The sequence below is a fragment of the Citrobacter sp. wls711 genome (assembly GCF_005281055.1).
Classification (GTDB): Bacteria; Pseudomonadota; Gammaproteobacteria; order Enterobacterales; family Enterobacteriaceae; genus Citrobacter; species Citrobacter gillenii.
This window is the reverse complement of the sequence record NZ_SZXC01000068.1, coordinates 1-57,671: the sequence shown is the minus strand read 5'-3', so window position 1 is coordinate 57,671 and position 57,671 is coordinate 1. Positions and strand designations below refer to the sequence as shown.

The following is a 57,671-nucleotide window of genomic DNA, read 5'->3' as shown; positions in this document are numbered from 1 at the left end:
CTGGATTTTTCAACCGCGCTGGCGCTGGTCGTAGGATCGTTTGTCAGCGCAGGTACCTTGACGGCCGACTTCGTTCGCTTTGGCCGTAATGCCAAAGCTGCAGTACTGATTGCCATGGTGGCTTTTTTCCTCGGCAACTCCCTGATGTTTATCTTCGGTGCTGCTGGCGCTGCCGCTGTAGGACAGGCGGACATCTCCGACGTGATGATTGCCCAGGGGCTCCTGCTGCCAGCGATTGTCGTTCTCGGCCTGAATATCTGGACAACCAACGACAACGCGCTGTATGCGTCGGGTCTGGGCTTTGCCAATATTACCGGTTTTTCCAGCCGCACATTGTCGGTGGTTAACGGTATTATTGGCACGCTGTGCGCGCTGTGGCTGTACAATAACTTTGTCGGCTGGCTGACATTTCTGTCGGCCGCGATCCCTCCGATTGGCGGGGTGATTATTGCCGACTATCTGTTAAACCACCGCCGATACGCCGATTTCAACAATACACAATTTACGCCAGTGAATTGGATAGCCATTCTGTCCGTTGCACTGGGCATCGCCGCCGGCCACTATATTCCCGGTATTGTGCCCGTCAACGCCGTACTCGGCGGTGTTGTCAGCTATATCCTGCTGAATCCACTTTTTAATCGCAGTCTTGCTCAGTCCACGGAGGTCAGCCATGCAGACTAATACCCTCACCATTCGTCAGACTCGTTTACAGGGACGCGACGGGTTATGGCAACTTACCATTGAAAACGGGCGTTTTAGCCGTATTGAATCCCAGGAAGCCGCATCTTTACCACAAGGTGAGGTACTGGACGCTGAAGGTGGACTCGCCATCCCGCCATTCGTCGAGCCGCATATCCATCTGGACACCACGCAAACGGCAGGCGAGCCAAACTGGAATCAGTCGGGTACGCTGTTTGAAGGTATTGAGCGCTGGGCTGAACGTAAAGCGATGCTGACTCACGAAGACGTGAAGACGCGTGCCATGCAGACTCTGAAATGGCAGATGGCCAACGGCATCCAGTATGTTCGTACGCACGTTGACGTTTCCGATCCCACGCTAACGGCACTGAAAGCGATGCTGGAAGTGAAGCAAGAGGTCGCACCGTGGGTGGAGCTGCAAATTGTGGCATTCCCCCAAGAGGGGATTCTATCTTACCCCAACGGTGAGGCGCTGTTAGAGGAAGCGGTGCGCCTGGGCGCCGACGTGATTGGTGCGATTCCCCACTTTGAATTTACGCGTGAATATGGCGTGGAGTCGCTGCATAAAATTTTCGCCCTGGCCCAGAAGTACGACCGCCTTATCGATGTGCACTGTGACGAAATTGATGATGAACAATCACGCTTTGTTGAAACCGTTGCAGCACTGGCGCATCGCGACGGAATGGGCGGGCGCGTCACTGCCAGCCATACCACAGCGATGCATTCCTACAACGGCGCGTATGCTTCCCGTCTTTTCCGTCTGCTGAAAATGTCAGGTATTAACTTTGTTGCGAATCCTCTGGTGAACATTCACCTGCAGGGACGTTTTGACACCTATCCCAAGCGTCGCGGTGTCACCCGCGTCAAAGAGATGCTGGAGGCAGAGATCAACGTCTGCTTTGGTCATGATGATGTCTTTGATCCGTGGTATCCGCTGGGCACCGCGAATATGCTGCAAGTGCTGCATATGGGATTACACGTGTGCCAACTGATGGGATACGGGCAGATTAATGATGGGCTGAACCTGATAACCACTCACAGCGCAAAAACCCTGCACTTGCAAGACTACGGCCTGAGCGTTGGAAATTCCGCTAACCTGGTAATTTTACCGGCAGAAAATGGGTTTGACGCGGTTCGTCGCCAAACACCTGCCCGTTATTCCATTCGCCACGGGCGGGTCATCGCCGAGACCGTACCAAGCCAAACAACGCTACATCTGTCGCAGCCGGAAACAGTGATATTTAAGCGGTAGGTTGTTTGTTGGAGAACTGCTGCAGACACACGGACTGTAGTAGTTCTTCTATTGGAGTATTTCCTGTCAGGCGTGTAGCAAGCTGGCACGTACCTTCACCACCACCTTCTTAATTTCTCCAGGTGCACTCACCACGCAGCCCGGTTTATGTGGCTCGCCAGGCATAAACACCGCGAACATCCCCGGTTTCAGGGTGACAACTTGTTCATCAGCAATCTCGCTGCACAGTTGATAATCCTCTTCAACATGCACGTCTTCGCACTGACGTGCGGAACCTGCCAAACCGAAAAAAATACGCTCTTCACCTGCCAACAGCAGTTGGATATCAATATAGCATTCATGCAGCTCCGCCTTTTTTTCTTGTGGCGGTTGCGTGGCGAACTGCATCACGTTCATAAACAGATCGTCGCCTTTCAGTACATAATGTCCCGGCGCGTTATTCTGCACGTCTGCCGCCAGCGCAAGGGTCAGCGCATCAAGCAGAACAGGGGGTAATCCCGCGGCGGATAGCGACTGTAACTCGCCTAATATCATGATAACTCTCCTTGTGCTAACAATGCTGCGCCCAGCAACCCGGCGTCATGTCGGTAATGCGCTGTGCGCAGTGGGACGTGATACACCGAGGGTTCCTGCGCCAGCAGCGTGCGGACCTGCGTCAGATATCCTTCAGCCAGCCCAACGCTGCCACCCACAACTACGCACTGGCAGTCGGTAGACGCTTTGACGTCGGCAATCAGTCGCGCCAGCACCTGTGCAGAATGTGCAATCAACCGCGCGGCCTGTTTATGCCCTTGCACCGCACGCGTAAACACCGTTCTGGCATCGCAACCAGCAAGGTCGCCCTGTGCAGCAGCGGCAATTCCGCGACCAGATGCAATAGCTTCCACGCAGCCGGTACGACCGCAGCCGCAGACGGGTCCATTAGGATCTGCCAACGTATGCCCTAAATGCCCCGCCAGACCACCAGCCCCGGTGAGTAACTTGCCGTTGCTGACCACGCCGCCGCCCACACCGGTCGACACGGTGATAAATACCATGTCGCTTATCTCGTCAGCCATTACGTGGTATTCCGCCCAGGCCGCCGCCTGCGCATCATTGACCGCCATGGTCGGCAAGCCGGTCAACTCTCTTAAGGTTTGTACCAGCGGGAAGTGCATCAGCCCGCCAAGATTGAGCGGATTAATCGCCAGTAGTGTGCCCTCGTGGATAATACCGGTGGAGGCAATGGCAACGCGCTCTGCTTGCGCCTGCAGCGGCTCAATGAGCGTCTGTAACGCGGCCCGCAGGGCATCCGGCGTTTTGCTGGCAGGTGTCGGCAGTTCACGGCGTTCGCGGATCTGTAAATCGCGGCCTACCCGTGCAGCGGCCAGTTTGGTGCCGCCAATATCAATCGCCAGCGTTGTCATAGCACGACCTTTTTCAGCGTCAGTAGCTCAAGTAACGACATACTTATCCCCTTACCAAAATAGCGGTGCAGGACCGGGCAATCGGATTAACTTTTTGATTTCACCAGCGCGCTTTTATCGCTGCCAAACGGCACGGCTCCGCTAAACGGTTTACCATCAATGGCATCATGGGTACGCAGCGCTTCCGGGCGCAGCCAGCGCTGCACGCGGGACGGCATATCAAGGCCAATCAGCAAGATCACCACGAAAGTCAGGCTAAACGACAGCGATCCCAGCGCCGTACCCAGATCCAGACGCTGTGCAATCAGCGCACCGATGATCGGCGCCAGTGCCCCGCCCAGCGCACCCACGTTGTAGGTAAAGCCCAGACCCGCCGCACGTTGGTCGGTATCGAAATAACCGCCGATCAGTTTGGGTAAGATCCCGGAGATCCCCTGCCCGAGCATTTGCTGGAAAAACAGCAGCAGACCCAGTACCCAGACGTTGGCACCGCCAATCGCAAACACGGGAATAATCAGCAACTGTGAGGCCAGCAGGCTGTAGACATAGGCTTTGCGCGTCCCCAGCCAATCACCCAGAAAACCACCGACACAACAGCCTACCGCCGCCCCAAAGCCGCTGAAGAACAGCACCCTGGCGACCGTCGACGGGTCATACATCAATTCAGTTTTCAGGTAGGTCGGCAGCAGCGCCTGAATTGGCCACGAGTAGAGGAAGGCGAACAGCACCACTACCATCAGCATTACACCCGTCGGCCAGCGTTTACCGCTGCTTTGCACCATAAAGCTAATGAAGATAAACGCGCAGACCAGACCGAGGATCGCCACGATAGCCGCATTTTGCAGGTTACCGGCAAAACAGAACCACAGCGCGGTTGCGGCGGCGAGCGTCATCAGAATATTAATGACCCGATGTTCACCCCGATAGAGGGTATCCACCATCGTGCGCACCGGCGCTTTGCCTTCGTGTTTTTTCTTCCAGTCCTCGGCTTCCGGAATATTTTTACGCAGCCAGAGGGCGAAGATAATCGGTACAATGCCGATGAAAAAAAGCGCGCGCCACCCCCACACCGGTACCACCAGACTGTAGACCTGAGCGGCGATCACGGCCCCCACGGAGAAGCCCGAAATCAGGAAACCACTGGCTTTATTGCGCAACTGTTTAGGCCAGCTTTCAATCACATAGGTCGCACTTGAACCGTACTCACCTGCCATCCCCATGCCGATGACCAGGCGGGCGATAAACATGGTGGTGTAGCCCGGTGCAAAACCGCAAGCCAGCGTCCCTAGCGAGAACAGAATAATGCTGGTGACCATCGCCAGGCGACGCCCGTAGCGATCGCCCATCGCCCCCAGCATCAGCCCGCCAAACCAGCGAGAAATAAAGGCGGCCGAGATCAGGCTGGCAGCCTGCACCGTCGTCAACCCGAATTCACCTTGTACTTCCGTCAGCACAAGGGCAATTAAGACAAAATCAAAACCATCCAGCAAATATCCCAGCCAGGCGGCAGAGAACGCACGCCATTGTGCCCGGTTGAGATGGCGGTACCACGGAATGCTCTGGGTAGAAGTACTCATGTGACTCTCCCGACGATTTTCATTGTTGTACTGGTGGGCGACTGTGCCTCATCCGGCCTACGGTCTGCCTGTGTAGGCCGGGCAAGCAAAGAGCCCCCGGCAATCCGCTGTTACGCCTTTTCTGCCAGCAGTTGGTCAGCCAGCGCTTTCAGTTCTGGCAGGTACTTTTCGTCAACAGGGGCAAACGGCTTACGGCACAGTGGGACGGAAACCACGTCCATATAGTGCAGAACCGTTTTCAGTCCACGGAACACGCCGACTTTAATCAGTAAATCGATAACCTTATTGCACTCGGTTTGCAGCTTTTGTGCCGTCTGGATATCGCCTTCTTTGAGTGCTTTCACGATTCCCTGATAGCGCCAGCCCATGATGTTGTAGGTGCTGCCGATACCACCATCTGCCCCAGCCAGCAGGCCTGACGCGAAAATTTCGTCATAGCCGTTGTACAGCACCAGATCCGGATGGGCGCGACGGATCTGCTCCATTTGATAGAGATCGCCAGAGGTCTGCTTCAACGCGCCAACACCCGGCAACGTGACCAGCGTGTTGATCTGATCCAGCGTCAGTTTTACGCCGCTCAGCGCCGGGATGTTATAGACCACCATTGGCAAGCCATCAGAGGAATCAATAATTGCACGGTAGTGATCGCAGTGCTCTTCAAAACTGAACGGATAGTAAAACGGTGTGACGGCAGAGACAGCATCAAAGCCGTAGCGATGGGCTGCGCTCGCCAACTGCTGGCTCTCTTCGGTGCTCACCGTGCCCACATGTGCGATAAGCGTGACTTTACCCTTCGCTTCTTCCGCCACGATCTCCAGTACCTGCTCTCTTTCAGCCCGGTTCTGGACAAACGCTTCACCCGTTGAGCCACCGACGTACAGGCCATCAACACCCTGCCCAATGTTGAAACGCACCAGACGACGTAGGCTCTCAATGTCCAGTCGCTGTTGGTTGTCGAATGGGGTTAACAACGCTGGCATTACGCCTTTTAAATTTCTTGCCATAACGACCTCTATCGATGATTAGTGTTGTCTAACTGCGTACCTTTATACCTGTTATACCAGATCAAATAAGCAGCAATACAATACAGAAAGCTTATAGTGCGATCTGCCTCACTAAACGATCATCAGGACGCGATCACTTCCTCAATTTTTTATTTTTACCGAAAGCGTGCCAGGTAGCGGAAACGCTGTTGAGATGGTCTTGTAATGCGCGGTCTGCTTCATCAGGATCGTGCTGACGAATGGCGTCGACAATAGCAATATGCTGTTGATAACTTACGCTATTGTTCTCGTATAATTCGCGGTCGGCGACGGTCGGACGTGCGGCGATCAGCCAGTCCAGCAGCGCGACATGGATCGCCATAAAGATAGGATTACCAGGGATCTCCGCCAGCACACGGTGAAAATCCACGTCCGAACGAATGAACAGCGCGTTGTCATCCAGCGACTGGCTGTTAATATCCAGCGCTTTCGCCAACCTGTCAATTTGCTCGTCGGTTGCATGCTCGGCGGCGTAACGCACCAGGCTTGACTCAAAGAACAGTCGCAACTGTTCAAAGTGGGCAATGCCGCCGGGATGCGAGAGAAAATCTTTCGCCATCCCCGACAGTTCACCAATGATGGTGTCCGCAGATGGACGCGAAACGCGGGCACGTTCGCCGTTGTTGATTTGCACCAGGCCTTTACGTTTTAACGCCGCCAGGGCTTCTCGCACCGAGGGACGACCGACGTTAAAGAAGGCCATCAGCTCCCGCTCGGACGGCAACTGTTCACCCTCGCCAAACTCCCGACGACGAATCATCTGTTCCAGTTCTTCTTCAACCATTTCAGACAGTTTTTTACGCGCCAGCGGGCGGTTACGTAAACTACGGCCAATGGTGGATGGAGAGTCTTCAGCTTGCGAATCAAATGCGTTCATAGGGTCCATTCAGCTAAGTCATTGGTGAAAAATAACAGCGGGTTCATCGTAACACAGGATCGAAAGCGGGGTGAAATGGAGGTCAATCGGGTTAGCCCGCTTATTGATAACATATGAAATACAAATATATTTTCACTCAAAAACAATATGATGAATTTTAATTTCTGAGTATGACATCGAATTTATGAAATCTGCGAATATGATCGTGAAAAATTATCATAACCTACTATTTTAAAACGAAAAATAATTTAATCTCGATTTTAAAAATACGATATTCACTCCATAAAAAACGGTAAAAAAAATATAACATCCGCTTTTATAACAGCGCTATTACCGGATTTATCTTCTTTCCTGCATGGAGTGAAAAAATGTTCGGCATCATACTTTCTGTCATCGTTTTATTAACGATGGGTTACCTGATCCTCAAAAACTACAAACCCCAGGTGGTCCTTGCGGCTGCTGGGATCTTCCTAATGATCTGCGGCGTCTGGCTGGGGTACGGTGCGCTGGTTGCACCCGAAAAAAGCAGCGGCTACCTGCTGGTTGATATTTATAACGAAATTCTGCGCATGCTCTCCAGTCGCGCAGCAGGCCTGGGGCTGTCGATTATGGCCGTCGGTGGCTATGCCCGCTATATGGACAGGATGGGAGCCAGTCGGGCGATGGTGAGCCTGCTGAGCCGTCCGCTAAAGCTTATCCGCTCACCGTATATCGTGCTTGCCGCCACCTATGTGATCGGTCAGATCATGGCGCAGTTCATTACCAGCGCCTCCGGGTTAGGGATGTTGCTGATGGTCACCCTCTTCCCGACGCTGGTCAGCCTTGGCGTAAGCCGTTTGTCGGCAGTGGCGGTCATTGCCACGTCAATGTCGATTGAATGGGGTATTCTGGAAACAAACTCGATTTTTGCCGCTCAGGTAGCGGGAATGAAAATCGCCACCTACTTCTTCCACTACCAGTTACCCGTCGCTTCGTGCGTGATTATCGCCGTTGCTATTGCGCACTTTTTTGTGCAGCGCCAGTTTGACCGCAAGTCAGTAGCAGAAAGCATCGGCTTTGCCGAACAAAAGGCGCTGGAAGATGTTCCGCCGCTCTATTACGCCATTTTACCGGTGATGCCACTGATCCTGATGCTAGGCTCGCTGTTCCTTGCACATAGTGGACTCATGAAAACAGAGCTGAATCTGGTGGTGGTGATGCTGATGAGCATGACAGTCACCATGCTTGTCGAATTCTTTCGCACCCATAATCTGCGCGAAACCATGGATGATGTGCAGGCGTTTTTTGATGGCATGGGCACCCAGTTCGCCAATGTCGTGACGCTGGTCGTCGCCGGTGAGATCTTTGCCAAAGGCTTAACCACCATCGGCACTGTCGACGCGGTGATTAGGGGGGCGGAACATTCCGGGCTTGGCGGTATCGGCGTGATGATCATCATGGCGGTGGTCATCGCCGCCTGCGCCATTGTCATGGGCTCCGGTAACGCGCCGTTTATGTCATTCGCCAGCCTGATCCCGGACATCGCCGCAGGGCTGCATATTCCGGCGGTGGTAATGATTATGCCAATGCACTTTGCCACTACCCTGGCCCGCGCGGTTTCACCCATTACTGCGGTCATTGTAGTAACTTCCGGTATTGCGGGTGTATCGCCTTTTGAGGTGGTTAAACGCACGGCGATCCCAATGGCGGTAGGATTTGTGGTGAATATGATAGCCACGATTGTGCTGTTTTATTGATGGCTGGCACAGAAAGCAAAACAGGCCCGCAAGGGCCTGTTTGATTTTTACTTCACTACGCGTAGCGCCGGACGCCCACCACGCGGAGGTGGCGGCGTATCATCCGGGTCGTTGTCATCACCGTGATCGGGCTTATCGCCATCAATGACGGACATGACCGTTTCGCTTTCAAAGCCGGACGTGTCGTTGTCGTCATCATTTAAGCTGGCGACATCTTCGTCGTAGGCCGCTTCTGGCTCGAACATGGTACCGGCACCGTTTTCACGGGCATAGATAGCCAGAACAGCAGCCAGCGGCACGGAAACCTGACGCGGTATACCGCCAAAGCGCGCGTTAAAACGCACTTCGTCGTTTGCCAGTTCCAGGTTGCCCACTGCACGTGGAGCAATATTCAGAACAATTTGCCCGTCACGCGCATATTCCATGGGAACCTGCACATCCGGAAGCGTCACATCCACCACCAGGTGCGGCGTGAGCTGGTTGTCTAACAACCACTCATAGAATGCGCGCAGCAGATACGGACGGCGCGGTGATAGCTGTGGCAAATCCATACAGATTAACCCCGGCCCAGACGCATTTCACGTTCAGGCTCAGTCAGAGAAGCCAGGAAAGAGTCACGTTCAAATACGCGGGTCATATACCCTTTCAGCTCTTTCGAACCAGCACCGCTGAATTCAATACCCAGCTGCGGTAAACGCCACAGCAGCGGGGCCAGGTAGCAGTCTACCAGGCTGAACTCATCGCTCAGGAAATACGGTTTCTGACTAAACACTGGCGCAATTGCCAGCAGCTCTTCACGCAGTCGCTTACGCGCGACGTCCGCTTCAGAAGCAGAACCGTTTACGATGACGTTCATCAGCGTATACCAGTCTTTTTCAATACGCTGCATGTACAGGCGGCTTTCACCACGCGCAACCGGGTAAACCGGCATCAGCGGCGGATGCGGGAAACGCTCATCCAGGTATTCCATAATGATGCGAGATTCCCATAGGGTCAGCTCACGATCCACCAGTGTCGGTACGCTCTGATTCGGGTTGAGGTCGATCAGATCCTGAGGTGGATTGTCTTTCTCCACATGCTCAATCTCGAAACTAACACCTTTCTCCGCCAGTACAATGCGGACCTGATGGCTATAGATGTCAGTAGGACCAGAAAACAGCGTCATTACCGAACGTTTGTTGGCAGCGACAGCCATGAAAACCTCCAGGTATATTAAGAATTTTACTGCTACCAGCCACCAGGTGGCCAGTCAGAAGTGATGTCACCCAGATTCGGAAAAGCCATTGCTGTTCAAAATACAAACAAAAAATGAACAATACCGGACATTTGGGCAGAAAATTGGATGATAGTTTACCAGATTTTGTGACCTTTGTGGTGAGTCGATTCTGGAAATGGGAAAAAAGAGGTGGCAATCAGCAGATTACCGTGCTTATTCGTGGGTAAAAATCCATAAAAAAACCCGCCGAGGCGGGTTTTTTCGCAAATTGCAATCTGCCGAAGCAGAAACCAATTAACGCTTGGAGAACTGAGGACGACGACGTGCTTTACGCAGGCCGACTTTCTTACGTTCAACTTCACGAGCATCACGAGTAACGAAGCCTGCTTTACGCAGTTCGCCACGCAGTGACTCGTCATATTCCATCAGTGCGCGGGTGATACCGTGACGGATCGCACCAGCTTGACCAGAAATACCACCACCTTTAACGGTGATGTACAGGTCCAGTTTACCAATCATGTCGACCAGTTCCAGCGGCTGACGAACTACCATGCGGGCAGTTTCACGACCGAAGTACTGTTCCAGAGAACGTTGATTGATAACGATTTTACCACTGCCCGGTTTGATGAAAACGCGAGCTGCAGAACTTTTGCGGCGACCAGTGCCGTAGTATTGATTTTCAGCCATTGCCTATAATCCCGATTAGATGTCAAGAACTTGCGGTTGCTGTGCCGCGTGGTTGTGCTCATTGCCCGCGTAAACTTTCAGTTTACGGTACATTGCACGACCCAGCGGGCCTTTTGGCAGCATGCCTTTAACCGCGATTTCAATCACACGCTCAGGATGGCGAGCAATCATCTCTTCAAAGGTCGCTTCTTTAAGACCACCGACGTAGCCACTGTGACGGTAGTACATTTTGTCAGTACGCTTGTTGCCAGTTACCGCAACTTTGTCAGCGTTCAGAACGATGATGTAATCACCGGTATCTACGTGCGGAGTGTATTCCGCTTTGTGCTTACCGCGCAGGCGCAGAGCCAGTTCGGAAGCCAGACGGCCCAGAGTTTTACCGGTCGCGTCAACAACATACCAGTCGCGTTTTACGGTTTCTGGTTTAGCTGTAAAAGTTTTCATTAAAAGCTTACCCAAATAAATTAGTTACACGTTGGTGAACACCCAAACGTTTTGTCAGTTGAGGTTCACACGACATTGTCCAGCAAACCTACCCCTTCGAATAGCCTATGCCGGCACATAGAAAGTTTTGGGAAAAAAACTCTCTCGTAACGTGGGGTCGCAAGATTATAGAGAAGTCAGGGTCAAAGATCGACCCCTTTATGTGATTTGCGATGGGTTTAACCGGCTAAATGTTCGCGCTTCAGATACTCTTCGCTTTGCATCTCCTGCAAACGCGACAAACAGCGCTGGAATTCAAACGTTAGGCGCTCTCCCCGGTAGATCTCATATAAAGGAACTGCCGCACTCACCACCAGCTTGACATGGCGTTCGTAGAACTCATCTACCAGCGCGATAAAGCGCCGTGCTTCGCTCTCCATCAACGACGTCATCACTGGGACGTCAGAGAGCAACACAGTGTGAAACAGGCGCGATAGCGCAATATAGTCGTGCTGACTGCGGGCATCGACGCACAAGGTAGTAAACGAGACGGCCAGCGTTTGGTTTTCGACGGCCAGTGTCTGCATCGGGCGATGATTTATCTCAAGCGTCGGCGCATGTTCACTTTTGCTTCCCGCTAACGCCAGCCACAGCTTATCCATCTGCCGTTGGGTTTCATCATTCAGCGGCGATAACCATAAATGCGCCTGGGTTAGCGTACGCAGACGGTAATCAACTCCGGCATCCACATTCATGATGTCGCAGTACTGTTTAATAGCCTCAATCGCCGGAAGAAAGCGGGCACGTTGCAGACCATTGCGGTACAGGTCATCAGGCGGAATATTGGATGTCGCCACGAGCGTGATACCGCGGGCGAACAGCGCTTTCATTAATCCACCGAGCAGCATCGCATCGGTGATATCCGAGACAAAAAACTCATCAAAGCACAGCACGTCGGTTTCTGCCTTAAAGCGGTCGGCAATCACTTCCAGCGGGTCGCTTTGCCCTTGCAGGGCGGTCAACTCTTCATGTACGCGCAGCATAAAGCGGTGAAAGTGCAAACGCTGTTTACGCGTGCCCGGCAGGCTATGGTAGAAAAGGTCCATCAGCCAGGTTTTCCCGCGCCCCACGCCCCCCCACATATACAGACCACGCACCGGCGTGCTCTTCGTCGGTTCACGTTTACCCAAAAATTTGCTAAAGCGAGCAATCAGCCCACTTTCCTGCAACGCAGGACGGGCTGGGGCAGTCAGTTCCTGGAAAATAATATCCAGTCGATTCACTGCCTCTTGCTGTACGTTGTCGGGTTGATGACTGCCGTCGTTGAGGGCCTGCAGGTAACGCGATGTCGGGGAAACGCTTTGCATGATGTTATTGTTATTCCTTGAGAATCGATGTGCCGTCGCTCACGGTTGACGAAAAAAAGGCCGTTCTACACTACGCGATATAAAGTCGGGATTCCACTTCTACGGGATTAGCGGTTATAGTGGCATAATCAGGCGCAGGCATGGAGCCTAAAGCCAACACCCTACGGAAACACAAGACAACGGGAGATGTTCATGACCTGGGAATATGCGCTAATTGGGTTAGTCGTCGGTATCATTATTGGTGCCGTAGCCATGCGTTTTGGTAATCGTAAATTACGCCAACAGCAGGCATTGCAGTACGAACTGGAAAAAAACAAAGCTGAGCTGGAAGAGTATCGTGAAGAGCTGGTAAGCCACTTTGCCCGCAGCGCTGAGCTACTGGATAACATGGCCGACGACTATCGTCAGATCTACCAACATATGGCAAAAAGTTCCAGCAACCTGCTGCCGGGTATGTCGCCAGAATCCAACCCGTTCCGTAACCGTCTGGCAGAGTCTGAAGCAGGCAACGATCAGGCACCGGTTCAGATGCCACGCGACTATTCCGAAGGGGCCTCCGGCCTGCTGCGTAGTGGCGCAAAGCGCGACTAACTGCACATCGTTAAGAAATTTATTGGGCGCAGCAATTGCGCCCTCCGCTTCTCTTCCCGTCCCAGCTATTATTTAGTCGTTAGCCGCATTGTGACCAAACCGAAAATTCAATAACATCAAACTGTTTTGAATCATCTTCCGTTTACTCAAGGTACGAGAGCAGGATCAATGAAAAAACAAACCCAGCTGTTGAGTGCATTAGCGTTAAGTGTCGGGTTAACTCTCTCGGCGCCGTTTCAGGCCATTGCGTCGATACCCGGCCAGGTTCCCGGTCAAGCCGCACTCCCCAGCCTCGCACCAATGCTGGAGAAAGTGTTACCTGCGGTCGTGAGCGTGAGGGTCGAAGGTACCGCCGCGCAGGGGCAGAAAGTCCCGGAAGAATTCAAAAAATTTTTTGGCGATGACTTACCCGATCAGCCGTCACAACCGTTCGAAGGCCTGGGTTCAGGAGTCATCATCGACGCCGCCAAAGGCTACGTGCTAACCAATAACCACGTTATTAATCAGGCACAGAAGATCAGTATCCAGCTCAACGACGGTCGCGAGTTTGACGCCAAGCTGATTGGTAGCGACGATCAGAGCGATATCGCCCTGCTGCAAATCCAGCACCCTAGCAACCTGACACAAATTGCCATCGCCGACTCCGACAAACTCCGCGTGGGTGATTTTGCCGTCGCCGTCGGTAACCCGTTCGGGCTGGGGCAAACGGCAACCTCCGGCATCGTCTCGGCATTGGGTCGCAGCGGCCTGAATCTGGAAGGTCTGGAAAACTTTATTCAGACCGATGCGTCCATTAATCGGGGTAACTCCGGTGGCGCGCTGCTTAATCTGAATGGTGAATTGATCGGTATTAACACCGCCATTCTGGCACCGGGCGGCGGCAGTATCGGCATTGGCTTTGCCATTCCCAGCAACATGGCGCGCACGCTGGCGCAGCAGTTAATGCAGTTTGGCGAAATCAAACGCGGCCTGTTGGGTATTAAAGGGACGGAAATGACCGCCGACATCGCCAAAGCGTTCAAACTGGATGTACAGCGCGGCGCGTTTGTTAGCGAAGTGCTGCCGAACTCTGGCTCCGCGAAGGCGGGCGTGAAATCCGGTGACGTCATTACCAGCCTCAACGGCAAGCCGCTGAACAGTTTTGCCGAGTTACGCTCGCGTATTGCCACCACTGAACCGGGCACCAAGGTTAAACTGGGTCTGCTACGTAACGGTAAGCCACTGGAGGTGGAGGTCACGCTGGATACCAGCACGTCGTCGTCCGCCAGTGCGGAAATGATCGCCCCGGCGTTACAAGGTGCAACGCTTAGCGACGGTCAGTTAAAAGACGGCACTAAAGGCATCAAGATTGATAACGTCGAAAAAAGCAGCCCAGCCGCGCAAGCCGGTCTGCACAAAGATGACGTTATCATCGGTGTAAACCGCGATCGCGTGAACTCCATTGCCGAAATGCGCAAGGTGCTGGAAGCGAAACCGTCGATCATCGCGTTGCAGGTGGTACGCGGTAACGAGAATATTTATCTGCTCCTGCGTTAAGCTGGTAGACCGGACATCAGCCCATCGTGTGATGTCCGGTAAACTCGTGATATGCTGCTGCCGTTCCCCTTTTTAATGACGCCGCTATCATGTTTGTGAAGCTTTTACGTTCGGTCGCGATTGGTTTAATCGTCGGCGCCATTCTGCTGGCCGTGATGCCCTCTCTGCGCAAAATTAATACGCTTACAGCACCCCAGTTTGACAGTGCTGATGAAACGCCTGCCAGCTATAACCCGGCGGTTCGCCGTGCCGCCCCCGCCGTTGTTAACGTGTATAACCGCAGTATGAACAGCACGACGCACAACCAGCTCGAGATCCGCACGCTCGGCTCCGGCGTTATCATGGATCAGCGCGGCTATATCATCACCAACAAACACGTGATTAATGATGCCGACCAAATCATCGTCGCTCTGCAGGATGGACGCGTGTTTGAAGCGCTGCTGGTCGGCTCCGATACCCTGACTGACCTGGCGGTGCTGAAAATCAACGCCTCTGGTGGGCTGCCCACAATCCCTATCAACAACAAACGGATACCGCACATTGGCGACGTCGTTCTTGCTATCGGGAACCCGTACAACCTCGGGCAAACCATTACTCAGGGGATCATCAGCGCCACCGGTCGTATTGGCCTGAACCCCACGGGACGGCAAAACTTTCTGCAAACGGATGCCTCTATCAACCACGGCAACTCCGGCGGGGCGCTGGTCAACTCGCTGGGTGAGCTGATGGGCATTAACACCCTGTCGTTTGATAAGAGCAACGATGGCGAAACGCCGGAAGGGATCGGCTTTGCTATTCCGTTCCAGTTAGCAACCAAGATTATGGATAAGCTGATTCGTGATGGTCGCGTCATTCGCGGGTATATCGGGATTAGCGGTCGCGAGATTGCGCCACTGCACGCGCAGGGCGGCGGAATGGATCAAATTCAGGGGATTGTGGTTAACGAAGTCTCCCCGGATGGCCCGGCGGCACAAGCAGGCATTCAGGTTAACGATCTGATTATCTCGGTCAATAATAAACCGGCCGTCTCTGCGCTGGAGACCATGGATCAGGTAGCGGAAATTCGCCCAGGCTCAGTGATCTCCGTCGTCGTGATGCGTGATGATAAACAATTAACGTTGCAGGTCACCATTCAGGAATACCCGGCCACCAATTAACATCACGCCTCCCACTTACCATAAAAAACCGGAGCAATTTGAATTAGCTCCGGTTTTTATTAGGCGATATCGTAGGGACTTAGCACGTAATGCCTGATGGCGCTACGCTTATCAGGCCTACAAATACACGCTGACCGTAGGCCGGATAAGGTGTTTACACCGCCGTCCGGCATCCGGCCCCTTGTCGCGTTACTTAACGAACTCTTCGCCCAGGGTGATATCTTTCTTCAGCGTGTCCAGCATGCCTTCCAGCGAGCTCTGTTCAAACGCGCTCAGTTTGCCGATAGACTGACGCTCTTCTACGCCGTTTTTGCCCAGCAGCAGCGGCTGAGAGAAGAAGCGAGCGTACTGGCCGTCACCTTCAACGTATGCACATTCCACCACGCCTTTTTCGCCGTTCAGTGCGCGAACCAGCGACAAACCGAAACGTGCTGCGGCCTGGCCCATAGACAGGGTTGCGGAACCGCCACCGGCTTTAGCCTCGACGACTTCAGTACCCGCATTCTGGATACGTTTGGTCAGCTCAGCAGCTTCTTGCTCGGTGAAGCTTACGCCAGGGACCTGTGACAGCAGTGGCAGAATGGTCACGCCAGAGTGTCCGCCGATAACCGGAACTTCAACGTCGGTCGGCTGCTTGCCTTTCAGTTCCGCCACAAAGGTGTTGGAGCGGATGATGTCCAGCGTGGTCACGCCAAACAGTTTGTTCTTGTCGTAAACGCCTGCTTTTTTCAGCACTTCTGCAGCGATTGCAACGGTGGTGTTCACCGGGTTAGTGATGATACCGATGCATGCTTTCGGGCAGGTGGTCGCAACCTGCTGAACCAGATTCTTCACGATACCTGCGTTGACGTTAAACAGGTCGGAACGGTCCATACCCGGTTTACGCGCGACGCCTGCTGAGATCAGTACTACGTCAGCACCTTCCAGTGCCGGGGTCGCATCTTCGCCGCTGAAACCTTTGATTTTCACAGCGGTAGGGATATGGCTCAAATCAACAGCCACACCAGGCGTTACTGGAGCGATGTCGTACAGGGAGAGTTCTGAACCTGAAGGCAGTTGGGTTTTTAACAGTAGTGCTAGCGCCTGACCGATTCCACCAGCAGCGCCGAGGACTGCAACTTTCATCCTAAACTCCTTATTATATTGATAAGCAAAGTGTCTGTTGCTCCGCGGCGGCGACCATAATTCACAAATCCAATGAACACAACAACCACGCGTCAAGAATGCGTAGTCACGCAAATTTGGCTTTTATGCATTTAATTTACGTAAAATAAAACCTAAGTTACGTAATTCAAAACGACTCGCACAGTAGAGCAACTTTCCAACAGGTGCTGACAATATACCTAACTGCCCCCTCAAAACAACATCAATTTTATAACAATTGATTTACTTTTAAGCTTATTTGCGCGCCGTGACATAGGCATGTTTCTTGATAACGAAATTTGATAAAATTCCGCTCTTTCATAACATTATTTCAGCCTCGAATGAGGCAGACCGTTTGCATAAAAATTCATCTGTATGCACAATAATGTTGTTTCTACCGCCATATTACGGGTGACTTATGCGAAGCTCGGCTAAACAAGAAGAATTAGTAAAGGCGTTTAAAGCGCTTCTCAAAGAAGAAAAATTCAGCTCTCAGGGTGAAATCGTCCTCGCATTGCAGGATCAGGGCTTTGATAATATCAACCAGTCCAAAGTTTCACGCATGCTGACCAAGTTTGGTGCTGTGCGTACCCGCAATGCCAAAATGGAGATGGTGTACTGCCTTCCGGCTGAATTGGGGGTTCCGACGACCTCCAGTCCACTGAAAAATCTGGTGCTGGACATTGACTACAACGATGCCGTGGTGGTCATTCATACCAGCCCAGGCGCCGCACAGTTGATTGCACGTCTGCTGGATTCACTGGGTAAAGCAGAAGGTATCCTCGGCACTATTGCGGGCGACGATACCATCTTCACCACTCCGGCGATGGGGTTCTCGGTAAAAGATCTGTACGAAGCTATTCTGGAACTGTTCGAACAAGAGCTGTGATCCCCTCCCCGTCGCATCGCGTGGCGGGGAAAAACCTTTCTTTCTGACTCCTGACCTCTCTTTTCTTCTGCCTGTCATTTAACAAATAGTGCGTTTCACCATCCAAAAACATTCACACAGTGAATACCTCGAAATAAAAACGCACAAATTGCGAAATTAACTATCACCATGAATTTACTGTATTTTTTAAAATAATGAGTTCAATTATTCGTTTTTAATTCCAATAAGTTATTAAAACAACATTTTTTAACACTTAATTACAGCAGAAACCATTAGCGTGGTATTAATTTATTGAGTGATTAGTGTATACTTGATTTTGTGATGAGGGTCACGAAACGAAGACCCCAATAAAAGAATTCGACGAGGTAAATATCATGAAAATCAAAACGACTGTTGCAACCTTAAGCCTTCTTTCCGTTCTCTCTTTTGGCGCCAGTGCGGCGGTTAATCAGGTGAACACACAAGAAGCACAGAATTTGCAATCCATGGGTACCATCTCTGTTTCTCAGATTGGCAGCTCACCGATGGATATGCGTCAGGAAATCGTCGCCAAAGCTGAAAAAGCAGGCGCCAGCAGCTACCGCGTGACCGAACTGCGTGAAGGCGCGCATTGGCACGCAACCGCTGAACTGTACAAATAAACCCTCGTCGTCTGGTCCGAGACGACTTGCCCCCGCCTGTCGGGGGCTTTTTTATGCCTTACATTGAATGACGGACGTTAAAGCGTAATTGCCCTTCCAGCTCTTCTTCTGCTTCATCAAACAGCAAAATCAGCGCTCCGTAGCGTCGGCGTTGTTTGTCCGGTAAATGGACAAACTCAATCTCCAGCGGCAGAGGTAGAACGTCGCCCATCACTACCTCCCACAGTGAATCGAGATCGCTTACCTTTTCCCGAGCAAGGCCGAATGCCCGCGTAAACTCGCGGTAAAAATCACCCTGTTCTTCAATCTCGTCAAAATCAAATGTATAGATGTTCATCTATAGCTACCACCCCAACGCCAGTCGCTCTACAGGCTCTCTATGCAGGGATTCCCGCACATCAGGTAAGTATAGCCATGCTTCTGGCGTCGGTTTATCAGTCTTAACTGCTGGTCAGTGCATGCTGGTATTTGTGGAGCATACCGGTGAGTCGCTTCACCGGCTCCGTCACCTGAGGCGGCGCTTGCCAGAGGGTTAACTTCTCCTGATAGACATCAAGCTCCTCCAGCAATTGGCTAAAGTAGCGTCGGCGTTTGTCGTCGTTCCCTGCGGATATGATGTGATCGGCAGTACGTCGCAGTTGACGATGAAAGGCGGATAAATCCTCGTTTACCGGTACCGGTGCATCGCGCAGACGCTGGTGTGCGATGATCATCGTCAGCGCCAGACGAAACTTCGCCAGGTCACCGGGGAATTTGTTCATCAGCAAAAAGAGCTGCTGGTAAAGCGCCGGGAGATGGTTTTCTTTGCGGCGAACCACATTGGTGGTCATCGCTGAAACTGCCGCCGACACGAACTGATTAAGCAGCACACGACCAGTTCTGTCACGCGAGTTATCACGCACCAGTAAGATCACCAGAAACGCCAACACGCATCCGACAATCTGCCCAAGCGCACTGTCGAGGAACTGGCTAAAGTGGAAGGTCATCGGGTTATCCAGCACGATGATGTTAATGGTACTGGCCAGCGCGCCCATTGAGCCCAGACGTCGCTTCTGCACCTCGATGCCCAGAAAGAACCCCAGCACCGCCAGGCTCAGGCACAGTAACAACATACTTTGCTGCGTATTGGGGATGATCACCAGAAAGTAGAGCGCACCCAGCGGTAACGCCGCCAGCGTGCCGTAAATAAAGTCGATTGCCACCATCCGCGGGTTGGGTAAACGCATCGCCAGTGAGGTCACCACCGCAATCATCACCATTGCGCCGCTACCCGACGTCCAGCCAGTCCACAGCCAGAACAAGGTGCCCAGCACGCAGGACAGCGTGGTGCGCCAGAAGTTGACCATCGCATGGTGGCGTTCGGCGGATTCCACTTTCACCACCGGCTCGCCCTGCAGGATCTCTTCTTCCGTAGCGCTGATTTTCGTGTTGCTAACCACCCCACGTTTCAGCAGCAGGTAACGGGTTGCCGCACTGGCCCAACTATAAAGGGTCACCGGCGTTTCGCGCTCGCCGGTCCAGACCATCACCCGGCGCATGCGCTTCAGTTGTTTATGCACATCCTGCACGGTTTCCACCGGTGTATCGAACAGCTCACGGAAGGTATCCGTAATCAGTTCCGGACGCGTGTTCTGGATAAGATAGGTTTCACAGGATTGGGTAATCAACGTCAGTGACAGCGTGTTTAGCGCTTTGAGCCTGCGGTTGGCGCGCCCCCAGCGTGAGGACTCCATATTCAGGTTACTGCGCATGCCTTCCAGCGCCGCAGTCCGACGAACTAAATCGCCCCAGGCTTTGTCCACTTCTTCACTGTCACCATGCTTAATACACAGTTGCATAAGCCGATACTGCGCCACCAGAAGGCTGTCCAGTTCAACGTCAATTTCTTGTTTCACCGAGCGGGGAGAAAAGAGCAGATCAGCAACAATTGCGCAGACAATACCGATCACAATCTCGCTGCAGCGCTCGAGGGCAAATTGCGGTGTCAGCAGAGGCTCAGCCTGGATAGTAATGACGATAATCAGCGCCGTATAACCCGAAAGCCCCCAGGCATAGGAGTTCTCGATCTTCACCAGCGAAGAGATCCAGGTACAAAAACCGGCCCAGACACAGCACACGAGGATCATCAGCAGCGGCGCACGGATCATGCTGATGATAATCACCAGTGCCGCAATACAGCCGATAAACGTCCCGATAATACGCAGCATCCCACGATAGCGGATCGCACCCGAATAAGGTTCTCCGCCCGCCGCAAAAGCGGGGCCTGCTGCCACAATCGCTGCGGTCAACACCGCCCATCGCGGGGTCTCAAGCTGAAAATGAAAGCCAACGAACAGCGCCAGCACAATGGCGCATGCCAGTTTTAACGCAAAGCGGATATGCTGATTGGCAATGGAGAAAATGCCCATCGCAATTAACCGAACTCGCGCAGACGGTGCGCCATTTTACGGAAGAAGGACTCCTGGCTGGCATCGCGATCCTGCTTCCCGGTAATGACCACAGTCGCCGTGGTCCCGGCTGGCCACAGCGTTCCCTGCTGGTCATCAAGACGGACGCGTACTGGCACACGCTGAGCCAGTCGCACCCATTCAAGGTTGGAGTCAATGGTCGCCATGCCTTTCGCATCCTGCGTACTGCTGGCATTCGTCACGCCCGCCGCCACGCTATCAACGGTACCTTTCAAAACCTTGTTGCTGCCAAGCGGCGTAATTTCAGCGCGGTAACCCGGACGCACACCTTCCAGCTTGGTCTCTTCCATATAAGCCAGCACGTAGAAAGAATGCTGTTTAACCAGCGCCACCGCCGTCGAACCACGGGTAATAAACTCCCCGGAATAGACGTTAAGGTTCGTCACCCAACCGTCGGCTGGCGCACGGATGACCGTACGTTCAAGATCGAGTTTTGCCAGATCGCGGGTCGCCTGCGCCTTCGCCAGCTGATGTAATACGGTTTGCAGCACGTTATTCGACTGGTCAATCTCTTCGCGGGACATGGCCTGAACGCCAAGACGGTTACGACGCCCCGCTTCCTGGCGTTTTTCCTGCGCCAGGACCTGATAATAGGCGACGTCCGCTTCGGCTTGTTCGAGGGCTTTTTTATAGCGCGGTTGGTCGATGGTGAACAGGACCTGATCCTTTTTCACCAGCTGGTTATCATGCACGTTAACGTGAGTAATCAGGCCCGCGACGTCCGGGGCGATAGCAACAACCTCGGCACTAAAACGCGCATCACGCGTCCACGGCGACTCGGTGTAATAGACCCATGCGCGGAAAATAGCGATAAAAGCCAGAATGACCAGTACGAGAGTCATGGCCGTACGGGAGAGTTTTCTTGTTAGTGTTTTCACTTCAACCTCAAACGAACAGGCGCGTTATTAGATAGAACAGACAGCAATACAGCGCGGTGTTAAACAGAGCCGGATGCCAGACAAAATCATAGATGCCAGTTGGAACCAGCACCCGGCGCACCAGCCAGAAAATCGCCAGTGACAAAAGTAACTCGAAAAAAATCGGTGGGAAGGAAAGACCAAACACCACGATAACGGGAAACAGACTCATGTTGACCTTGGTAGCTTAAGAGAGTGCGGGCGATCGTTTATTGAGCGTATGTCACCGCAGAGAAGGGCAAGGATGAGCCAGGCGAGAGCGACATAGCTGTTATTTGAATAATAATATATTAACGTAACTGTTATGCTGTTATCTATATTATGTGATCTAAATCACTTTTAAGCCAGAGTGAACAATGGAACGATTAAAACGTATGTCGGTGTTCGCCAAAGTCGTCGAGTTTGGCTCCTTCACTGCCGCAGCCAGACAACTGCAAATGAGCGTTTCATCGATAAGCCAGACGGTATCAAAACTGGAAGATGAACTGCAGGTTAAGCTGCTAAACCGCAGTACACGCAGCATTGGGCTGACCGAGGCCGGAAAAATTTATTATCAGGGCTGCCGTCGCATGCTGCACGAAGTGCAGGACGTTCATGAGCAGCTCTATGCGTTTAACAACACGCCGATCGGTACACTGCGGATCGGCTGTTCTTCAACCATGGCACAAAATGTCCTCGCCGGACTGACCGCAAAAATGCTGAAAGAGTACCCCGGACTGGCGGTCAATCTGGTCACCGGCATCCCGGCCCCGGACTTAATTGCTGACGGTCTGGACGTGGTTATCCGTGTGGGCGCTCTCCAGGACTCCAGTCTTTTTTCACGTCGTCTGGGGACGATGCCAATGGTGGTTTGTGCCGCTAAAAGCTATCTCGCCCAGTTTGGCATCCCGGAAAAACCCGCCGATCTCAGCAACCATTCGTGGCTGGAATACAGCGTGCGTCCAGATAATGAATTTGAGCTTATTGCCCCGGAAGGGATTTCAACCCGCCTGATCCCGCAGGGACGCTTCGTAACCAACGATCCCATGACGCTGGTGCGTTGGCTGGCCGCAGGTGCGGGGATTGCCTATGTCCCGCTGATGTGGGTGATCAATGAGATCAATCGTGGTGAATTGGAGATCCTGCTGCCCCGCTACCAGTCAGATCCACGTCCGGTTTACGCGCTGTATACCGAAAAAGACAAGCTGCCGCTCAAGGTGCAGGTCGTGATTAACTCTCTCACGGATTATTTTGTCGATGTGGCGCAGTTGTTTCAGGGGATGTACGGCAGGGGTAAAGAGAAATAAACATGCCCGGTGGCGCTTCGCTTACCGGGCCTACGGTCGGTGCAGATATGTAGGCCGGATAAAACGCGAAGCGTTGCCATCCGGCATGTACAGTTACGCGGTACCGCCTACGGTAAGGCTATCTACCTTCAACGTCGGCTGACCCACGCCCACTGGCAGACTCTGCCCTTCTTTACCGCAAACGCCGACGCCGTTATCCAGTTTCAGGTCATTACCCACCATCGAAACCTGCTGCATCGCTTCAATGCCGGAGCCGATCAGCGTCGCACCTTTCACCGGCTTGGTCACTTTACCGTTTTCAATCAGATACGCTTCAGACGTTGAGAACACAAACTTCCCGGACGTGATGTCCACCTGACCGCCGCCGAAGTTCGGAGCGTAAATACCGTATTCAACGGACTCAATAATTTCCTGCGGCGTAGATTTACCCGGCAGCATATAGGTATTGGTCATACGCGGCATTGGCAAATGTGCGTAAGATTCACGACGTCCGTTACCGGTCGGCGCTACACCCATCAGACGCGCGTTCAGCTTGTCCTGCATATAGCCTTTCAGAATACCGTTTTCAATCAGGACATTGTACTGGCCTGGCGTACCTTCATCATCAATAGCCACTGAACCACGGCGATCCGCCATCGTGCCGTCATCCACAATGGTGCACAGCTCAGATGCCACCAGCTCACCCATGTGGCCGCTAAAGACTGATGTCCCACGACGATTGAAGTCACCTTCAAGGCCATGACCGACCGCTTCGTGCAGCAGCACGCCCGGCCAGCCTGCACCCAGCACGACCGGCAGTGCGCCTGCTGGCGCGGCTACCGCGGAGAGATTCACCAGCGCCATGCGCACGGCTTCTTTCGCCCATGCATCGGCACGGACTTCGCCGTCAAGGGAGGCGAGGAAATAGTCATAGCCAAAACGACCACCACCGCCGCTAGCGCCACGTTCACGCTTACCGTCATCTTCAACCTGCACGCTAACGGACAGGCGCACCAGAGGACGAACATCCGCCGCCAACGTACCGTCAGTCGCCGCAACCAGAATCAGCTCATAAACGCCGGTCAAGCTAGCGGTCACTTCTTGCACACGTTTGTCGGCGGCACGCGCGACCTTATCAACGCGACGCAGAATATCCAGCTTCTCTTCACGGCTCATGCTCTGCAACGGATCAAGTGAGGTATAAAGCGCCTGATGCTCTACTGCACCCAGCGTTTTCACTTTGCCATCACCGTTGTCGCGCACAATAGTACGGGCAGCAAGAGCACTTTGCTCCAGCGCCAGCAGACTTATCTGGTCCGCATAGGCAAACCCGGTTTTTTCGCCGCTGATGGCACGCACACCAACGCCCTGATCGATGTTGTAAGAACCATCTTTAATGATGCGGTCTTCTAAAACCCAGGATTCGTGATAGCTCGACTGAAAATAGAGATCGCCGTAATCAAGACGGCGTTCGGCCAGTTGGCCCAGAATGGCAAACAGGTCCTGATGTTTCAGGCCATTCGCCGCTAGCAATTGTTCACTTACCAGGTTCAGACTCATCGTTTTGCTACTCATTAGTTGCCGCTGTAAAACAGCGGTAAGAAGATCATATTTACTGAGATTGGGGCAATTACTCGCCCCCGTCAAATCATTGCTGGCTTTCTTTACGCGGCTGGCGCAGAACTTCGTTAATCTGCGGTTTATCGACCGGACCAGTGATGCGATAGCGCAGAATCGAGACTTTGCTCCACAGCGGCCCCAGGACTTTACTGGCGGCAAACACCGCCGCGCCGACAATCGGGTTAACGGCAAATGCGGCGGCAACTCCCACGGTGGCAGAAATTTCCGGCGCGACCACGGCTTCCATATTCAGCTCACGGCGCACCAGATTGACCGAGCCTTTCATGGCGATATCGGCTTCCAGACCATCCACCAATGTATCGTCGGTATGCATCACGCCATCTTTGATCCACGCCGTACTGCGAATGGAGTCAAAATAGAAGCCCTCGTTAAACGTATCGCTAAAATCGAAACGCAGTTTACGCAGCAACGCATCAAAGCTCAGCAGGCGCAGCAACTGCCCCGCATGTCCGGTGCTGAGTTCAGTAAGCTCACCTTTGCCCAGACGGGTGCGCAAAATACCATTTAGTGACGCTTCATCCGGATCCCAGGGCGGGTTACGCCAGTGTAAATCGTACTCAACGTTAAACGAGGAGTTGTGGATCGGGGTCGATACGCCAAAGAAACCGGCCGCAGAATCAATTTTATTACCGTTGAGTTTTCCCTTCAGCGAGGTGCGCACATTACCCGGTGCGTTAACCCATTCACCGTCGAGGGTCAGTCTGGCAAAGCCCGTATCCAGCAGTCCGTTATCCAGGGTCAGTGTATCGCCTTTAATCGCGACATCGGCGTCAATACGCCCGTATTTCTGCCCCCACATCCAGCACTCTTCGCAGCGCAGTTGAACGTCCGGCCAGCCACGGAAGCTGACGTTGTTGATCGCGGAAAACGGCGAGGCCGGCGTGGCGTTCGGTGCGGGTTTCGCGGCGCTCGGGTTGTAATAGAGATACTTCACGTTTGCCAGCCACGGTGCGTTATTGCGCATCGCCAACGTCGCGTTGATCTCACGCCCCTGCGCCTGCACTTTACTGCCATTCGACGAAGGCTCAGACACAATACTGAGATTGTTCCACTGCTGACCGCCCAACGATAGCGACGGCGTGCGTACCGTTATGCGCTGCGGGAAGTTCGCATTGGTGCCCACGCTGTCCGCCGCGCCTTTGTTAAACAGTGCCAGCCATTGCGCACCGTCCATTGGCGGCAGATTGAGCTCAATACCTTGCTGCTCGGGCAGGTCAGGAACCGTGCGGCTTTCAGAAGCCCAGATAGCACGATCAAGGGTCAGTTTCTGATTCAACAGCCAGTGGCTGTTAAAGTGATTTTTAGGCCCCGCGTTGCCCGTCAAATCGAAGCTGCGCAGGTTGCCGTCGGCCTTCACGTTCAATGGCAGAGACTCGCCGGCCGCTTTATTCAGCGGCGCAGGTAAGTGACTGCTTACATTCTTCAGGTCACCTTTAAGCTCAATGCTGTAGGTCGCCCCGGCATGGTACGGAAGATCGATACCCACTTTGCCATTCCACGCTACGCTGCCGCCTAAGGCCTCGTTCACCTGCGTTGGCAGGATGCCCATGCGGGTTGGCTGCCAGTCGCCGTTCAGATTCACTGCAACCTGATAGGCTTTAGCTCCCTCGGTGGTGGAAAAGTCGACGTTCAGCGGCTGATTAAACCAGTTGGCCGTCATCGGCTCGCTTTGAAGTGAGCCGTTGATAAAGCTAAATTTGCCGTTCAGGTTCTTTAATGTACTGTCGAGTGGCTTAATAAACAGGCTGTTATTGCGCAGGTTAACATCACCTTTGGCGGTCACCAGCGAGCCATCAAAGGGGATATCCAGATGTAAGCGAGCATTCACATCGCCGTCAATCTGGAGCTGCTCCAGCGTGGCGCCCAGTGAGTCCTTCAGCGGTGTCTCGTCAAAATACGGTCCGACCGCCTTGCCAGGACCATTAATGTCGGCATCAATCAGCAACTTTTCTTTTGCGTAGTCGGGAATATTGGCCGTCAGGTTGCTGGCTCTCACCCCACCTAAATTGACGCTGTCGGTCTTCATCCACAGGCCGTTATTAATGAAGTTCAGCTCAATGTTAAGATTGGTAAGCGCTGGCCAGTCAGGCTGGAAAGCAAATTTGGCATTGCGCAGCGGCACCAGTACCTGAAACTGACCTTCATTATGTGGATACGGGAACAAACGCGGATTCCCGCCGTACACCAGCGTGGCGTTATCCGCTTCACCGCCCTGAATCGCACCGCTAAGGTAATCGACCAGGTCTTTACCCATCAGGTTTTCCGGGAAATAACGCCAGGCCTGAGAACCGTCATCGGTGCTGATCCCCGCCAGAATGCCCAACCACGGTTCATCTCCGGCAGGTTGGAGATAGCGAAAACCGCCGCGCGCATGGACGGCTTTGGCTTTAACATCAATATTCCGCCCATCCAGTTGAAAACCTTTGTCGTTCTTCAGCCAGCTTAGCGTCGCAACGCCGTCTTCTATTTCCAGCGGCGCACGGAAGACGGTTTCATATGGCATTTTTGCCTGCTTCATCGAGACGGTAAGCGCACCGTTCTCCACGCTACCGGCAAGCGTACCAGAGAAATGCTCGGCGCCTGGTAACAGCTTCCACTGTTTCCAGGCCAGATCGGTCCACGAGGACTGGAAGCGCGTTTTTTCTGTCGCCTGTAATGGGATATCCAGCGCCAGCGTATCTATCTTGCCGCTCGGCTGCGTGGCCCGCCAGATGTCACCCAACGCTGGGGAGAGCTTTGCCGCCATGGGGCGTAGCCCTTCCAGACCCGCCAGTTCGAGGTTACTGGCTCGAATGCGCAGCTCGTCGCTGCGTTTGTTATTCTCGCCCCCGACTTCCTGCTCGGGGATCCAGGCCAGGGTGAGCGCGCCACTCGGCCAGGGTTTGTCATCCATCGTGATACGCGTATCCGGGATCGCGAACACCCAGCCAGGCTGTTCGCGGCTGATCTGTGCGGTCAGGTTATCAACAGACAGCGTGTGCGTATTGTTGTCACCTTTCCAGCTTGCCCCGCCTTTCTTCAGCCAGACATCACCACTGGAAATTTCACCTTTGCTGAGCGTCATCCACCCTTCCAGGCTAAAGCGTGCCGTTTGCAGCGCGACGTTATCCTGCATCCATTTCCCCAGCCACGGTTTGACGTCAATGTCATCGGCCTGTAGCCAGACCCGGCCATTGTTCAGTAGCCCTTCGTCATCACGCAGATCCATCCGCACCTGCATGATACCGTGCTGCCCGGTCAGGCTGGAGAGGCTAACCTGACCTTCGGCGCGGTGCCTGTTTTTTCCGTTCAGCCAGGTAAGCTGGGGGATCGCCAGCTCCGCGCGCTGACCAGAGAGGGTCAAGAAACTGATTTGGCTGTCGCGGAGATCGAAGTGATCGAACTGACGTAAAAACAGATCGCTGACGCGGCCGGGTTCGACTCCATCGTCATTGTTGCTGCGCTGGATAGGCGTATTAGTGCGTAAATGCAGTTGCCAGAAGGTGAGATCGCGAAACTGCCAGCGCATGTGCAGCAAGCTTTGCCAGACATCCAGCGCCAGCGTGACGCGTTTGACCGAGAATTCGCCGCCGTCGCTAAGCTGAGTGTGGATATCGCGGGCTTCAAGGGTGGGGCCAAAATTCTGCCAGTTGGCGGTGAGCTGGCTGGCAGAAACGGTCATACCGGTGGCCGACTCAATTTTACTGAGGATCGCAGGCCGCCAGCTATCGAGATGCGGCAACGCAAGGCGCAGGCCACTAACCAGTAGCGCTGCGATGACGACGAGCGCGGCTCCAGTGAGCAGTAAAATCCCCGGCAATCGCCTCACGCATCTCTCCTTGTCTGCCAAAAAATGTGACTCACAAAATCGTTTTGCCGGATGGCGGCGTGAACGCCTTATCCGGCCTACAAGGTATCGCCATCAGGTGGTTAACTACATCATAACGACGTCGAACTGCTCTTGGTTATAGAGCGGTTCAATTTGTACTTTAACCTGCTTACCGACAAAAATTTCCACTTCCGCCAGCGCGTGTGACTCTTCACCTTTCAGGGCTTCCGCCACGGCCGGAGAAGCATAGACCAGGAAACGATCGGAGTCGTAAGCATGATGGACACGCACGATCTCCCGCATAATTTCATAGCATACGGTTTCGACCGTTTTGACCGTACCGCGTCCGTGGCAGGTCGGGCACTCGTTGCATAGCACATGCTCCACGCTTTCACGCGTGCGCTTACGCGTCATCTCCACCAGCCCCAGCTGTGAAAAGCCGTTAATGCTGGTTTTAACGCGATCTTTACTCAGCGCCTGCTCCAAAGAGTGCAGCACCCGGCGGCGGTGATCTTCATTACTCATGTCGATAAAATCGATAATGATAATGCCGCCCAGGTTACGCAGACGCAGCTGACGCGCAATCGCCTGCGTAGCTTCAATATTGGTATTAAAGATGGTGTCATCGAGATTACGATGCCCAACGAACGCACCGGTATTGATATCCACGGTGGTCATGGCTTCGGTTTGATCGATAATCAAATAGCCGCCGGATTTCAGCTCAACCTTGCGTTCCAGCGCACGCTGAATTTCATTTTCCACATCAAAGAGATCGAAAATGGGCTGTCGTCCACTGTAATGTTCCAGCTTGCTGGTCATCTCAGGGATGTATTCTGCTGTAAACTCCAGTAACGCTTCGTAGGTCAGACGGGAGTCCACGCGGATCCTGTCGAGCTGAGCATCAGCAAAATCACGCAACACGCGTTGCGCCAGCGCCAGCTCGCCGTACATCTGGTAACGGGTTTGCGGGCGTTTTTTGCGCTCCATGACTTTGGTCCAGACACGCTTGAGATACGCCGCATCTGAGGCCAGATCGTCCTCGCACACGCCTTCTGCAGCCGTGCGAATAATAAATCCGCCCTGCTCATCGCAGTAATCCGCCACCACTTTTTTCAGGCGTTCACGCTCGGTTTCGCTTTCGATACGCTGGGAAACCCCAACGTGCGAAGCACCAGGCATAAAGACCAGGTAACGGGAAGGCAGCGTGATGTCTGTCGTCAGGCGAGCGCCCTTGGTGCCCAGCGGATCTTTGACCACCTGCACCATCAGATCCTGACCCTGACGAACCAGTTCGGAAATGTCGCGCACGGTGAACTGCTTCTGTTCTTCACCCGCCACGCATTCGGTGTGCGGCATGATGTCTGAAGCATGAAGAAAAGCGGCTTTATCCAGCCCAATATCTACAAAAGCCGCCTGCATACCCGGAAGTACACGACTTACACGACCTTTGTAGATATTGCCTACGATTCCGCGTCGCGCCTCACGTTCAATATGAATTTCCTGCAGAATACCGCCATCAATGTACGCCACGCGTGTTTCCGAGGGCGTTACGTTTACCAACAATTCAGCCGTCATGTTTATCCCTTTTTTCACGCAGTGCGTTAAAATTGCTCAGCAACTCATACGTTTCTACCAGCGGTAAGCCGACCACGGCGTGATAGCTGCCATTTATCTTCCTGACAAAACAGCCACCCAACCCTTGAATACCGTATGCACCTGCTTTATCCATCGGTTCACCGCTGGCGACATAGCCGGCGATGTCCTCATCTGTTAGTGCTCTGAACGTGACGTCCGTGACCACCAGGCAGTCCAGACGGTGCTGACGATCGGCTAGTGCCACCGCCGTCATCACCTGATGTGTTTTGCCTGACAGCTTATGCAGCATTGCGGCCGCATGCGCGGCGTCGTGCGGTTTTTCCAGCACTTCGCCATTCAGGATGACAATGGTATCTGCCCCCAGTACCGGCAAATCTCGTGCAGCCAGCGCAACGCCTGCCTGCGCCTTCTCGCGCGCCAGGCGAACAACATACTGCTGCGCGCTCTCTTGCGGATGCCGCTGTTCCTCAATTCCCGGAACCAGTCGCTCAAACGTTACACCCAACTGAGTCAATAATTCCTGACGGCGTGGGGAGCCTGAAGCCAGATACAGAGTATTCATATCAACCTTATTGCACCGCAAACTGCTGGCGGACTTTACGCATCAGTAAAAATAGCCATGGCCAAAGCACACCATTGACTACACTACTCCAGAACACTTCAGGTCTGAAAGAGACGTTGATCACTAAAAACTCGGCCCAGAAAACAATAATATCCACGACCAGTGATAACAACATGACCACCAGCGCCTGTTGCCAGAGCGCCAGGTTACGGAATAGCTGGAATTTCAGCGCAACCAGGTAGGCAATGATACTCATCGACAGAGCCCGCACGCCAAGCGTAGAGCCGCTAATAAGATCCAGTATGGCACCCACCACAAATCCTGTGCCCACATTTACGCGATGCGGCAGTGCCAGGATCCAATACAACAAGATGAGCAGCACCCAGTTTGGCCGGTAAACAAGAATGTCGTCCGGCCAGGGCATGACTTGCAGTAAGAGTGCAATAAAGAACGAGAGCCAAATAACCCAGCGCCCCTGACTACGATAGCTTGCCACTTACTGCCCTCCCGGCTTACGCGGAGAAGGTGCTGGCGGCGTTGTCGTTGCAGGCGTCGGCGTCACGCCAGTCGCTGGTGCAGGAACGGGCGCAGGCGGGCCCATCGCGTCCGGTGCAGGCAGGACCTGCGGCATCATTTGCATCAGACGTTCATTGGCTACGCGATGCACTTCTTCCGGCGTCATCGGATTGGCACCATTACGATCCGCCCCCCACAACAGCAGCAGATAACGCAAACGCTGTAACCCTGCCGTCGGACGCGCCTGAATCACGGTGTAAGCACGCTGAGTGTCCAGTTTAACGGAAGAGACCACGGCAACCGGATAGCCTTCAGGGAAGCGGCCGCCCAGACCGGAGGTTACCAGCACGTCGCCAACGCGAATGTCGGTATTGGCCGGCAGATGCTCGAGCTGCAGATCGTCCGTACAGCCGTTACCGGCAGCAATCACGCGGATATCGTTACGCAATACCTGGATTGGCAGCGCATGGGTGGCATCACAAATCAGCAGCACGCGACTGGTCAGTTTCGCCACGGCAACAACCTGGCCCACAACGCCTTTGTCGCTGATGACCGGCTGCCCTTCATAGACACCGTTCACGCTACCCTTGTCGATAACTACCTGATCGCTGTAAGGGTCATTAACCGTTGAGATGACCTGAGTCACCATCTTTTGTTCATCCTGGCGCAGCGGCGATCCCAGCAGCTCGCGCAAGCGCGCGTTCTCCTGTTTATATTGCCCCAGCATCAGCAGTTCACTGTTTTTCAGCAGCAGTTCCTGACGCAGCGCCCGGTTTTCAAGTTCAAGTTGGTCACGCGAGGCCAGCGTTTGCGACACGCCATCGAGTAATTCACGGGGACCATTAGAAATAAAGTAGAAAGGACTGACGGCGGTATCCATGTATGTTCGGATTTGACTAAACATACCCAGGCGGCTGTCGGCAATAATAACGCCGAGCGCCACCAGCACCGCCAGAATAAGGCGAATCTGTAGCGACGGGCCACGGCTAAAAATTGGCTTCATAAGTTTGCGTATTCTCGTATCAGATTCGGCAGGGCAATCGGATGTTAACCCTGCCGGTATCCGATTACTCTTCGCTGAACAGGTCGCCGCCGTGCATATCGATCATTTCCAGCGCCTTGCCGCCGCCGCGCGCCACACAGGTCAGCGGATCTTCAGCAACAACGACTGGAATACCGGTCTCTTCCATTAACAGACGGTCAAGGTTACGCAGCAGTGCACCACCGCCGGTTAACACCATACCGCGCTCGGAGATGTCAGACGCCAGTTCTGGCGGACATTGTTCCAGGGCAACCATGACCGCGCTGACGATACCAGTCAGCGGTTCCTGCAGCGCTTCCAGAATCTCGTTAGAGTTCAGGGTAAAGCCACGTGGAACGCCTTCAGCCAGGTTACGGCCGCGCACTTCGATCTCAAGCACTTCGTCGCCCGGGTAAGCCGATCCGATTTCGTGTTTGATACGTTCAGCGGTCGCTTCGCCGATCAGGGAACCATAGTTACGACGCACATAATTAATGATGGCTTCATCGAAACGGTCACCACCAATACGTACGGAGGAGGAGTAAACGACGCCGTTCAGGGAGATAACAGCAACTTCAGTGGTACCACCACCGATATCCACAACCATAGAACCGGTTGCTTCGGAAACAGGCAGACCTGCACCGATCGCTGCCGCCATCGGCTCTTCAATCAGGAATACTTCACGCGCACCGGCACCCTGAGCAGACTCACGAATGGCACGACGTTCAACCTGCGTTGCGCCAACCGGCACACACACCAGCACGCGCGGGCTTGGGCGCATAAAGCTATTGCTGTGCACTTGTTTGATAAAGTGCTGAAGCATTTTTTCAGTCACGAAGAAGTCAGCGATAACGCCGTCTTTCATTGGGCGAATTGCAGCAATGTTGCCCGGCGTACGACCCAGCATCTGCTTCGCATCATGACCTACTGCGGCCACGCTTTTCGGCGAACCGGCACGATCCTGTCGAATGGCCACAACAGAAGGCTCATTCAATACGATGCCTTGTCCTTTTACATAAATAAGGGTATTCGCGGTACCCAGGTCAATGGACAGGTCATTGGAAAACATGCCACGAAATTTTTTCAACATACTAAGGGATAATCCTGAAAGCTGGGGCGGAAAACAAAATCCGCTTACTTTACCAACCACACGCAGCAGCGACAAGGCGGAAAAATCATCTGCTACGGTGAAAATTAGTGCAGTTCGTTTCCTTTGTTACAAAACCGGCCTGAGTCCATCAGGGCTGAAAAAATCAGCAGCACTCCTCGCTTTTGTTTGCAACCTGTCAAAGGTCATTCACCTGCATGTTTGCTGTTACATTCTGGCGAGCAGACAAGCACACCCCCAGAAGGCACAACGCGCGTTATTCTACGTGAAAACAAATTAAACGGCAGGTTAAACCGAGTATCTTTGCGAATATTTTTTCACGTTTGTGTCAAGTGGCTGTGATGCGGCAAAAAAATCCCCTTGCCCACCCGCGACTCCACGTTCTGTCAGCGTACGCCACTCACTACGCGAACGAACGCCAGTGGCATACACCTGCGTTGGCGTTCCTGAGCAGGCCTCCACCAGGCTCTGAACCAACAGCTGGTTCTCCGTACGTTTATCAATGTTTCTCACCAGACCTGGATGAAGCTTCAAGAGCTCGACATTGAGTTCTTTAATCCAGCTGGTACTCACCAGCGTCAACCCCGCCTGCGTCACGGCAATGCGGACACCCAGCGCATCCATCAAACGGATAACGGGCTGTAACCGGCTGATGTGTTGACAAACATCTGCCTCAGCAAGTTCAATAATTATGCGTTTTCGCAGCGATTTTTCGCACTGCATCAAGGTATCACGCAGCCAACGCTGAAAACGCGGTCGAATAAGTGACTCAACCGTCGTCTGGATCGCCAGACTTTCCTGCGGCCAATATCCCAATAACAAGATCAGACGGCTAATCTGCAAACGATCATATTCTTCCGCCAGGCCAAATTGCAGCACCATCGGCATATATTCCGCCGAGATAACCTCTTCACTGCCATCAAAAATGCGGCACATTAATTCCCGATGGTGTACTCGTCCTTCATGGGTGACCGCGGGTTTCTGATAGAGCCTTGGACCGCCCCGACTGAGCATCTGCTCAATGAGCGTGCGCCAGCGCACATTACCCCGACCTTTTTCCGGCAGCGAGTCATCATAAACTGACCAACTGTTCCCGCCCTGTAATACCGAGTTCCGGGTTGCCGCTTCAGCGTGCTCCATCACCTGTTCAGCGGACTGGCCGCTGCGACAGACGCAAATGCCAATATGAATCATATCGGCACGATCAATTTTTTTGTTAGTCGGAAGGGCATCGACCGCTTTTAACAACTGCCCAGCGATGCTTTCCGCCTCTTTCAAGGTGCGGTGCGGCAGCAGGATGGCAAAATCGCTACGGTGGTAGCGCGCCAACAGCGCCCCAGGATAACGCGCAATAAAGGTCGATAATAAATTGACCAGCGCCGAGATTTGTTCTTCCGCAAGATCCCCCCCCCAACTGTCGCGCAAAAGCGTAAAGTCCGGCAAACGCACCATCATTACCACGCCGTGGGCGCCCACTTTCTCCTGATCTTCCAGCAGCGTCGCCAGTTGATTGTCAAAAAACAGACGATTGCTGAGCCCGGTTTTTGTATCCTGCGCCACATACGATCGGATAAGCGTATCCAGCCTGCTGCGCTGCTCGCGAGCGCTTTGAATTTCGGTGAGCAGCATATCGAGCGCACTGCTGGTGCGCGCCGGCCATTCATACACGGTTCCCCGCACATTCGGCCCACGTTCACCGTTAAGGATCCGCGTGGAACGAATCTCCAACAGTTCCTGCCCGGAAAGCTGGCGCTGTAGCCAGCGCACCGACAAAAATAACATCAGGATAATAAAACCAATCGACAGTGTGAGCGGTGCGGTGGTCATCAGCGAATGGAAATAATTGCCCATCGGATCCTGATACACCAGGCGCAGCGACATCCCCGGATGCTTGAGCAAAGGGACGGTGATCTCACGGTACAGATTATTTGTTCCCGCCGGGCGATAACTGCTGGTGCGGGAATGGCTATAAACCTTGCTTTCCCCCTGCAGCAGCTCAACGCGAACGATATCAACCGACACCATCAGCTCGTCTATTTGCGGCGTTAAGGTGACAAAATCTTTAGAAACCAGGTGCGTGTCGATCGCCGTCGCGACGGCCTGGACACGACTAGTGAACTTATATTGGATCGCATTGTAGAAACTCAGCGAGCAGCCGATCAGCGTCACGAAGATCGTTAACCCTGTGAGCAAAGTCACAAAAGCTGAAAATTTCGTCGTTAATCGCATCCTTGTGTTAACTCCGACAGTTATGAATCAGGCATGAAAATGGAAAAGCGACACGAAAATGCAAAAATGAACGCGAAATCCGTCAATTTACATAAATAGTGTGGTCATACTACCAAATCAGGTATATCTGGCAATTTATTGCGCAGAATCGGCATCATGTTTTGATTAACGAGTATAGTCTTCATCATTCATTTTCCAATCCACTATATGAATTGAGGACAGGTTATGCAGGCTTTGATCTTAGAACAGCAGGACGGTAAAACCCTCGCATCCGTTCAACCCCTCGACGAAAATCAGCTACCGGAAGGCGATGTGACGGTGGATGTTCACTGGTCGAGCCTGAACTATAAAGATGCCCTGGCCATCACCGGCAAGGGAAAAATTATCCGTAATTTTCCGATGATTCCTGGTATCGATTTCGCCGGTACCGTTCGCCACAGTGAAGATCCCCGTTTTCACGCTGGTCAGGAGGTGTTGCTGACCGGTTGGGGCGTGGGCGAAAACCATTGGGGCGGACTGTCCGAACGCGCTCGTGTAAAAGGTGACTGGCTGGTTGCGCTACCAAATGGACTGAGTAGCCGCAATGCGATGATCATCGGCACTGCCGGTTTTACCGCCATGCTGTGCGTGATGGCGCTTGAGGATGCTGGTATTCGCCCGCAAGACGGTGAGATTGTTGTCACCGGTGCCAGCGGCGGCGTGGGTAGCACTGCCGTTGCGTTACTGCACAAGCTGGGCTATCAGGTTGCCGCGGTATCGGGTCGCGAAACCACGCACGACTATCTGCGTAGTCTGGGCGCCAACCGAATCCTCGGTCGTGATGAATTTGCTGAAACTCGCCCGCTGGAAAAACAGCTGTGGGCTGGCGCCATTGATACCGTTGGCGACAAAGTACTGGCAAAAGTCCTCGCGCAGATGAACTATGGTGGCTGCGTTGCTGCCTGTGGTCTGGCAGGTGGTTTTGCACTGCCCACCACGGTGATGCCGTTCATTCTGCGCAATGTCCGCCTACAAGGTGTTGATTCCGTTATGACGCCAGCGGCGCGCCGTGCTCAGGCCTGGCAACGTCTGGTCACTGACCTGCCGGAATCTTTCTACGCTCAGGCCGCAACTGAAATTACGCTCGCCGACGCGCCGAAGCTTGCTGACGCCATCATTAATAATCAGGTGCAGGGCCGCACGCTGGTGAAGATCGCCTAATCTGCAATTTTTCGTGATAAATTCGCGATAAGCCTTTGCCTCCGTCATGCTTAGCAAAACGCATGACGGAGGATGATATGAAATCCAAAAAACTGACGGAAACCGACGTAACGGCAGAATCTGTTTTTATGCTGCAACGTCGCCAGGTATTGAAAGCGCTGGGTATCAGTGCGACAGCCCTTTCCCTCTCTCCCAACGCCCAGGCCGATCTGCTAAGTTGGTTTAAAGGTAATAACCGACCGCCCGCACCCGCCGGAAAACCGCTTGATTTCACGAAACCTGCCGCCTGGCAAAATACATTGCCGTTAACGCCGGAAGATAAAGTCACCGGCTACAACAACTTCTATGAGTTCGGTCTCGATAAAGCAGACCCGGCGGCCAACGCGGGCAGTTTAAAAACCGATCCGTGGACGCTGAAAATTAGTGGCGAAGTGGCAAAGCCATTAACCCTCGATCACGATGCGTTGACCACCCGCTTCCCGCTGGAGGAACGCATTTATCGCATGCGCTGTGTAGAAGCCTGGTCCATGGTCGTGCCGTGGATTGGCTTTCCTTTACATAAGCTGCTGGCACTGGTTGAACCCACCAGCAATGCGAAATATGTGGCGTTCGAAACGCTCTACGCACCGGATGATATGCCGGGACAGAAAGATCGCTTTATTGGCGGAGGGCTGAAATACCCCTACGTTGAAGGTTTACGCCTTGATGAAGCCATGCACCCGCTCACGCTGCTCACCGTGGGCGTTTATGGCAAAGCGCTTCCCCCGCAGAATGGCGCCCCTATTCGATTAACCGTACCGTGGAAATACGGTTTTAAAGGAATTAAGTCGATAGTCAGCATTAAGCTGACGCGCGATCGCCCGCCGACCACCTGGAATATGGCGGCGCCTAATGAATATGGGTTTTATGCCAATGTTAACCCCGGCGTCGATCACCCCCGTTGGTCACAAGCCACAGAACGTTTTATTGGCGCAGGCGGTATCCTCGACGTACAGCGTCAACCTACGCTGCTGTTTAACGGCTATGCCGATGAGGTCGCTTCGCTGTATCACGGCCTTAACTTGAGGGAGAATTTTTAAGTGCGTCTGACGGCAAAACACATCACCTGGCTGAAAGTTTGCCTGCATCTTGCCGGCTTTTTACCTTTTGTCTGGCTCTTTTGGGCCATTAATAATGGCGACTTAAGCGCCGATCCGGTCAAGGACATTCAACACTTTACCGGTAGGACGGCTCTGAAATTCTTGTTGGCAACCTTGCTGATCTCGCCGCTGGCGCGCTACGCTAAGCAGCCACTCTTAATACGCACTCGCCGCCTGTTAGGACTCTGGTGTTTTGCCTGGGCCACCGTGCATTTAACCAGTTATGCGCTGCTGGAGCTGGGCATTAACAACCTGAGTCTGTTGGGTCGAGAGCTAACGACACGGCCTTATCTGATGCTGGGAATTATCAGTTGGACTCTGTTATTTGCCCTCACACTCACCTCCACCCAGGCTGCGCAGCGGAAACTGGGAAAACGCTGGCAACTTTTACACAACTTCGTCTATCTTGTGGCGATCCTGGCCCCCGTGCATTACCTGTGGTCGGTGAAGATTTTATCCCCGCAACCAATCATTTACGCCGCGCTCGCCGTCGTGCTTTTAGCCTGCCGTTATAAGAAGTTCCGCCAGTGGTGGCGGTAGTTTCGGGATATGTGCAGTGCGTTGCAAAACACAGACGAACCCACGTTCTTTACATGCAGGCGGTTGATTATCTTCCCTGATAAGACCAGTATTTAGCTGCCAATTGCTACGAAATGGTTATAATGTGCGACCTTGCTTTCCCTGGAGGCGTTTTTACAGCGCGGAAAGGGTGACAATCGAGTATTGAAGGTATATTTTGTCTTTTACCCGAAAATGGCAGAAGATAGCCACACAATGACTGGTAAGTTTTGATATCTCGTTTAATGGCTGCAGCACGCAGTGCAACGCCAGAGAGGGGTGACATCTTGTCACCAACAGTTATTCAAATGCTATACAGACGGCGATAAAACGCCTGTCACAATTTCACTAAACAAAGAGTACGGAACCCACTCATGGATATTCGTAAGATTAAAAAACTGATCGAGCTGGTTGAAGAATCAGGCATCTCCGAACTGGAAATTTCTGAAGGCGAAGAGTCTGTACGCATCAGCCGCGCAGCGCCAAATGCAGGTTTCCCGATGATGCAACAGGCTTATGCTGCACCAATGATGCAACAACCTGCTCCGTATAACGCTGTCGCGCAAACTGCAGCGCCAAGCATGGAAGCCCCTGCTGCAGCGGAAATCAGTGGTCACATCGTACGTTCCCCGATGGTTGGTACTTTCTACCGCACCCCGGGCCCTGACGCTAAACCGTTTATCGAAGTGGGCCAGAAAGTGAATGCGGGCGATACCCTTTGCATCGTTGAAGCCATGAAAATGATGAACCAGATCGAAGCCGATAAATCCGGCGTGGTAAAAGCGATTCTGGTAGAAAGTGGTCAACCGGTAGAATTTGACGAGCCGCTGGTCGTCATCGAGTAACGAGGCGAACATGTTGGATAAAATCGTTATCGCCAACCGTGGCGAGATTGCCCTGCGTATTCTTCGTGCCTGTAAAGAACTGGGCATCAAGACCGTCGCTGTACACTCAAGCGCGGATCGCGATCTAAAACACGTATTACTGGCAGATGAAACGGTCTGTATTGGCCCGGCTCCGTCTGTTAAAAGCTATCTGAATATCCCGGCAATCATCAGTGCCGCTGAAATCACTGGCGCGGTCGCTATTCACCCGGGTTACGGCTTCCTGTCTGAAAACGCCAACTTTGCTGAGCAGGTAGAACGCTCTGGCTTTATCTTCATCGGCCCGAAAGCCGACACCATCCGCCTGATGGGCGACAAAGTGTCTGCAATTACTGCCATGAAGAAAGCAGGTGTACCGACCGTTCCAGGTTCTGACGGCCCACTGGGCGACGATATGGACGCAAACCGCGCCCATGCCAAGCGCATCGGCTATCCGGTTATCATCAAAGCCTCCGGCGGCGGCGGCGGTCGCGGTATGCGTGTTGTACGCGGCGATGCTGAACTGGCTCAATCCATTTCCATGACCAAAGCTGAAGCGAAAGCCGCTTTCAACAATGACATGGTTTACATGGAAAAATACCTGGAGAACCCACGCCACATCGAAATTCAGGTGTTGGCTGACGGCCAGGGTAACGCAATCTATCTGGCAGAACGTGACTGCTCCATGCAGCGCCGTCACCAGAAAGTGGTCGAAGAAGCACCAGCACCGGGCATTACCCCGGAACTGCGTCGTTACATCGGCGAACGTTGCTCCAAAGCCTGTGTGGATATCGGCTACCGTGGAGCGGGTACTTTCGAGTTCCTGTTCGAAAACGGCGAGTTCTATTTCATTGAAATGAACACCCGTATCCAGGTAGAGCATCCTGTTACCGAAATGATCACCGGCGTTGATCTGATCAAAGAGCAGCTGCGTATCGCTGCGGGTCAGCCGCTGTCCATTACGCAGGATGAAGTTGTGGTTAAAGGCCATGCGGTAGAATGCCGTATCAACGCCGAAGACCCGAACACCTTCCTGCCAAGCCCGGGTAAAATCACGCGTTTCCACGCGCCGGGTGGTTTTGGTGTGCGCTGGGAGTCTCATATTTACGCGGGTTACACCGTACCGCCTTACTATGACTCAATGATCGGCAAACTTATTTGTTATGGCGAAAACCGTGACGTGGCGATTGCCCGCATGAAAAACGCCTTGCAGGAACTGATCATCGACGGGATCAAAACCAACGTCGATCTGCAGATCCGCATCATGAATGACGAGCACTTCCAGCGTGGTGGTTCCAATATCCACTACCTGGAGAAGAAACTCGGACTTCAGGAAAAGTAAGTACGCATTAACTGCAAAGGCCGGATCCTCCGGCCTTTTGTTTTTCTCCCCTCCGGCACGTCCCATAAGGTACAATCCCCGCTTTCTTTATCCACAAGGGACAAAAAATGGACGCTCGTTTTGTTCAGGCCCATAAAGAGGCGCGCTGGGCGCTGTGGCTGACCCTTTTCTATCTTGCTACATGGTTAGTAGCCGCTTACTTACCAGACTCCACGCTGGGCTTTACTGGCTTACCACACTGGTTCGAAATGGCCTGCTTGCTAACCCCGCTGGTTTTCATTGTTCTGTGCTGGGCGATGGTGAAATTTATCTATCGCGATATTCCTCTGGAGGATGACGATGCAGCTTGAAGTGATTTTGCCGCTTGTCGCCTACCTGGTGGTGGTGTTTGGTCTCTCTGTGTACGCGATGAGAAAGAGAACAACCGGTACGTTCCTGAATGAGTATTTCCTCGGCAGCCGCTCAATGGGCGGGGTCGTTTTAGCCATGACGCTGACCGCGACGTACATCAGCGCAAGCTCGTTTATTGGTGGCCCGGGGGCCGCGTATAAATACGGGCTGGGATGGGTGCTGTTGGCGATGATCCAACTGCCAGCCGTCTGGTTGTCGCTGGGTATTCTTGGCAAGAAATTTGCGATTCTGGCCCGACGCTACAACGCCGTCACCCTTAACGATATGCTGTTTGCCCGCTATCAGAGCCGTTTGCTGGTCTGGCTGGCGAGCCTCAGCCTGTTGGTAGCTTTCGTTGGCGCGATGACAGTGCAATTCATCGGCGGCGCACGTTTGCTGGAAACCGCGGCGGGTATTCCATACGAAACAGGTCTGCTGATCTTTGGTATCAGTATTGCGTTATACACCGCATTCGGTGGATTTCGTGCCAGCGTACTCAATGACACCATGCAGGGCATGGTGATGCTAGTTGGAACCATTGTTCTGCTTGTGGGTGTGGTCCACGCAGCGGGCGGCCTCAGCAACGCGGTGGAGACGCTGCAAACGATCGATCCGAAACTGGTGACCCCACAAGGCGCTGATGACATGCTGTCCCCAACCTTTATGACTTCGTTCTGGGTTCTGGTGTGCTTTGGCGTGATTGGCCTGCCGCATACCGCCGTGCGCTGTATCTCTTATAAGGACAGTAAAGCGGTCCATCGTGGGATGATTATCGGCACGATTGTGGTGGCAATCCTGATGTTTGGTATGCACCTGGCGGGTGCATTAGGACGCGCGGTGCTCCCTGACCTGACAGTACCGGATCTGGTTATCCCCACCTTGATGGTAAAAGTCCTGCCACCGATTGCCGCGGGGATCTTCCTTGCCGCACCGATGGCGGCGATCATGTCGACGATCAACGCCCAATTGCTGCAAAGTTCCGCTACGATCATTAAAGATCTCTACCTGAATCTGCGCCCGGAACAGCTGAAAAATGAAACCCGCCTGAAGCGCATGTCGGCGGTGATCACCCTGTTATTGGGGGCGTTGTTGTTGCTGGCCGCGTGGAAACCACCAGAAATGATCATCTGGCTCAACCTGCTGGCGTTTGGCGGGCTGGAAGCGGTATTCCTGTGGCCGCTGGTGCTGGGCCTGTACTGGGAGCGAGCGAACGCAGCGGGCGCACTGAGCGCCATGATTGTCGGCGGTGTGCTGTATGCCATACTCGCTACCTTTAACATTCAGTACCTGGGCTTCCATCCAATTGTGCCCTCGTTGCTGCTAAGTTTGCTGGCTTTCCTGGTCGGAAACCGTTTTGGTTCTGCCGCCCCGCAAGCCGCCATATTGACTACTGATAAATAAAGAGTTTTGCCATGCCATGGATCCAACTGAAACTGAACACCACCGGTGCTAATGCAGAAGAGTTGAGCGATGCGCTGATGGAAGCGGGTGCCGTTTCTATCACCTTCCAGGACACGCATGATACGCCGGTGTTTGAACCACTGCCGGGCGAAACCCGCCTTTGGGGTGACACCGATGTAACGGGTCTGTTCGATGCAGAAACCGACATGAAAGAAGTGGTTGCCCTTCTGGAACAGCATCCGCTGCTCGGTGCGGGGTTCGTGCATAAAATTGAACAGCTGGAAGATAAAGACTGGGAGCGCGAATGGATGGATAACTTCCACCCTATGCGCTTTGGCGAACGTCTGTGGATTTGCCCAAGCTGGCGCGATGTGCCGGATGAGAACGCCGTCAACGTGATGCTAGATCCAGGTCTGGCGTTTGGTACCGGCACTCACCCAACCACCTCTTTGTGTCTGCAATGGCTGGATGGCCTCGACCTGAACGGAAAGACGGTGATCGACTTTGGTTGCGGTTCCGGCATTCTGGCTATTGCAGCGCTCAAATTGGGTGCAGCAAAAGCCATTGGTGTAGACATCGATCCGCAAGCCATTCAGGCAAGCCGCGATAATGCACAGCGTAATGGCGTTTCTGACCGCCTGGAACTGTACCTGCCACAGGATCAGCCAGAAGCCATGAAAGCCGACGTGGTGGTTGCCAACATCCTTGCTGGCCCATTGCGTGAACTGGCACCGTTAATAAGCGTGTTGCCGGTTGAGGGCGGCTTACTGGGCCTTTCCGGTATTCTTGCCAGCCAGGCGGACAGCGTCTGCGAAGCCTACGCCGATCTCTTTACGCTCGATCCGGTGATCGAGAAAGAAGAGTGGTGCCGCATTACTGGCAGGAAAAAATAAACTCCCCTCGTGGCCTCTTCGCAGGCCACGTCTTTCCCGTTTTTTGTACACCCACCCGTACGCCCGTACGCCCTTACGCCCTTACGCCCTTACGCCCTTACGCCCTTACGCTAAAATAACCACTTAATTCATTGAAGTTAAAAATAAATACATATCAATCCTTCACCGAAGGAATTGTATGAAAACAACTTTTGGCAAGGTCGCGCTCAGCAAGGAGTATAAAACCTGCCAGACTGGTATGAACCAATCCCCTATCAACATCGACACGACGCTTACTGCGCATCTCTCACCGCTGGACACGCACTATACTGATGGCCCAGTGACGCTCATCAATAATGGCCATACCATCCAGGCGGGTCTAAAGACCACGACCGGAGATACCGTGACGATTGACGGCACACCGTTTACCCTCCAGCAGTTCCATTTTCACGCCCCCAGCGAAAATACCGTTCATGGTAAACATTATAAACTGTGGGCAACAATGCCCGAACAAGCTGAGCAGGACATCAGAGTGACCACGCAGATGGATCTTAATGCACTGCTGCCCATTGATAAGACTTACTGGCGCTTTAGTGGTTCTCTGACACCCCCTCCCTGCACCGAAGGCGTCACCTGGATTATCCTGAAACACCCGATGACGCTTTCAGAAGCACAGCTCAAAAATTCACCCAGGCTATGCATCACAACAACAACCGGCCAGAGCAACGACTCAATGGTCGCGTGATCGTCGAGTAATCCTCAGAACCGCTGCGATCATGTTCTGAAATGAGAGAATAGTCACATTATGTCGCAATAATCTGCTGATTAATTCAGCAGATTATCTTGCCAGATCGCCTGACCTCGAAGAAAAAATGAGAAGTTACGCAAAATTATATGTGTATATAAAACAGACACATTTTTATAATCCAATGATTTATATAATTAAATATTTTCATCCGTTCACATTTACGGTAATTCATTGATCCACCTCAGTGGATTGGTCAAAGTTTGGCCTTTCATCTCGTGCAAAAAATGCGTAATATACGCCGCCTTGCAGTCACAGTATGGTCATTTCTTAACTCATGCGTATCGGACAATATCAGCTCAGAAATCGCCTGATCGCAGCACCTATGGCTGGCATCACTGACAGACCATTCAGGACGCTGTGCTACGAGATGGGAGCAGGATTGACGGTATCCGAGATGATGTCTTCTAACCCGCAGGTTTGGGAAAGTGATAAGTCTCGTTTACGGATGGTGCACGTTGATGAACCAGGAATTCGCACGGTGCAAATTGCCGGTAGCGACCCTGTTGAAATGGCCGATGCTGCACGTATTAACGTGGAAAGCGGCGCCCAAATTATTGATATCAATATGGGGTGTCCGGCTAAAAAAGTGAATCGCAAGCTTGCAGGTTCAGCCCTCTTGCAGTACCCGGATTTAGTGAAATCGATACTAACCGAGGTCGTCAATGCAGTGGACGTTCCTGTCACTCTCAAGATTCGCACCGGCTGGGCTCCGGAACACCGTAACTGCGTAGAGATTGCCCAACTGGCTGAAGACTGTGGCATTCAGGCTCTGACCATTCATGGACGCACCCGCGCCTGTTTGTTCAATGGAGATGCTGAGTACGACAGTATTCGGGCAGTTAAGCAGAAAGTTTCCATTCCGATTATCGCGAATGGCGACATTACTGACCCGCATAAAGCCAGAGCTGTGTTCGACTATACGGGGGCGGATGCCCTGATGATAGGCCGTGCAGCTCAGGGAAGACCCTGGATCTTTCGGGAAATCCAGCATTATCTGGACACTGGGGAGCTGCTACCCCCCCTGCCTCTGGCAGAGGTGAAGCGCTTGCTTTGTGCGCACGTTCGGGAACTGCACGACTTTTATGGTCAGGCAAAAGGGTACCGAATTGCGCGTAAACACGTATCCTGGTATCTCCAGGAACACGCTCCAAATGACCAGTTTCGGCGCACATTCAACGCCATTGAAGATTCCAGCGAACAGCTGGCGGCGTTGGAGGCATACTTCGAAAATTTTGCGTAAACAGAAATAAAGAGCTGACAGAACTATGTTCGAACAACGCGTAAATTCTGACGTACTGACCGTTTCTACCGTTAACTCTCAGGATCAGGTAACTCAAAAACCCCTGCGTGACTCGGTTAAACAGGCACTGAAGAACTATTTTGCTCAACTGAATGGTCAGGATGTTAATGATCTCTATGAGCTGGTACTGGCTGAAGTAGAACAGCCCCTGTTGGACATGGTGATGCAATACACCCGCGGTAACCAGACCCGTGCTGCCCTGATGATGGGCATCAACCGTGGTACGCTGCGTAAAAAACTGAAAAAATACGGCATGAACTGATACTAATCAGTTACATGTTTGTTTTAAAAGGCGCTACTCGGCATGGGGAAGCGCCTTTTTTATAAGCATCATAAGGAGGCTTTGACGATGAACGCAGGATGTGAACCCGTCTATTTTGGCGATGAATCGAAAAAGATAATCCACGGTGATGCGCTGACCGAACTGAAAAAACTGCCGTCTACAAGCGTCGACCTCATTTTTGCTGACCCACCTTATAACATCGGCAAAGATTTTGACGGGCTCGTAGAATCCTGGGACGAAGAGACCTTCCTGGCATGGTTGTTTGAGTGTATCGATGAATGCCATCGAATACTCACGCCGCAGGGTACCATGTACATCATGAACAGTACGGAGAACATGCCGTATATCGACCTCAAATGTCGCCAGCTTTTCACCATCAAAAGCCGCATCGTGTGGTCCTATGATAGCTCGGGAGTCCAGGCCAAAAACTTCTTTGGCTCAATGTATGAGCCTATCTTGATGATGGTCAAAGACTCGAAAAACTATACCTTTAATCGTGATGACGTTCTGGTTGAGGCTAAAACGGGCGCCAAGCGCGCGCTAATCGATTACCGAAAGAACCCACCTCAGCCGTACAATCATAAAAAGGTGCCCGGTAACGTCTGGGATTTTCCCCGCGTACGCTATCTGATGGATGAGTACGAAAACCACCCGACCCAAAAACCTCAGACGCTGTTAGAACGCATTATTCTCGCGTCCTCCAACCCGGGTGAGATTGTGTTAGATCCGTTCGCAGGAAGCTTCACCACGGGCGCGACGGCAGTGGCGTTGAATCGCAGATTTATCGGTATCGAAGTCAATGATGAATACGTAAAAATGGGGCTTAGAAGACTGAGCATTAGCTCCCACTTTTCAGAAAATGACCTTGCAAAGGTCAAAAAGCGAAAGACAAAAAACCTGTCTAAAAAGAGCCGATTAGCTGAAAAGAACAACGTAATTTCAACAAAGTAAAAGCATTGTAAGTCTGCTTTTCAGCATAGAGATTTCGTGTATATTCCCTGCACGCTTGGGTATGAATACACAGGATTTGGTAATGATTCGCAAGTATTGGTGGCTGGTTGTTTTTGCTGTCTTTGTTTTTCTTTTTGATGCCCTACTCATACAGTGGATTGAGTTAATGACAACAGAGCATGATAAGTGCCGGAATATGAACTCGGTGAATCCCCTCAAGCTGGTCAACTGCATCGACCTTGAATAACGCATCCGCTAACGCGCGTTTCCAGCCGTCATGCCATGGCGGCTGACTGCGATCGGCCGAAACTACCCTACCTGATTTTCACGCTCAACAAATTGCATCACACAGCCATCGGGACTTAGCATTTTTAATACGTTATCGACTAATACTGGCGCCTGTTCATAAAGATCATAACTGACTGGATTCATTAACCAGTTTTTTATTATCCCACTAAAGCTCCCGTGTAAAATAATCAGGATAACGTCTAAATCCAGACTGGTAGCGATAAGATTTTCATCCATACATTTCTGTAATGAATCACGTATTCTTTGATGGCAAAGGCCTATTTTATCGCGAATATCCTGTTCCGATATCATATCGTTATGGAATTCACATTTATGATATAAAATTTGCATCAATGCCTGCTGACGAGGGATTTTTGCAATATATTGCAAACCCACGACTAATTTCTCCCGTAGTCTCTGTAACGGGTTGTCACCCCAACGTCCGATGAGTTGGTCCTGAATAAGATCGCGCAAGGGAGGTTGCTGCAGCCAGAGCTCATTAAACAACTGACTCTTATTGTCGAAATGCCAATAGATTGCCCCTCGCGTCACGTTAGCGGCATCCGCTATGTCATTAAGCGTTGTATTGCCGACACCGCGTGCAGCAAACTGCACAATCGCCGTTTCAATCAGGTGCTGGCGCGTTTTGAGGGCATCAGCTTTCGTTTTTCTCGCCATGGTTCGAATGCCTGAGACAGAGTAGGGAATGATAAACTTTCTTATCTAATATTTACTGTACGGAATTAATGTATCACTTAGCCTTTATTTAGACGAGTTCTAAAATATTTCATTACATACACTCAGCACAAATAAACAATGTGAATAAAATGAAAAAAATACATTCACCAATGCAATACCTATTTCTATATGTGTTAATGCAAGTCATAACATGACTAATCTTCGCTTAATGAAAGGGCAGTTGTTTCTTCTTTTTTTGTTTTTATGTGCCGTGAATTACGCCGCAAAATAAGTATTGCTTACATCGCAAGCTAATTATTTGTAGGATAGCTAACTATTATTTTTTATTTGTGCGCGTTATCACCTGCCATTACTCCGGTAAATAACGAGCTTTCGGTTTTTTAAGGAATAGAAATGACGAAAACTGCCAGGTTCTCGCTCCTGCCCTCATTCATCATCATCTCCGCTGCATTACTCGCCGGCTGTAACGATCAGGGAGAAACACAAGCTCATCCCACCGAGCCACAGGTGACAGTCCATGTTGTTGAGGCAGCCCCCTTAGCCGTGACGACCGAATTACCGGGGCGTACAAACGCATTTCGCATTGCAGAAGTTCGCCCTCAGGTCAGTGGGATTGTACTCAAAAGGAATTTCACCGAAGGTAGTGATGTTGAAGCTGGCCAGTCGCTTTATCAGATCGATCCCGCGACCTATCAGGCTGACTACGACAGCGCCAAAGGCGAACTGGCAAAAAACGAAGCCGCAGCGGCAATCGCGCACTTAACGGTAAAACGTTATGTTCCTCTGGTCGGAACAAAATATATCAGCCAGCAAGAGTACGATCAGGCCATTGCTGACGCACGTCAGGCCGATGCCTCCGTTATTGCTGCCAAAGCGGCTGTCGAAAGCGCGCGTATTAACCTTGCCTACACCAAAGTGACATCACCGATTAGCGGACGCATCGGTAAATCTAGCGTCACCGAGGGCGCACTTGTCACTAATGGTCAGGCTACAGCGCTCGCTACCGTGCAACAGCTCGATCCGATTTACGTCGATGTGACGCAGTCCAGTAACGACTTTATGCGCCTCAAACAGTCTATTGCACAAGGCAGTCTGCATAAAGACAACACCAGCAGCACCGTCGAACTGGTGATGGAAAATGGCCAGTCATACCCGCTGAAAGGCACATTGCAATTTTCTGACGTGACGGTTGATGAAAGCACTGGGTCAATCACTCTCCGAGCCGTATTCCCTAACCCGCAGCACACTCTGCTACCCGGTATGTTTGTGCGCGCACGCGTTGATGAAGGCGTTCAACCCAATGCCATCCTCGTTCCACAGCAGGGCGTGACGCGTACGCCGCGCGGCGATGCCACCGTGATGGTCGTTAACGACAAGAGCCAGGCTGAAATTCGCCCAGTCGTCGCCGTGCAAGCTATTGGCGACAAGTGGCTGATTAGCGAAGGCTTACAGTCGGGTGACAAAGTCATCGTAAGTGGTTTACAGAAAGCGCGCCCTGGCGTGCAGGTTAAAGCCACCACCGATGTCCCTGCAGCGACTGCGGCGCAATAAGGTAACAGGACATGGCAAACTTTTTTATTAGGCGTCCTATCTTTGCCTGGGTACTGGCCATCATTTTGATGATGGCGGGTGCGCTGGCAATCATGCAGCTGCCCGTGGCGCAGTATCCTACTATTGCCCCTCCTGCCGTTGCGATTTCCGCAACCTACCCAGGTGCGGATGCGCAAACCGTGCAGGACACGGTCACACAGGTTATCGAACAAAACATGAACGGTATCGATAACCTGATGTATATGTCATCCACCAGCGACTCAGCTGGCAGCGTGACTATCACGCTGACGTTCCAGTCCGGCACCGATCCTGATATCGCTCAGGTACAGGTACAAAACAAACTGCAGCTCGCGACCCCATTACTGCCACAGGAAGTCCAGCAGCAGGGTATCGGCGTTGAGAAATCAAGCAGTAGCTTTTTGATGGTCGCGGGCTTTGTTTCTGACAATCCACAGACCACACAAGATGACATCTCGGACTATGTCGCCTCAAACATTAAAGACTCCATCAGTCGTTTAAACGGCGTGGGCGACGTGCAGCTGTTTGGTGCACAGTACGCCATGCGTATCTGGCTGGATGCGAATTTATTGAACAAATACCAGCTCACACCGGTTGATGTCATTAACCAGTTGAAGGTGCAAAACGATCAGATAGCCGCAGGCCAGTTAGGCGGGACACCTGCATTACCTAATCAGCAGCTTAACGCTTCGATAATTGCGCAAACACGCCTGAAAGATCCACAAGAGTTCGGCAAAGTGACTTTACGCGTGAACAGTGATGGCTCTGTTGTTCACTTGAAGGATGTGGCGCGCATTGAGTTAGGTGGAGAAAACTACAACGTCGTTGCCCGTATTAACGGTAAACCGGCATCCGGCCTTGGTATCAAGCTGGCTACCGGTGCTAACGCGCTGGATACCGCCAACGCAATTAAAGCTAAACTGGTCGAACTGCAACCGTTCTTCCCGCAGGGAATGAAGGTTGTTTACCCATATGACACCACGCCGTTCGTCACCATCTCTATTCATGAGGTAGTGAAAACACTGTTCGAAGCGATCGTGTTGGTGTTCCTCGTGATGTACCTGTTTCTGCAAAACATCCGCGCCACGCTCATTCCTACCATCGCCGTGCCCGTCGTATTACTGGGTACCTTTGCCGTACTGGCAGCATTTGGCTACTCGATAAACACCCTGACGATGTTCGGGATGGTACTCGCCATCGGCCTGTTGGTCGATGATGCGATAGTGGTGGTCGAGAACGTTGAACGCGTGATGATAGAAGAAAATCTCCCCCCCAAAGAGGCGACGGAGAAATCCATGTCGCAGATTCAGGGGGCGTTGGTGGGTATCGCCATGGTGCTGTCTGCGGTGTTTATCCCGATGGCCTTCTTTGGTGGTTCCACCGGGGCAATTTACCGCCAGTTCTCAATCACCATCGTTTCTGCCATGGCACTTTCGGTGCTGGTCGCATTGATTTTGACCCCTGCGCTCTGTGCCACATTGCTCAAACCGGTGTCAGCAGAGCACCACGAGAAAAAGAGCGGCTTCTTCGGCTGGTTTAATGCCAAATTCGATCACAGCGTCAACCACTATACCAATAGCGTCAGTGGCATTATTCGTAAAACCGGACGTTATCTGGTCGTCTATCTGGTAATCGTTGTGGGAATGGCGGTGCTGTTTATGCGCCTACCCACCTCCTTTCTGCCGGAAGAAGATCAGGGCGTATTCCTGACCATGATTCAACTTCCGGCTGGCGCAACACAAGAACGTACCCAAAAGGTGCTGGATCAGGTCACCCACTACTACCTGAACACGGAGAAAGCCAACGTTGAAAGCGTCTTTACGGTTAACGGCTTTAGCTTCAGCGGACAAGGGCAAAACTCAGGGATGGCGTTTGTCAGCCTCAAGCCCTGGGAAGAGCGTAGCGGAACGGAAAATAACGTTGAATCGATTATTGCCCGTGCAACCCGCGCCTTTAGCCAGATTCGTGATGGCCTGGTATTCCCCTTCAACATGCCCGCCATTGTTGAATTGGGCACGGCAACTGGCTTTGACTTTGAGCTGATTGACCAGGGAGGACTGGGACACACGGCGTTAACCCAGGCACGTAATCAGTTGATGGGGATGGTCGCCCAACACCCGGACCTGCTGGTTCGTGTACGCCCTAATGGCCTGGAAGATACTGCACAGTTCAAGCTGGATGTCGATCAGGAAAAAGCGCAGGCGCTGGGTGTTTCGCTATCTGATATTAACGAAACCATTTCCGCTGCACTGGGCGGCTACTACGTCAATGACTTCATTGACCGCGGCCGCGTGAAAAAAGTGTACGTCCAGGCTGATGCAAAATTCCGTATGTTGCCGGAAGACATCAATAATTTGTATGTCCGCAGCGCCAATGGCGAAATGGTGCCATTCTCAACATTTAGCTCTTCTCAATGGGTCTATGGTTCACCGCGGCTGGAACGCTACAACGGTATGCCATCAATGGAGCTACTGGGAGAGGCCGCACCGGGTAGAAGTACCGGTGAAGCCATGGCGATGATGGAAAGCCTGGCAGAAAAACTGCCAACCGGTATCGGTCATGACTGGACCGGTATGTCTTACCAGGAACGCCTGTCAGGTAACCAGGCACCTGCGTTGTATGCCATCTCGTTAATCGTTGTCTTCCTTTGCCTTGCCGCATTGTATGAGAGTTGGTCGATTCCCTTCTCCGTCATGCTCGTGGTTCCACTGGGTGTTGTGGGTGCGCTACTGGCCGCGTCGCTGCGCGGAATGAATAACGATGTGTACTTCCAGGTCGGCCTGCTTACCACCATCGGTCTCTCTGCCAAAAACGCCATACTGATTGTGGAATTTGCCAAAGACCTGATGGATAAAGAGGGTAAAGGCTTGATTGAAGCGACGCTGGAAGCCTCCCGCATGCGTCTTCGCCCAATCCTGATGACTTCGCTGGCCTTTATTCTGGGGGTTATGCCGTTGGTAATCAGTCGCGGCGCAGGTAGTGGCGCACAAAATGCGGTTGGTACCGGTGTGATGGGGGGAATGCTCACCGCCACATTGCTCGCTATCTTCTTCGTTCCTGTCTTCTTTGTTGTCGTTAGACGACGTTTTAGTCGACACAATGATTAATTTGTAAAATAAAGGCGTCTACGGACGCCTTTTTACCGGATATTGAGATCTTTATTTATTAATAAGATAGCCATTTATTTTTTCCCACCCCTCAGAAAAAAGCATTTATTGCTATCTGCTTTATTCATTATGTTTACAAACCACACGAATTGAGATTATTCCTCATGTCAGTCTTTTTTTAAGAGGTGGTAAAATAGCTTTCGATTTCGCAGATGGCTTTGCGTTTGTCTTTGCTTTATTAGCGAAACGTTTATTTTAGAGGTAACACCATGAAAAGATTAATTTCCGTTGCATTGCTGACAGCATTACTGGCAGGCTGTGCACACGATTCTCCTTGCGTACCTGTCTATGACGATCAGGGCCGCCTGGTTCATACCAATACCTGTATGAAGGGCACCACGCAGGATAACTGGGAAACAGCAGGTGCAATCGCCGGTGGTGCTGCTGCCATTGCCGGCCTAACGCTTGGGATCGTTGCCCTAACCAAATGAATCTTCTTAAAAGCGCGGTACCTGCCGCGCTTTTAATCAGAATGATAATTATCATATAAGACAAAAGGTTGGTGTAAGACATCAATCATAGAATAAGATTATTATAGATTCCACTCACATATCCGCGATGTGAAATTAGCATTTTTTGTATTCTTCGTAACAACATGTCCTCCTATCGTTATTCTCACGTCATCAATATTACCGCCCGAAATCGTTATCCTGCGTCCTGTCTGAATTTTAAATTTTTTGCGCCGAAATGTGGCTTACGTTTCAATTTTGCACCACTTCAGGGCGCTGCATTTATTTTTTCCTGTCTACACTCTGCATATTGCGTCGAATATTCGGTCGCAAAAAACTGGCACTACCTTTGCTTAGAAGAGTATGGCCAAAGCCACAGACAGGTAAAAGACGTTTTCAAAACGTCTCCATAACAATAATTCCTCCACACAGGATGCTCTATGAAAAAGATGATAATAGCCAGCCTGGCTGCGGCCGGCGTGATGCTTGCGATTGCAAATCAGGCACATGCCGGCGCAACGCTTGATGCCGTAAAGAAAAAAGGATTTGTACAATGTGGTATCAGTGATGGTTTGCCTGGTTTTTCTTACGCCGATGCGAACGGTAAATTTTCGGGTATTGATGTCGATGTTTGCCGCGGTGTTGCCTCTGCCGTATTCGGTGATGATACAAAAGTAAAATATACCCCACTCACCGCCAAAGAACGCTTCACAGCGTTACAGTCCGGCGAAGTCGATCTTCTCTCACGTAACACCACCTGGACCTCTTCTCGTGATGCTGGTATGGGCATGTCCTTTACTGGTGTAACATATTACGATGGCATTGGTTTTCTCACCCACAATAAAGCTGGTCTGAAGAGCGCTAAAGAACTGGATGGCGCAACGGTGTGTATTCAGGCAGGTACGGATACCGAACTGAACGTGGCCGATTACTTTAAGGCCAACAACATGAAGTACACCCCCGTCACCTTTGACCGATCGGACGAATCCGCCAAGGCACTGGAATCTGGTCGCTGCGATACGCTTGCCTCCGACCAGTCTCAGCTGTATGCCCTGCGAATCAAGCTAAGCAATCCTGCAGAATGGATCGTCCTGCCTGAAGTTATCTCCAAAGAGCCGCTGGGACCTGTCGTCCGCCGTGGAGATGACGAGTGGTTTTCCATTGTTCGCTGGACCCTGTTCGCCATGCTGAACGCTGAAGAGATGGGTGTTAACTCGAAAAACGTTGATGAAAAAGCAGCTAACCCGGCAACACCGGATATGGCTCACCTGCTAGGCAAAGAAGGTGACTACGGCAAGGATCTGAAGCTCGATAACAAATGGGCTTACCATATTATTAAGCAGGTAGGAAATTACGCGGAGATCTTTGAACGTAACGTGGGATCGGAAAGCCCGCTGAAGATCAAACGCGGACAGAACAACCTCTGGAATAACGGCGGCATCCAATACGCACCGCCGGTGCGTTAATCCGTAGCGATGTAACGGGCGCCGCAGCTGCGGCGCTCAGCCCAGAGTCACAGTTACTGAGGTTTTCTTATGCCCCATCGCCGCTCAAGCGTAAAAGGATCATTCTCCTTTTCTAACCCTGCGGTCCGCGCCTGGTTATTTCAAATACTCGCCGTCATTGCGGTCGTCAGCATTGCGGTCTACCTCATTCATAACACGATTAATAACCTGAGCAGCCGCGGTATTACCTCGGGGTTTTCTTTTCTCGATCGCAGTGCCGGATTTGGCATTGTTCAGCATCTGATTGATTACGAGCAGGGCGATACCTATGGCCGGGTCTTTCTGGTCGGTCTGCTTAATACACTGTTAGTCTCAGCGCTGTGCATTATTTTCGCGTCATTTCTCGGTTTTTTTCTCGGACTGGCGCGGTTGTCGGATAACTGGTTACTGCGCAAGCTCTCAACGATTTATATCGAAACGTTCCGCAATATTCCCCCGCTGCTGCAAATCTTCTTCTGGTATTTTGCTGTATTACGTAATTTACCTGGCCCACGCCAGGCTGTTAACGCATTGGATATCGCATTCCTGAGCAACCGCGGGCTCTATATTCCGGCACCACAAATGGCAGAGGGTCTTGTTGCCTTTTGCGCTGCCGCCCTGATTGCTGCCATCATCTCTATTGGGTTATTTCGCTTTAATAAAATGCATCAGACTAAAACAGGTCGGTTACGACGGACCTGGCCTACGGCCCTGGCGCTGTTCGCTTTTTTACCGATGCTTTCACAGTGGATTTTTGGTGCAGCGCTACACTGGGATGTGCCTGAACTACGCGGCTTTAACTTCCGTGGCGGCATGGTGCTTATTCCAGAACTGGCTGCGCTGACGCTGGCACTTTCGGTGTATACCTCCGCATTTATTGCAGAAATTATTCGCGCGGGTATTCAGGCCGTGCCTTATGGTCAGCACGAAGCAGCACGCTCACTGGGGCTGCCAAATCCGGTAACCCTTCGCCAAGTTATTATCCCGCAGGCGCTGCGCGTCATCATTCCCCCACTGACCAGCCAGTACCTGAATATCGTAAAAAACTCCTCTCTGGCTGCAGCCATCGGCTACCCGGATATGGTTTCACTGTTTGCTGGGACCGTACTTAACCAAACAGGACAGGCCATTGAAACCATTGCTATTACCATGTCGGTGTATCTGATCATCAGCCTGAGCATTTCTCTGTTGATGAATATTTATAACCGTCGGATCGCACTGATTGAGCGCTAAGGAGCCATGATGACAAAAGCACTGCTGTCTCACCCCACGCGCCAGAACAGTAATCACGCAGGACGCGTTATTTTGTGGGTACGCAAGAACCTGTTCTCTAGTTGGTCAAATAGCCTGCTCACGCTGTTGTGCGTGTGGTTAATGTGGGCGTTTATTCCCCCTCTATTGAACTGGGCATTTCTACAGGCGAACTGGGTAGGATCTACCCGGGCAGATTGTACGAAAGCAGGAGCCTGCTGGGTGTTCATCCATGAACGCTTTGGCCAATTTATGTATGGACTCTATCCACACGATCAGCGTTGGCGAGTAAATCTGGCCCTGGTTATCGGTCTGCTTTCTATCGCCCCGATGTTCTGGAAAGCCATGTCCCACCGTGGTCGCTATATCGCCGTCTGGGCAGTGGTTTACCCCATTGTGGTCTGGTGGCTGATGTACGGTGGTTTTTTCGGTCTCGAACGTGTCGAAACCCGGCAGTGGGGAGGATTAACGCTAACCCTGATTATCGCCTCCGTCGGTATTGCCGGTGCACTTCCATGGGGAATTTTACTGGCATTAGGTCGTCGTTCTCATATGCCCGTCGTGCGGATTTTATCCGTTATTTTCATTGAGTTCTGGCGTGGAGTACCGTTGATCACCGTGCTGTTTATGTCCTCAGTGATGCTGCCATTGTTTATGTCGGAAGGTACCAGCATCGACAAACTAATTCGCGCGCTGGTTGGGGTGATCCTTTTCCAGTCTGCCTATGTCGCGGAGGTGGTACGCGGAGGATTACAAGCCTTACCAAAGGGGCAGTATGAAGCCGCCGAGTCACTGGCACTAGGATACTGGAAGACGCAGGGACTGGTTATTCTTCCCCAGGCGCTTAAATTGGTTATTCCCGGCCTGGTCAACACGATTATCGCGCTGTTCAAAGATACCAGCCTGGTCATCATCATAGGTCTGTTTGATCTTTTTAGTAGCGTACAACAAGCAACCGTCGATCCCGCCTGGCTGGGGATGTCGACAGAAGGCTACGTTTTTGCCGCGCTGATTTACTGGATTTTCTGTTTCAGCATGTCTCGTTACAGCCAGCATCTGGAAAAACGTTTTAACACCGGGCGTACACCGCACTGAGGAATTTATGAGCCAATTATTAATGCCGTCTACCGACGCGATGATTACGCTGGAAAACGTCAACAAGTGGTATGGGCAGTTTCATGTTCTTAAGAATATTAACCTGAAGGTAAAACAGGGGGAGCGCATCGTATTATGTGGGCCTTCTGGCTCTGGTAAATCGACAACCATCCGCTGTATTAATCATCTGGAAGAGCATCAGCAAGGACGCATTGTGGTGGATGGGATTGAACTCAACGAAGACATCCGCAATATTGAGCGCGTCAGGCAAGAAGTCGGTATGGTCTTTCAGCACTTTAATCTCTTTCCGCATTTGACGGTCTTGCAAAACTGTACATTGGCCCCTATTTGGGTCCACAAGATGCCAAAGAAAGAGGCTGAGGTTCTGGCCATGCACTATCTTGAACGGGTTCGTATTGCGGAACATGCGCATAAATTCCCGGGACAAATCTCCGGAGGCCAGCAGCAGCGTGTGGCTATTGCGCGCTCGCTGTGTATGAAACCCAAAATTATGTTGTTTGACGAACCCACCTCGGCGCTGGATCCTGAAATGGTGAAAGAAGTACTGGATACTATGATTGGCCTGGCGCAATCAGGAATGACGATGTTGTGTGTCACCCATGAAATGGGCTTTGCACGCACGGTAGCCGACAGAGTGATTTTTATGGATCTAGGTGAAATAGTGGAACAGGCACCCCCGGATGAGTTTTTTGCCAATCCACGTTCTGAACGTACGCGAGCGTTTTTATCGCAGGTTATACATTAATATTATCAGCCACTTGCAATTAACGGCGCTACATTTATCAGACCAATAACGGTACCAATCCTAAAGGTCGGATAGGGCGTTGACACCGTCATCTGGCCTTTTCTGAGTACGCATTACGCAAAAAGGCCATCCTTTCGGATGGCCTTTTCACTTATTTGATGTCTGGCAGTTCCCTACTCTCGCATGGGGAGACCCCACACTACCATCGGCGCTACGGCGTTTCACTTCTGAGTTCGGCATGGGGTCAGGTGGGACCACCGCGCTACAGCCGCCAGACAAATTCTTTTCTACGTGCCGAACATTAACCTAAAAACTGGTGCTGATACCCAGAGTCGAACTGGGGACCTCACCCTTACCAAGGGTGCGCTCTACCAACTGAGCCATATCAGCACACTAAATTTGATGCCTGGCAGTTCCCTACTCTC

Annotated in this window: 53 protein-coding genes, 1 tRNA gene, 1 rRNA gene and 1 pseudogene (1 of these 56 running past the window's edge); 30 read left to right on the top strand and 26 right to left on the bottom strand. The window is 52.3% G+C overall.

What is annotated here, in order from left to right:
* Together codB and FDW98_RS19200 are read left to right on the top strand one after the other, a co-directional pair.
* Positions 1 to 681, top strand: partial view of a cytosine permease gene (codB, locus tag FDW98_RS19205; protein WP_096755492.1) — the 3' portion only. Its footprint begins 570 nt before the window's first position; the window shows 681 of its 1,251 coding nt (coding positions 571-1,251); its start codon lies beyond the left edge, outside the window; its stop codon occupies positions 679 to 681.
* Positions 671 to 1,951, top strand: coding sequence for a cytosine deaminase (locus FDW98_RS19200; RefSeq protein WP_096755491.1), 1,281 nt, complete (start codon positions 671 to 673; stop codon positions 1,949 to 1,951). The genes codB and FDW98_RS19200 overlap by 11 nt, the downstream gene beginning before the upstream one ends.
* A 66-nt stretch (positions 1,952 to 2,017) precedes the next feature.
* On the opposite strand, the gene nanQ is transcribed toward FDW98_RS19200, so the two are convergent.
* The 5 genes from nanQ to nanR all read right to left on the bottom strand — a co-directional run bounded on the left by nanQ (position 2,018) and on the right by nanR (position 6,863).
* On the bottom strand, positions 2,018 to 2,485 hold the full coding sequence (gene nanQ, locus FDW98_RS19195) for an N-acetylneuraminate anomerase (protein WP_096755490.1): 468 nt from the start codon (positions 2,483 to 2,485) through the stop codon (positions 2,018 to 2,020).
* Positions 2,482 to 3,357, bottom strand: a complete 876-nt coding sequence (locus tag FDW98_RS19190) for an N-acetylmannosamine kinase (protein WP_137398930.1) — start codon at positions 3,355 to 3,357, stop codon at positions 2,482 to 2,484. Before FDW98_RS19190 ends, nanQ begins: the two co-directional genes overlap by 4 nt.
* Before the next feature lie 86 nt (positions 3,358 to 3,443).
* The gene (locus tag FDW98_RS19185; RefSeq protein ID WP_096755488.1) at positions 3,444 to 4,934 is read right to left on the bottom strand and encodes an MFS transporter; all 1,491 of its coding nucleotides are present in this window, start codon (positions 4,932 to 4,934) and stop codon (positions 3,444 to 3,446) included.
* Positions 4,935 to 5,044: 110 nt separating this feature from the next.
* Entirely contained in the window at positions 5,045 to 5,938 is an 894-nt protein-coding gene (nanA, locus tag FDW98_RS19180; protein ID WP_096755487.1) for an N-acetylneuraminate lyase, read from the bottom strand.
* A 133-nt stretch (positions 5,939 to 6,071) separates the two neighbouring features.
* The gene (nanR, locus tag FDW98_RS19175; RefSeq protein ID WP_096755486.1) at positions 6,072 to 6,863 is read right to left on the bottom strand and encodes a transcriptional regulator NanR; all 792 of its coding nucleotides are present in this window, start codon (positions 6,861 to 6,863) and stop codon (positions 6,072 to 6,074) included.
* 359 nt (positions 6,864 to 7,222) lie between these two features.
* Here nanR and dcuC point away from each other — a divergent pair, with 359 nt between their 5' ends.
* The gene (gene dcuC / locus FDW98_RS19170) at positions 7,223 to 8,590 is read left to right on the top strand and encodes an anaerobic C4-dicarboxylate transporter DcuC (protein WP_096755485.1); all 1,368 of its coding nucleotides are present in this window, start codon (positions 7,223 to 7,225) and stop codon (positions 8,588 to 8,590) included.
* A 47-nt stretch (positions 8,591 to 8,637) separates the two neighbouring features.
* Here the strand turns inward: dcuC and sspB are convergent, their stop codons facing one another.
* The 5 genes from sspB to zapE form a co-directional block, all read right to left on the bottom strand.
* A complete protein-coding gene (gene sspB / locus FDW98_RS19165) occupies positions 8,638 to 9,141 on the bottom strand; it encodes a ClpXP protease specificity-enhancing factor (protein WP_096755484.1) in 504 nt (167 codons plus the stop codon).
* Positions 9,142 to 9,146: 5 nt separating this feature from the next.
* A complete protein-coding gene (gene sspA / locus FDW98_RS19160; protein ID WP_096755483.1) occupies positions 9,147 to 9,785 on the bottom strand; it encodes a stringent starvation protein SspA in 639 nt (212 codons plus the stop codon).
* A 315-nt stretch (positions 9,786 to 10,100) separates the two neighbouring features.
* On the bottom strand, positions 10,101 to 10,493 hold the full coding sequence (rpsI, locus tag FDW98_RS19155) for a 30S ribosomal protein S9 (RefSeq protein WP_062774136.1): 393 nt from the start codon (positions 10,491 to 10,493) through the stop codon (positions 10,101 to 10,103).
* Between the two features lie 15 nt (positions 10,494 to 10,508).
* Complete coding sequence (gene rplM / locus FDW98_RS19150; RefSeq protein ID WP_096755482.1) at positions 10,509 to 10,937, bottom strand: 50S ribosomal protein L13; 429 nt, start codon at positions 10,935 to 10,937, stop codon at positions 10,509 to 10,511.
* 218 nt (positions 10,938 to 11,155) lie between these two features.
* Positions 11,156 to 12,283, bottom strand: a complete 1,128-nt coding sequence (gene zapE / locus FDW98_RS19145) for a cell division protein ZapE (RefSeq protein ID WP_096755481.1) — start codon at positions 12,281 to 12,283, stop codon at positions 11,156 to 11,158.
* 192 nt (positions 12,284 to 12,475) lie between these two features.
* Between zapE and zapG the strand changes: the two genes are divergently transcribed.
* The 3 genes from zapG to degS all read left to right on the top strand — a co-directional run bounded on the left by zapG (position 12,476) and on the right by degS (position 15,567).
* A complete protein-coding gene (zapG, locus tag FDW98_RS19140) occupies positions 12,476 to 12,874 on the top strand; it encodes a Z-ring associated protein ZapG (RefSeq protein ID WP_045448139.1) in 399 nt (132 codons plus the stop codon).
* 168 nt (positions 12,875 to 13,042) lie between these two features.
* Positions 13,043 to 14,410, top strand: a complete 1,368-nt coding sequence (gene degQ, locus FDW98_RS19135; RefSeq protein WP_096755480.1) for a serine endoprotease DegQ — start codon at positions 13,043 to 13,045, stop codon at positions 14,408 to 14,410.
* Between the two features lie 89 nt (positions 14,411 to 14,499).
* Positions 14,500 to 15,567: an outer membrane-stress sensor serine endopeptidase DegS gene (degS, locus tag FDW98_RS19130; RefSeq protein ID WP_096755479.1), complete on the top strand. Its 1,068-nt coding sequence runs from the start codon at positions 14,500 to 14,502 to the stop codon at positions 15,565 to 15,567.
* Positions 15,568 to 15,756: 189 nt separating this feature from the next.
* On the opposite strand, the gene mdh is transcribed toward degS, so the two are convergent.
* Positions 15,757 to 16,692 carry a malate dehydrogenase gene (gene mdh / locus FDW98_RS19120; protein WP_096755478.1) on the bottom strand — a complete coding sequence of 312 codons (936 nt, stop codon included), beginning with the start codon at positions 16,690 to 16,692 and terminating at the stop codon, positions 15,757 to 15,759.
* A 436-nt stretch (positions 16,693 to 17,128) separates the two neighbouring features.
* Here mdh and argR point away from each other — a divergent pair, with 436 nt between their 5' ends.
* Both argR and yhcN-B read left to right on the top strand, forming a co-directional pair.
* On the top strand, positions 17,129 to 17,599 hold the full coding sequence (gene argR / locus FDW98_RS19115) for a transcriptional regulator ArgR (RefSeq protein WP_096755477.1): 471 nt from the start codon (positions 17,129 to 17,131) through the stop codon (positions 17,597 to 17,599).
* A 374-nt stretch (positions 17,600 to 17,973) separates the two neighbouring features.
* Positions 17,974 to 18,240 (top strand): DUF1471 family stress response protein YhcN-B, encoded by a 267-nt coding sequence (yhcN-B, locus tag FDW98_RS19110; RefSeq protein WP_096755476.1) that lies wholly within the window; start codon positions 17,974 to 17,976, stop codon positions 18,238 to 18,240.
* A gap of 58 nt (positions 18,241 to 18,298) precedes the next feature.
* Here the strand turns inward: yhcN-B and FDW98_RS19105 are convergent, their stop codons facing one another.
* From FDW98_RS19105 to aaeX, 4 genes are all read right to left on the bottom strand, one after another.
* Complete coding sequence (locus tag FDW98_RS19105; protein WP_096755475.1) at positions 18,299 to 18,577, bottom strand: hypothetical protein; 279 nt, start codon at positions 18,575 to 18,577, stop codon at positions 18,299 to 18,301.
* 103 nt (positions 18,578 to 18,680) lie between these two features.
* Positions 18,681 to 20,648: a p-hydroxybenzoic acid efflux pump subunit AaeB gene (gene aaeB / locus FDW98_RS19100; protein WP_096755474.1), complete on the bottom strand. Its 1,968-nt coding sequence runs from the start codon at positions 20,646 to 20,648 to the stop codon at positions 18,681 to 18,683.
* A 5-nt stretch (positions 20,649 to 20,653) separates the two neighbouring features.
* The gene (aaeA, locus tag FDW98_RS19095; protein WP_096755473.1) at positions 20,654 to 21,586 is read right to left on the bottom strand and encodes a p-hydroxybenzoic acid efflux pump subunit AaeA; all 933 of its coding nucleotides are present in this window, start codon (positions 21,584 to 21,586) and stop codon (positions 20,654 to 20,656) included.
* Between the two features lie 7 nt (positions 21,587 to 21,593).
* The gene (aaeX, locus tag FDW98_RS19090; protein ID WP_003025177.1) at positions 21,594 to 21,797 is read right to left on the bottom strand and encodes a p-hydroxybenzoic acid efflux pump operon protein AaeX; all 204 of its coding nucleotides are present in this window, start codon (positions 21,795 to 21,797) and stop codon (positions 21,594 to 21,596) included.
* Between the two features lie 184 nt (positions 21,798 to 21,981).
* On the opposite strand from aaeX, the gene aaeR reads away from it, so the two are divergent.
* Positions 21,982 to 22,911 carry an HTH-type transcriptional activator AaeR gene (gene aaeR / locus FDW98_RS19085; RefSeq protein ID WP_096755472.1) on the top strand — a complete coding sequence of 310 codons (930 nt, stop codon included), beginning with the start codon at positions 21,982 to 21,984 and terminating at the stop codon, positions 22,909 to 22,911.
* A gap of 93 nt (positions 22,912 to 23,004) precedes the next feature.
* On the opposite strand, the gene tldD is transcribed toward aaeR, so the two are convergent.
* The 7 genes from tldD to mreB form a co-directional block, all read right to left on the bottom strand.
* On the bottom strand, positions 23,005 to 24,450 hold the full coding sequence (gene tldD / locus FDW98_RS19080; RefSeq protein ID WP_096759323.1) for a metalloprotease TldD: 1,446 nt from the start codon (positions 24,448 to 24,450) through the stop codon (positions 23,005 to 23,007).
* Between the two features lie 88 nt (positions 24,451 to 24,538).
* Positions 24,539 to 28,339, bottom strand: a complete 3,801-nt coding sequence (gene yhdP, locus FDW98_RS19075; protein ID WP_096755471.1) for an AsmA2 domain-containing protein YhdP — start codon at positions 28,337 to 28,339, stop codon at positions 24,539 to 24,541.
* Positions 28,340 to 28,444: 105 nt separating this feature from the next.
* On the bottom strand, positions 28,445 to 29,914 hold the full coding sequence (gene rng / locus FDW98_RS19070; protein ID WP_096755470.1) for a ribonuclease G: 1,470 nt from the start codon (positions 29,912 to 29,914) through the stop codon (positions 28,445 to 28,447).
* The gene (locus FDW98_RS19065; RefSeq protein ID WP_096755469.1) at positions 29,904 to 30,497 is read right to left on the bottom strand and encodes a nucleoside triphosphate pyrophosphatase; all 594 of its coding nucleotides are present in this window, start codon (positions 30,495 to 30,497) and stop codon (positions 29,904 to 29,906) included. Before FDW98_RS19065 ends, rng begins: the two co-directional genes overlap by 11 nt.
* A gap of 7 nt (positions 30,498 to 30,504) precedes the next feature.
* Entirely contained in the window at positions 30,505 to 30,993 is a 489-nt protein-coding gene (gene mreD / locus FDW98_RS19060) for a rod shape-determining protein MreD (protein ID WP_096755468.1), read from the bottom strand.
* Entirely contained in the window at positions 30,994 to 32,016 is a 1,023-nt protein-coding gene (mreC, locus tag FDW98_RS19055; protein ID WP_096755467.1) for a rod shape-determining protein MreC, read from the bottom strand.
* A gap of 64 nt (positions 32,017 to 32,080) precedes the next feature.
* Positions 32,081 to 33,124: a rod shape-determining protein MreB gene (mreB, locus tag FDW98_RS19050; protein ID WP_034498906.1), complete on the bottom strand. Its 1,044-nt coding sequence runs from the start codon at positions 33,122 to 33,124 to the stop codon at positions 32,081 to 32,083.
* Between mreB and FDW98_RS23460 the strand changes: the two genes are divergently transcribed.
* Positions 33,102 to 33,422, top strand: a complete 321-nt coding sequence (locus FDW98_RS23460) for a hypothetical protein (protein WP_153880057.1) — start codon at positions 33,102 to 33,104, stop codon at positions 33,420 to 33,422. The two genes, mreB and FDW98_RS23460, sit on opposite strands and share 23 nt — an antisense overlap.
* Before the next feature lie 8 nt (positions 33,423 to 33,430).
* Here the strand turns inward: FDW98_RS23460 and csrD are convergent, their stop codons facing one another.
* Positions 33,431 to 35,371 (bottom strand): RNase E specificity factor CsrD, encoded by a 1,941-nt coding sequence (csrD, locus tag FDW98_RS19045; protein WP_096755466.1) that lies wholly within the window; start codon positions 35,369 to 35,371, stop codon positions 33,431 to 33,433.
* A gap of 225 nt (positions 35,372 to 35,596) precedes the next feature.
* On the opposite strand from csrD, the gene FDW98_RS19040 reads away from it, so the two are divergent.
* The 13 genes and pseudogenes from FDW98_RS19040 (at position 35,597) to FDW98_RS18980 (ending at position 46,725) form a co-directional block, all read left to right on the top strand.
* On the top strand, positions 35,597 to 36,571 hold the full coding sequence (locus tag FDW98_RS19040; RefSeq protein ID WP_096755465.1) for an MDR family oxidoreductase: 975 nt from the start codon (positions 35,597 to 35,599) through the stop codon (positions 36,569 to 36,571).
* 77 nt (positions 36,572 to 36,648) lie between these two features.
* Positions 36,649 to 37,650 carry a protein-methionine-sulfoxide reductase catalytic subunit MsrP gene (gene msrP, locus FDW98_RS19035; protein ID WP_096755464.1) on the top strand — a complete coding sequence of 334 codons (1,002 nt, stop codon included), beginning with the start codon at positions 36,649 to 36,651 and terminating at the stop codon, positions 37,648 to 37,650.
* Positions 37,651 to 38,250, top strand: a complete 600-nt coding sequence (msrQ, locus tag FDW98_RS19030) for a protein-methionine-sulfoxide reductase heme-binding subunit MsrQ (RefSeq protein WP_096755463.1) — start codon at positions 37,651 to 37,653, stop codon at positions 38,248 to 38,250. It abuts the gene before it with no gap.
* Positions 38,251 to 38,642: 392 nt separating this feature from the next.
* Positions 38,643 to 39,113: an acetyl-CoA carboxylase biotin carboxyl carrier protein gene (accB, locus tag FDW98_RS19025; RefSeq protein ID WP_096755462.1), complete on the top strand. Its 471-nt coding sequence runs from the start codon at positions 38,643 to 38,645 to the stop codon at positions 39,111 to 39,113.
* Positions 39,114 to 39,123: 10 nt separating this feature from the next.
* Positions 39,124 to 40,473 carry an acetyl-CoA carboxylase biotin carboxylase subunit gene (gene accC / locus FDW98_RS19020; RefSeq protein ID WP_096755461.1) on the top strand — a complete coding sequence of 450 codons (1,350 nt, stop codon included), beginning with the start codon at positions 39,124 to 39,126 and terminating at the stop codon, positions 40,471 to 40,473.
* A 107-nt stretch (positions 40,474 to 40,580) separates the two neighbouring features.
* The gene (locus FDW98_RS19015) at positions 40,581 to 40,823 is read left to right on the top strand and encodes a YhdT family protein (RefSeq protein ID WP_096755460.1); all 243 of its coding nucleotides are present in this window, start codon (positions 40,581 to 40,583) and stop codon (positions 40,821 to 40,823) included.
* A complete protein-coding gene (panF, locus tag FDW98_RS19010; protein ID WP_096755459.1) occupies positions 40,813 to 42,264 on the top strand; it encodes a sodium/pantothenate symporter in 1,452 nt (483 codons plus the stop codon). Before FDW98_RS19015 ends, panF begins: the two co-directional genes overlap by 11 nt.
* A gap of 11 nt (positions 42,265 to 42,275) precedes the next feature.
* Positions 42,276 to 43,157 carry a 50S ribosomal protein L11 methyltransferase gene (gene prmA, locus FDW98_RS19005; RefSeq protein ID WP_096755458.1) on the top strand — a complete coding sequence of 294 codons (882 nt, stop codon included), beginning with the start codon at positions 42,276 to 42,278 and terminating at the stop codon, positions 43,155 to 43,157.
* Positions 43,158 to 43,335: 178 nt separating this feature from the next.
* Positions 43,336 to 43,892 (top strand): annotated as a pseudogene (locus FDW98_RS19000) (carbonic anhydrase).
* Between the two features lie 326 nt (positions 43,893 to 44,218).
* Positions 44,219 to 45,184: a tRNA dihydrouridine synthase DusB gene (gene dusB / locus FDW98_RS18995; RefSeq protein ID WP_096755457.1), complete on the top strand. Its 966-nt coding sequence runs from the start codon at positions 44,219 to 44,221 to the stop codon at positions 45,182 to 45,184.
* 25 nt (positions 45,185 to 45,209) lie between these two features.
* Positions 45,210 to 45,506 carry a DNA-binding transcriptional regulator Fis gene (gene fis, locus FDW98_RS18990; RefSeq protein ID WP_000462905.1) on the top strand — a complete coding sequence of 99 codons (297 nt, stop codon included), beginning with the start codon at positions 45,210 to 45,212 and terminating at the stop codon, positions 45,504 to 45,506.
* A gap of 87 nt (positions 45,507 to 45,593) precedes the next feature.
* Positions 45,594 to 46,478, top strand: a complete 885-nt coding sequence (gene yhdJ / locus FDW98_RS18985; protein WP_096755456.1) for an adenine-specific DNA-methyltransferase — start codon at positions 45,594 to 45,596, stop codon at positions 46,476 to 46,478.
* A gap of 82 nt (positions 46,479 to 46,560) precedes the next feature.
* Positions 46,561 to 46,725: a DUF2556 family protein gene (locus FDW98_RS18980; RefSeq protein ID WP_048213464.1), complete on the top strand. Its 165-nt coding sequence runs from the start codon at positions 46,561 to 46,563 to the stop codon at positions 46,723 to 46,725.
* A 62-nt stretch (positions 46,726 to 46,787) separates the two neighbouring features.
* Here FDW98_RS18980 and envR read toward each other — a convergent pair whose 3' ends face one another.
* A complete protein-coding gene (gene envR, locus FDW98_RS18975; RefSeq protein WP_096755455.1) occupies positions 46,788 to 47,444 on the bottom strand; it encodes an acrEF/envCD operon transcriptional regulator in 657 nt (218 codons plus the stop codon).
* Positions 47,445 to 47,858: 414 nt separating this feature from the next.
* Between envR and FDW98_RS18970 the strand changes: the two genes are divergently transcribed.
* From FDW98_RS18970 to FDW98_RS18940, 7 genes are all read left to right on the top strand, one after another.
* Positions 47,859 to 49,016 (top strand): efflux RND transporter periplasmic adaptor subunit, encoded by a 1,158-nt coding sequence (locus tag FDW98_RS18970; RefSeq protein ID WP_137398929.1) that lies wholly within the window; start codon positions 47,859 to 47,861, stop codon positions 49,014 to 49,016.
* An 11-nt stretch (positions 49,017 to 49,027) separates the two neighbouring features.
* Positions 49,028 to 52,141, top strand: a complete 3,114-nt coding sequence (locus FDW98_RS18965; protein WP_096755453.1) for an efflux RND transporter permease subunit — start codon at positions 49,028 to 49,030, stop codon at positions 52,139 to 52,141.
* 269 nt (positions 52,142 to 52,410) lie between these two features.
* On the top strand, positions 52,411 to 52,632 hold the full coding sequence (locus FDW98_RS18960) for a lipoprotein (protein ID WP_096755452.1): 222 nt from the start codon (positions 52,411 to 52,413) through the stop codon (positions 52,630 to 52,632).
* Positions 52,633 to 53,090: 458 nt separating this feature from the next.
* Positions 53,091 to 54,116: an amino acid ABC transporter substrate-binding protein gene (locus FDW98_RS18955; RefSeq protein WP_096755451.1), complete on the top strand. Its 1,026-nt coding sequence runs from the start codon at positions 53,091 to 53,093 to the stop codon at positions 54,114 to 54,116.
* Between the two features lie 69 nt (positions 54,117 to 54,185).
* Entirely contained in the window at positions 54,186 to 55,367 is a 1,182-nt protein-coding gene (locus tag FDW98_RS18950; RefSeq protein WP_096755450.1) for an amino acid ABC transporter permease, read from the top strand.
* A gap of 9 nt (positions 55,368 to 55,376) precedes the next feature.
* Positions 55,377 to 56,480 (top strand): amino acid ABC transporter permease, encoded by a 1,104-nt coding sequence (locus tag FDW98_RS18945; RefSeq protein WP_096755449.1) that lies wholly within the window; start codon positions 55,377 to 55,379, stop codon positions 56,478 to 56,480.
* A gap of 7 nt (positions 56,481 to 56,487) precedes the next feature.
* Positions 56,488 to 57,246 carry an amino acid ABC transporter ATP-binding protein gene (locus FDW98_RS18940; protein ID WP_096755448.1) on the top strand — a complete coding sequence of 253 codons (759 nt, stop codon included), beginning with the start codon at positions 56,488 to 56,490 and terminating at the stop codon, positions 57,244 to 57,246.
* Between the two features lie 160 nt (positions 57,247 to 57,406).
* On the opposite strand, the gene rrf is transcribed toward FDW98_RS18940, so the two are convergent.
* Together rrf and FDW98_RS18930 are read right to left on the bottom strand one after the other, a co-directional pair.
* Positions 57,407 to 57,522, bottom strand: a 5S ribosomal RNA gene (gene rrf, locus FDW98_RS18935).
* A 38-nt stretch (positions 57,523 to 57,560) separates the two neighbouring features.
* Positions 57,561 to 57,636: transfer RNA gene (locus FDW98_RS18930), tRNA-Thr, on the bottom strand.
* Positions 57,637 to 57,671: the final 35 nt, after the last annotated feature.

Excerpts from the sequence above, each read along its gene's own strand:
- FDW98_RS19065 (WP_096755469.1), bottom strand. The coding sequence starts at position 30,497 with ATGAATACTCTGTATCTGGCTTCAGGCTCCCCACGCCGTCAGGAATTA.
- rplM (WP_096755482.1), bottom strand. The coding sequence starts at position 10,937 with ATGAAAACTTTTACAGCTAAACCAGAAACCGTAAAACGCGACTGGTAT.
- argR (WP_096755477.1), top strand. The coding sequence starts at position 17,129 with ATGCGAAGCTCGGCTAAACAAGAAGAATTAGTAAAGGCGTTTAAAGCG.
- envR (WP_096755455.1), bottom strand. The coding sequence starts at position 47,444 with ATGGCGAGAAAAACGAAAGCTGATGCCCTCAAAACGCGCCAGCACCTG.
- yhdJ (WP_096755456.1), top strand. The coding sequence starts at position 45,594 with ATGAACGCAGGATGTGAACCCGTCTATTTTGGCGATGAATCGAAAAAG.
- degQ (WP_096755480.1), top strand. The coding sequence starts at position 13,043 with ATGAAAAAACAAACCCAGCTGTTGAGTGCATTAGCGTTAAGTGTCGGG.
- rng (WP_096755470.1), bottom strand. The coding sequence starts at position 29,914 with ATGACGGCTGAATTGTTGGTAAACGTAACGCCCTCGGAAACACGCGTG.
- FDW98_RS19040 (WP_096755465.1), top strand. The coding sequence starts at position 35,597 with ATGCAGGCTTTGATCTTAGAACAGCAGGACGGTAAAACCCTCGCATCC.
- FDW98_RS18970 (WP_137398929.1), top strand. The coding sequence starts at position 47,859 with ATGACGAAAACTGCCAGGTTCTCGCTCCTGCCCTCATTCATCATCATC.
- mreB (WP_034498906.1), bottom strand. The coding sequence starts at position 33,124 with ATGTTGAAAAAATTTCGTGGCATGTTTTCCAATGACCTGTCCATTGAC.
- FDW98_RS18965 (WP_096755453.1), top strand. The coding sequence starts at position 49,028 with ATGGCAAACTTTTTTATTAGGCGTCCTATCTTTGCCTGGGTACTGGCC.
- aaeR (WP_096755472.1), top strand. The coding sequence starts at position 21,982 with ATGGAACGATTAAAACGTATGTCGGTGTTCGCCAAAGTCGTCGAGTTT.
- dusB (WP_096755457.1), top strand. The coding sequence starts at position 44,219 with ATGCGTATCGGACAATATCAGCTCAGAAATCGCCTGATCGCAGCACCT.
- prmA (WP_096755458.1), top strand. The coding sequence starts at position 42,276 with ATGCCATGGATCCAACTGAAACTGAACACCACCGGTGCTAATGCAGAA.
- aaeB (WP_096755474.1), bottom strand. The coding sequence starts at position 20,648 with ATGGGCATTTTCTCCATTGCCAATCAGCATATCCGCTTTGCGTTAAAA.
- FDW98_RS19015 (WP_096755460.1), top strand. The coding sequence starts at position 40,581 with ATGGACGCTCGTTTTGTTCAGGCCCATAAAGAGGCGCGCTGGGCGCTG.
- nanA (WP_096755487.1), bottom strand. The coding sequence starts at position 5,938 with ATGGCAAGAAATTTAAAAGGCGTAATGCCAGCGTTGTTAACCCCATTC.
- dcuC (WP_096755485.1), top strand. The coding sequence starts at position 7,223 with ATGTTCGGCATCATACTTTCTGTCATCGTTTTATTAACGATGGGTTAC.
- FDW98_RS18950 (WP_096755450.1), top strand. The coding sequence starts at position 54,186 with ATGCCCCATCGCCGCTCAAGCGTAAAAGGATCATTCTCCTTTTCTAAC.
- accC (WP_096755461.1), top strand. The coding sequence starts at position 39,124 with ATGTTGGATAAAATCGTTATCGCCAACCGTGGCGAGATTGCCCTGCGT.
- FDW98_RS18960 (WP_096755452.1), top strand. The coding sequence starts at position 52,411 with ATGAAAAGATTAATTTCCGTTGCATTGCTGACAGCATTACTGGCAGGC.
- nanQ (WP_096755490.1), bottom strand. The coding sequence starts at position 2,485 with ATGATATTAGGCGAGTTACAGTCGCTATCCGCCGCGGGATTACCCCCT.
- FDW98_RS19105 (WP_096755475.1), bottom strand. The coding sequence starts at position 18,577 with ATGAACATCTATACATTTGATTTTGACGAGATTGAAGAACAGGGTGAT.
- sspB (WP_096755484.1), bottom strand. The coding sequence starts at position 9,141 with ATGGATTTGCCACAGCTATCACCGCGCCGTCCGTATCTGCTGCGCGCA.
- csrD (WP_096755466.1), bottom strand. The coding sequence starts at position 35,371 with ATGCGATTAACGACGAAATTTTCAGCTTTTGTGACTTTGCTCACAGGG.
- msrP (WP_096755464.1), top strand. The coding sequence starts at position 36,649 with ATGAAATCCAAAAAACTGACGGAAACCGACGTAACGGCAGAATCTGTT.
- fis (WP_000462905.1), top strand. The coding sequence starts at position 45,210 with ATGTTCGAACAACGCGTAAATTCTGACGTACTGACCGTTTCTACCGTT.
- yhcN-B (WP_096755476.1), top strand. The coding sequence starts at position 17,974 with ATGAAAATCAAAACGACTGTTGCAACCTTAAGCCTTCTTTCCGTTCTC.
- zapG (WP_045448139.1), top strand. The coding sequence starts at position 12,476 with ATGACCTGGGAATATGCGCTAATTGGGTTAGTCGTCGGTATCATTATT.
- tldD (WP_096759323.1), bottom strand. The coding sequence starts at position 24,450 with ATGAGTCTGAACCTGGTAAGTGAACAATTGCTAGCGGCGAATGGCCTG.
- zapE (WP_096755481.1), bottom strand. The coding sequence starts at position 12,283 with ATGCAAAGCGTTTCCCCGACATCGCGTTACCTGCAGGCCCTCAACGAC.
- mreC (WP_096755467.1), bottom strand. The coding sequence starts at position 32,016 with ATGAAGCCAATTTTTAGCCGTGGCCCGTCGCTACAGATTCGCCTTATT.
- panF (WP_096755459.1), top strand. The coding sequence starts at position 40,813 with ATGCAGCTTGAAGTGATTTTGCCGCTTGTCGCCTACCTGGTGGTGGTG.
- FDW98_RS18980 (WP_048213464.1), top strand. The coding sequence starts at position 46,561 with ATGATTCGCAAGTATTGGTGGCTGGTTGTTTTTGCTGTCTTTGTTTTT.
- sspA (WP_096755483.1), bottom strand. The coding sequence starts at position 9,785 with ATGGCTGTCGCTGCCAACAAACGTTCGGTAATGACGCTGTTTTCTGGT.
- FDW98_RS19185 (WP_096755488.1), bottom strand. The coding sequence starts at position 4,934 with ATGAGTACTTCTACCCAGAGCATTCCGTGGTACCGCCATCTCAACCGG.
- nanR (WP_096755486.1), bottom strand. The coding sequence starts at position 6,863 with ATGGACCCTATGAACGCATTTGATTCGCAAGCTGAAGACTCTCCATCC.
- FDW98_RS18940 (WP_096755448.1), top strand. The coding sequence starts at position 56,488 with ATGAGCCAATTATTAATGCCGTCTACCGACGCGATGATTACGCTGGAA.
- FDW98_RS19200 (WP_096755491.1), top strand. The coding sequence starts at position 671 with ATGCAGACTAATACCCTCACCATTCGTCAGACTCGTTTACAGGGACGC.
- accB (WP_096755462.1), top strand. The coding sequence starts at position 38,643 with ATGGATATTCGTAAGATTAAAAAACTGATCGAGCTGGTTGAAGAATCA.
- FDW98_RS23460 (WP_153880057.1), top strand. The coding sequence starts at position 33,102 with ATGCCACGAAATTTTTTCAACATACTAAGGGATAATCCTGAAAGCTGG.
- FDW98_RS18945 (WP_096755449.1), top strand. The coding sequence starts at position 55,377 with ATGACAAAAGCACTGCTGTCTCACCCCACGCGCCAGAACAGTAATCAC.
- rpsI (WP_062774136.1), bottom strand. The coding sequence starts at position 10,493 with ATGGCTGAAAATCAATACTACGGCACTGGTCGCCGCAAAAGTTCTGCA.
- FDW98_RS18955 (WP_096755451.1), top strand. The coding sequence starts at position 53,091 with ATGAAAAAGATGATAATAGCCAGCCTGGCTGCGGCCGGCGTGATGCTT.
- mdh (WP_096755478.1), bottom strand. The coding sequence starts at position 16,692 with ATGAAAGTTGCAGTCCTCGGCGCTGCTGGTGGAATCGGTCAGGCGCTA.
- FDW98_RS19190 (WP_137398930.1), bottom strand. The coding sequence starts at position 3,357 with ATGACAACGCTGGCGATTGATATTGGCGGCACCAAACTGGCCGCTGCA.
- degS (WP_096755479.1), top strand. The coding sequence starts at position 14,500 with ATGTTTGTGAAGCTTTTACGTTCGGTCGCGATTGGTTTAATCGTCGGC.
- aaeX (WP_003025177.1), bottom strand. The coding sequence starts at position 21,797 with ATGAGTCTGTTTCCCGTTATCGTGGTGTTTGGTCTTTCCTTCCCACCG.